The 57,671-nt window shown below is 62.9% G+C and carries 46 protein-coding genes (1 of these 46 running past the window's edge); 28 read left to right on the forward strand and 18 right to left on the reverse strand.

Features of this window, described 5'->3' with window-relative positions:
- The first annotated feature begins 27 nt into the window (after window positions 1-27).
- On the forward strand, window positions 28-1,035 hold the full coding sequence (locus A9D13_RS19300) for a class 1 fructose-bisphosphatase (protein WP_066777727.1): 1,008 nt from the start codon (window positions 28-30) through the stop codon (window positions 1,033-1,035).
- 38 nt (window positions 1,036-1,073) lie between these two features.
- Here the strand turns inward: A9D13_RS19300 and A9D13_RS19305 are convergent, their stop codons facing one another.
- Window positions 1,074-1,691 (reverse strand): TetR/AcrR family transcriptional regulator, encoded by a 618-nt coding sequence (locus A9D13_RS19305; protein ID WP_066777730.1) that lies wholly within the window; start codon window positions 1,689-1,691, stop codon window positions 1,074-1,076.
- A gap of 135 nt (window positions 1,692-1,826) precedes the next feature.
- On the opposite strand from A9D13_RS19305, the gene A9D13_RS19310 reads away from it, so the two are divergent.
- Window positions 1,827-3,008 carry an acetyl-CoA C-acyltransferase gene (locus tag A9D13_RS19310; RefSeq protein WP_066777733.1) on the forward strand — a complete coding sequence of 394 codons (1,182 nt, stop codon included), beginning with the start codon at window positions 1,827-1,829 and terminating at the stop codon, window positions 3,006-3,008.
- Window positions 3,009-3,022: 14 nt separating this feature from the next.
- Here the strand turns inward: A9D13_RS19310 and A9D13_RS19315 are convergent, their stop codons facing one another.
- Together A9D13_RS19315 and A9D13_RS19320 are read right to left on the reverse strand one after the other, a co-directional pair.
- The gene (locus tag A9D13_RS19315; protein ID WP_066777736.1) at window positions 3,023-3,370 is read right to left on the reverse strand and encodes an ArsR/SmtB family transcription factor; all 348 of its coding nucleotides are present in this window, start codon (window positions 3,368-3,370) and stop codon (window positions 3,023-3,025) included.
- Entirely contained in the window at window positions 3,367-4,020 is a 654-nt protein-coding gene (locus A9D13_RS19320) for a peroxiredoxin (protein WP_066777738.1), read from the reverse strand. Before A9D13_RS19320 ends, A9D13_RS19315 begins: the two co-directional genes overlap by 4 nt.
- A gap of 75 nt (window positions 4,021-4,095) precedes the next feature.
- On the opposite strand from A9D13_RS19320, the gene A9D13_RS19325 reads away from it, so the two are divergent.
- From A9D13_RS19325 to A9D13_RS20720, 7 genes are read left to right on the forward strand one after another with little or no spacing between them, the layout of a single operon-like run.
- The gene (locus A9D13_RS19325) at window positions 4,096-5,046 is read left to right on the forward strand and encodes an MBL fold metallo-hydrolase (RefSeq protein WP_066777741.1); all 951 of its coding nucleotides are present in this window, start codon (window positions 4,096-4,098) and stop codon (window positions 5,044-5,046) included.
- An 11-nt stretch (window positions 5,047-5,057) separates the two neighbouring features.
- A complete protein-coding gene (locus A9D13_RS19330; RefSeq protein ID WP_066777744.1) occupies window positions 5,058-5,519 on the forward strand; it encodes a YeeE/YedE family protein in 462 nt (153 codons plus the stop codon).
- A complete protein-coding gene (locus tag A9D13_RS19335; protein ID WP_066777751.1) occupies window positions 5,516-5,938 on the forward strand; it encodes a DUF6691 family protein in 423 nt (140 codons plus the stop codon). The genes A9D13_RS19330 and A9D13_RS19335 overlap by 4 nt, the downstream gene beginning before the upstream one ends.
- The gene (locus tag A9D13_RS19340) at window positions 5,938-6,351 is read left to right on the forward strand and encodes a protein tyrosine phosphatase family protein (RefSeq protein WP_066777754.1); all 414 of its coding nucleotides are present in this window, start codon (window positions 5,938-5,940) and stop codon (window positions 6,349-6,351) included. Before A9D13_RS19335 ends, A9D13_RS19340 begins: the two co-directional genes overlap by 1 nt.
- Before the next feature lie 29 nt (window positions 6,352-6,380).
- On the forward strand, window positions 6,381-7,616 hold the full coding sequence (locus A9D13_RS19345; RefSeq protein ID WP_066777757.1) for an NAD(P)/FAD-dependent oxidoreductase: 1,236 nt from the start codon (window positions 6,381-6,383) through the stop codon (window positions 7,614-7,616).
- A complete protein-coding gene (locus A9D13_RS19350; RefSeq protein WP_216635520.1) occupies window positions 7,616-8,392 on the forward strand; it encodes a sulfite exporter TauE/SafE family protein in 777 nt (258 codons plus the stop codon). Before A9D13_RS19345 ends, A9D13_RS19350 begins: the two co-directional genes overlap by 1 nt.
- A complete protein-coding gene (locus A9D13_RS20720; RefSeq protein WP_156522196.1) occupies window positions 8,389-8,532 on the forward strand; it encodes a helix-turn-helix domain-containing protein in 144 nt (47 codons plus the stop codon). The genes A9D13_RS19350 and A9D13_RS20720 overlap by 4 nt, the downstream gene beginning before the upstream one ends.
- A gap of 4 nt (window positions 8,533-8,536) precedes the next feature.
- On the opposite strand, the gene A9D13_RS19355 is transcribed toward A9D13_RS20720, so the two are convergent.
- Complete coding sequence (locus A9D13_RS19355; RefSeq protein ID WP_172808236.1) at window positions 8,537-9,436, reverse strand: LysR family transcriptional regulator; 900 nt, start codon at window positions 9,434-9,436, stop codon at window positions 8,537-8,539.
- 121 nt (window positions 9,437-9,557) lie between these two features.
- On the opposite strand from A9D13_RS19355, the gene A9D13_RS19360 reads away from it, so the two are divergent.
- The 6 genes from A9D13_RS19360 (at window position 9,558) to A9D13_RS19385 (ending at window position 15,788) form a co-directional block, all read left to right on the forward strand.
- Window positions 9,558-10,670, forward strand: a complete 1,113-nt coding sequence (locus A9D13_RS19360; protein ID WP_066777759.1) for an S-(hydroxymethyl)glutathione dehydrogenase/class III alcohol dehydrogenase — start codon at window positions 9,558-9,560, stop codon at window positions 10,668-10,670.
- A 74-nt stretch (window positions 10,671-10,744) separates the two neighbouring features.
- On the forward strand, window positions 10,745-11,128 hold the full coding sequence (locus A9D13_RS19365; protein ID WP_066777761.1) for a VOC family protein: 384 nt from the start codon (window positions 10,745-10,747) through the stop codon (window positions 11,126-11,128).
- Window positions 11,129-11,130: 2 nt separating this feature from the next.
- The gene (gene fghA / locus A9D13_RS19370; RefSeq protein WP_066777763.1) at window positions 11,131-11,970 is read left to right on the forward strand and encodes an S-formylglutathione hydrolase; all 840 of its coding nucleotides are present in this window, start codon (window positions 11,131-11,133) and stop codon (window positions 11,968-11,970) included.
- A gap of 108 nt (window positions 11,971-12,078) precedes the next feature.
- Window positions 12,079-13,572, forward strand: coding sequence for a cysteine synthase (locus A9D13_RS21455; RefSeq protein ID WP_066777766.1), 1,494 nt, complete (start codon window positions 12,079-12,081; stop codon window positions 13,570-13,572).
- A gap of 23 nt (window positions 13,573-13,595) precedes the next feature.
- Complete coding sequence (locus tag A9D13_RS19380; RefSeq protein ID WP_066777769.1) at window positions 13,596-15,017, forward strand: pyridoxal phosphate-dependent decarboxylase family protein; 1,422 nt, start codon at window positions 13,596-13,598, stop codon at window positions 15,015-15,017.
- A 72-nt stretch (window positions 15,018-15,089) separates the two neighbouring features.
- Window positions 15,090-15,788 carry a Crp/Fnr family transcriptional regulator gene (locus tag A9D13_RS19385; RefSeq protein WP_066777884.1) on the forward strand — a complete coding sequence of 233 codons (699 nt, stop codon included), beginning with the start codon at window positions 15,090-15,092 and terminating at the stop codon, window positions 15,786-15,788.
- A gap of 304 nt (window positions 15,789-16,092) precedes the next feature.
- On the opposite strand, the gene A9D13_RS19390 is transcribed toward A9D13_RS19385, so the two are convergent.
- Complete coding sequence (locus tag A9D13_RS19390; protein ID WP_066777772.1) at window positions 16,093-17,136, reverse strand: adenylate/guanylate cyclase domain-containing protein; 1,044 nt, start codon at window positions 17,134-17,136, stop codon at window positions 16,093-16,095.
- Window positions 17,126-17,470: a group I truncated hemoglobin gene (locus A9D13_RS19395; protein WP_066777775.1), complete on the reverse strand. Its 345-nt coding sequence runs from the start codon at window positions 17,468-17,470 to the stop codon at window positions 17,126-17,128. Before A9D13_RS19395 ends, A9D13_RS19390 begins: the two co-directional genes overlap by 11 nt.
- 280 nt (window positions 17,471-17,750) lie before the next feature.
- On the opposite strand from A9D13_RS19395, the gene A9D13_RS21005 reads away from it, so the two are divergent.
- The 5 genes from A9D13_RS21005 (at window position 17,751) to A9D13_RS19425 (ending at window position 22,565) form a co-directional block, all read left to right on the forward strand.
- On the forward strand, window positions 17,751-19,613 hold the full coding sequence (locus A9D13_RS21005; RefSeq protein ID WP_156522197.1) for a hypothetical protein: 1,863 nt from the start codon (window positions 17,751-17,753) through the stop codon (window positions 19,611-19,613).
- Between the two features lie 362 nt (window positions 19,614-19,975).
- Window positions 19,976-21,145 carry a hypothetical protein gene (locus A9D13_RS19410; protein WP_066777782.1) on the forward strand — a complete coding sequence of 390 codons (1,170 nt, stop codon included), beginning with the start codon at window positions 19,976-19,978 and terminating at the stop codon, window positions 21,143-21,145.
- A gap of 4 nt (window positions 21,146-21,149) precedes the next feature.
- Window positions 21,150-21,716: a GTP-binding protein gene (locus A9D13_RS19415; RefSeq protein WP_066777786.1), complete on the forward strand. Its 567-nt coding sequence runs from the start codon at window positions 21,150-21,152 to the stop codon at window positions 21,714-21,716.
- Window positions 21,713-22,123 carry a roadblock/LC7 domain-containing protein gene (locus tag A9D13_RS19420; RefSeq protein ID WP_066777789.1) on the forward strand — a complete coding sequence of 137 codons (411 nt, stop codon included), beginning with the start codon at window positions 21,713-21,715 and terminating at the stop codon, window positions 22,121-22,123. The genes A9D13_RS19415 and A9D13_RS19420 overlap by 4 nt, the downstream gene beginning before the upstream one ends.
- Before the next feature lie 61 nt (window positions 22,124-22,184).
- Complete coding sequence (locus A9D13_RS19425) at window positions 22,185-22,565, forward strand: hypothetical protein (RefSeq protein ID WP_066777792.1); 381 nt, start codon at window positions 22,185-22,187, stop codon at window positions 22,563-22,565.
- 94 nt (window positions 22,566-22,659) lie between these two features.
- On the opposite strand, the gene putA is transcribed toward A9D13_RS19425, so the two are convergent.
- Window positions 22,660-26,298, reverse strand: coding sequence for a bifunctional proline dehydrogenase/L-glutamate gamma-semialdehyde dehydrogenase PutA (gene putA, locus A9D13_RS19430; protein ID WP_156522198.1), 3,639 nt, complete (start codon window positions 26,296-26,298; stop codon window positions 22,660-22,662).
- A gap of 186 nt (window positions 26,299-26,484) precedes the next feature.
- On the opposite strand from putA, the gene proC reads away from it, so the two are divergent.
- Window positions 26,485-27,339, forward strand: a complete 855-nt coding sequence (gene proC, locus A9D13_RS19435; protein ID WP_066777794.1) for a pyrroline-5-carboxylate reductase — start codon at window positions 26,485-26,487, stop codon at window positions 27,337-27,339.
- Between the two features lie 4 nt (window positions 27,340-27,343).
- Here the strand turns inward: proC and A9D13_RS19440 are convergent, their stop codons facing one another.
- From A9D13_RS19440 to A9D13_RS19455, 4 genes are all read right to left on the reverse strand, one after another.
- On the reverse strand, window positions 27,344-28,273 hold the full coding sequence (locus tag A9D13_RS19440; protein ID WP_066777795.1) for a transglutaminase family protein: 930 nt from the start codon (window positions 28,271-28,273) through the stop codon (window positions 27,344-27,346).
- 7 nt (window positions 28,274-28,280) lie between these two features.
- The gene (locus A9D13_RS19445; protein WP_066777797.1) at window positions 28,281-30,791 is read right to left on the reverse strand and encodes a circularly permuted type 2 ATP-grasp protein; all 2,511 of its coding nucleotides are present in this window, start codon (window positions 30,789-30,791) and stop codon (window positions 28,281-28,283) included.
- Complete coding sequence (locus A9D13_RS19450; protein ID WP_066777799.1) at window positions 30,791-34,183, reverse strand: transglutaminase family protein; 3,393 nt, start codon at window positions 34,181-34,183, stop codon at window positions 30,791-30,793. The genes A9D13_RS19445 and A9D13_RS19450 overlap by 1 nt, the downstream gene beginning before the upstream one ends.
- A gap of 96 nt (window positions 34,184-34,279) precedes the next feature.
- Window positions 34,280-35,041, reverse strand: coding sequence for a Crp/Fnr family transcriptional regulator (locus tag A9D13_RS19455; protein ID WP_066777805.1), 762 nt, complete (start codon window positions 35,039-35,041; stop codon window positions 34,280-34,282).
- Window positions 35,042-35,488: 447 nt separating this feature from the next.
- Between A9D13_RS19455 and A9D13_RS19460 the strand changes: the two genes are divergently transcribed.
- Entirely contained in the window at window positions 35,489-35,875 is a 387-nt protein-coding gene (locus A9D13_RS19460) for a response regulator (protein WP_066777808.1), read from the forward strand.
- A 26-nt stretch (window positions 35,876-35,901) separates the two neighbouring features.
- Here A9D13_RS19460 and A9D13_RS19465 read toward each other — a convergent pair whose 3' ends face one another.
- The 3 genes from A9D13_RS19465 to gyrB form a co-directional block, all read right to left on the reverse strand.
- Entirely contained in the window at window positions 35,902-39,312 is a 3,411-nt protein-coding gene (locus A9D13_RS19465) for a chemotaxis protein CheB (protein ID WP_066777811.1), read from the reverse strand.
- 196 nt (window positions 39,313-39,508) lie between these two features.
- Entirely contained in the window at window positions 39,509-40,054 is a 546-nt protein-coding gene (locus A9D13_RS19470; RefSeq protein WP_066777816.1) for a PAS domain-containing protein, read from the reverse strand.
- 306 nt (window positions 40,055-40,360) lie between these two features.
- Window positions 40,361-42,874: a DNA topoisomerase (ATP-hydrolyzing) subunit B gene (gene gyrB, locus A9D13_RS19475; protein ID WP_066777889.1), complete on the reverse strand. Its 2,514-nt coding sequence runs from the start codon at window positions 42,872-42,874 to the stop codon at window positions 40,361-40,363.
- 122 nt (window positions 42,875-42,996) lie between these two features.
- Between gyrB and A9D13_RS19480 the strand changes: the two genes are divergently transcribed.
- The gene (locus A9D13_RS19480) at window positions 42,997-43,701 is read left to right on the forward strand and encodes a ZIP family metal transporter (protein WP_066777818.1); all 705 of its coding nucleotides are present in this window, start codon (window positions 42,997-42,999) and stop codon (window positions 43,699-43,701) included.
- 86 nt (window positions 43,702-43,787) lie between these two features.
- Here the strand turns inward: A9D13_RS19480 and A9D13_RS19485 are convergent, their stop codons facing one another.
- Entirely contained in the window at window positions 43,788-44,093 is a 306-nt protein-coding gene (locus A9D13_RS19485) for a UrcA family protein (protein WP_066777821.1), read from the reverse strand.
- A 293-nt stretch (window positions 44,094-44,386) separates the two neighbouring features.
- On the opposite strand from A9D13_RS19485, the gene guaA reads away from it, so the two are divergent.
- The 5 genes from guaA (at window position 44,387) to A9D13_RS19510 (ending at window position 50,476) form a co-directional block, all read left to right on the forward strand.
- Window positions 44,387-45,970 carry a glutamine-hydrolyzing GMP synthase gene (gene guaA, locus A9D13_RS19490; RefSeq protein ID WP_066777892.1) on the forward strand — a complete coding sequence of 528 codons (1,584 nt, stop codon included), beginning with the start codon at window positions 44,387-44,389 and terminating at the stop codon, window positions 45,968-45,970.
- A 183-nt stretch (window positions 45,971-46,153) separates the two neighbouring features.
- Window positions 46,154-46,372, forward strand: a complete 219-nt coding sequence (locus A9D13_RS19495; protein ID WP_066777823.1) for a hypothetical protein — start codon at window positions 46,154-46,156, stop codon at window positions 46,370-46,372.
- An 85-nt stretch (window positions 46,373-46,457) separates the two neighbouring features.
- Entirely contained in the window at window positions 46,458-46,727 is a 270-nt protein-coding gene (locus A9D13_RS19500) for a hypothetical protein (protein ID WP_066777825.1), read from the forward strand.
- 141 nt (window positions 46,728-46,868) lie between these two features.
- Window positions 46,869-49,655, forward strand: a complete 2,787-nt coding sequence (gene secA / locus A9D13_RS19505; protein ID WP_066777827.1) for a preprotein translocase subunit SecA — start codon at window positions 46,869-46,871, stop codon at window positions 49,653-49,655.
- A gap of 149 nt (window positions 49,656-49,804) precedes the next feature.
- Complete coding sequence (locus A9D13_RS19510; protein ID WP_066777829.1) at window positions 49,805-50,476, forward strand: response regulator transcription factor; 672 nt, start codon at window positions 49,805-49,807, stop codon at window positions 50,474-50,476.
- A 25-nt stretch (window positions 50,477-50,501) separates the two neighbouring features.
- Here A9D13_RS19510 and A9D13_RS19515 read toward each other — a convergent pair whose 3' ends face one another.
- The 3 genes from A9D13_RS19515 to A9D13_RS19525 all read right to left on the reverse strand — a co-directional run.
- Window positions 50,502-53,285: a DUF3857 domain-containing protein gene (locus tag A9D13_RS19515; protein WP_066777832.1), complete on the reverse strand. Its 2,784-nt coding sequence runs from the start codon at window positions 53,283-53,285 to the stop codon at window positions 50,502-50,504.
- Between the two features lie 227 nt (window positions 53,286-53,512).
- Window positions 53,513-56,215, reverse strand: coding sequence for a TonB-dependent receptor domain-containing protein (locus A9D13_RS19520; protein WP_066777835.1), 2,703 nt, complete (start codon window positions 56,213-56,215; stop codon window positions 53,513-53,515).
- A 145-nt stretch (window positions 56,216-56,360) separates the two neighbouring features.
- A protein-coding gene (locus A9D13_RS19525) for a hypothetical protein (RefSeq protein WP_156522199.1) crosses the window boundary here: on the reverse strand, window positions 56,361-57,671 show its 3' portion. The gene runs 237 nt beyond the window's last position; the window shows 1,311 of its 1,548 coding nt (coding positions 238-1,548); its start codon lies off the right edge, out of view; its stop codon occupies window positions 56,361-56,363.

Below are 57,671 nucleotides of genomic sequence, written 5' to 3' on the forward strand. Positions count from 1 at the left end.
ATGACAGCCTGTCAGAGAGCATTGCCTATGTCCAAACCCACTCTCAGCCGTTTTCTCATCGATCAGCAGCGCATGCCGGATTCGACCTGTCCGGCCGAACTGCGCCTCTTGATCGAAACCATTGCCCGCGCCTGCAAGGTGATCAATCACGCCATTTCAAAGGGCGCTTTGGGGGATGTGCTGGGCAGCCTCGACAGCGAAAACGTGCAGGGCGAGGTGCAGAAGAAGCTGGACGTGATCGCCAATGACCTGCTGCTCGACGCGAATGAGTGGGGCGGCCATCTTGCCGGCATGGCGTCTGAAGAGATGGAGGCGATCCACCCGATCCCGAACCGCTATCCCAAGGGCGAATATCTGTTGCTGTTCGATCCCATCGACGGGTCGAGCAATGTCGATGTCGATCTTTCCGTCGGCACTATTTTCTCGATCCTGCGCGCGCCGGAGCACACGTCTGGCCGCGATGTGGAGGAAGGTGATTTCCTCCAGCCCGGTCACTGCCAGGTGGCGGCGGGCTATGCGATCTATGGCCCGCAGACGCTGATGGTGCTGACCGTGGGCACGGGCGTCTATGAATTCACGCTGGATGCCGAAATCGGTTCGTGGCGTATGACCGACGGGCCATTGAAGATCCCGACCGGCCGCCGCGAATTTGCGATCAACATGGCGCGCCGTCGCCAGTGGTCGCCTGCGATCAGCCAATATGTGGAAGAGCGCATCCTTGGCGCAGAGGGGCCTTTGGGCGTCGATTACAACATGCGCTGGACCGCATCCATGGTGGCCGACGTGCATCGCATCCTTAAGCGTGGCGGCGTGTTCCTTTACCCCGAAGATCACCGCAACGGTAAGGCGAAGCTGCGCCTGCTATATGAAGCGAACCCGATGAGCATGCTGATCGAACAGGCTGGCGGCGCGGCGACCGATGGGGCCAACCGCATCCTCGATGCAGAGCCTGTCGGCCTGCACCAGCGTATCGGCGTGGTGCTGGGCGATCCGCAAGAGGTGGCGATCGTTTCGGGCCAGCTGGCCGACGCCTGATTTTACGGGGCGGGAGGGCCTTGGCGCTCCCGCCTCGATCAGCGCGGCAAAAATCCCGTGGCCAGGTTTTCGACCATGGCGTCGACTGTCTTGTAAGGGTCGTGCCCCGCATCCGGATCGTACCAGCGCGCGGGCCAGTTAAGGGCGCCTGCCAGCGTGAATGCCATCAGGTTCGCGTCGCACGGGGCGATCGATCCGTCGCTCATTCCTTCTTTCAGAAAATCGCACATTGCCGCATGGACCCGGCGTTTGAGCGTGAGCAGGCTTTCGAGATTTTCCGCTCCCAGCGCTTCATCCGGGGTGCGGATGACGCAGCGCCCGAATTCGCTGAGATTCACCTTGGCATAGCCGACAAGAAAACGGTGCAATCGCTGCGCCGCATTGCCGCTGGTCGCGCGCGCATCCGATGCAGCTTGAAGCAATTGCTTTAGCCCGATGCGCAGGCACTCGCTCAGCACGTTCTCCTTATTGCCGAGATAATGGTATATGGTCGGCTTCGAAACGCCGAGCGAAGCGGCGACGTCGTCGAGTGAGGTGGCGTGGTAGCCGCGGGTGTTGAACATGCGCACCGCAGCCTCCAGCAAAGCCTGCTTCTTGGCTTGCCGGTCCGCCTCGCGCTGCTTGGCGCTGCGGAATGGGGATGGTGATGCACTCACGCGCCAAAATCCTCTCTAGGCATCATCGGGGTGAAGCCCCGTTGCGGTGATACCCGTTGGAATGCTATATACTCACCAGTAAAACAACAAGCCCCCTGTTCAAATGCAGGCAGTTCATTTCCAGAGGATACTCCCATGGCCGACCCCATCGTCATCGCTTCCTATGCCCGCACGCCGATGGGCGGCCTGCAGGGGGTTTTCGCGAACACCAAATCGACCGATCTTGGTGCCGCCGCGGTCAGGGCTGCGGTGGAGCGTGCCGGAATTTCAGGCGACAAGGTCGATCAGATCGTGATGGGCTGCGTCCTTCCTGCAGGGCTGGGGCAGGCCCCGGCGCGGCAGGCGGCGATCCTTGGCGGGCTGGGCGAACATGTACCCGCCACCACCGTCAACAAGATGTGCGGATCGGGCATGCAAGCCGCGATCATGGCGCATGACGCGCTGGTCGGCGGCAGCGCCGATGTCATCGTCGCCGGCGGGATGGAGAGCATGACGAGTGCGCCGTATTTGCTGAAAAAGCATCGCAGCGGGGCGCGGCTGGGCCATGACGTGGTCAAGGATTCGATGTTCCTCGACGGGCTGGAGGATGCCTATGAGGAAGGTACGCTGATGGGCGTCTTTGCTGAGCGCGCAGCCCAGAAATACCAGTTCACCCGTGAGGTTCAGGATGAATATGCGATCCGATCGCTGACCCTGGCACGGCAGGCCACCGAAAGCGGCGCGTTCGATCGCGAGATTACGCCGGTGGAGGTAAAGGGCCGGAAGGGCAGCGCCACCATCGCCGAGGACGAGCAGCCCGCCAAGGCCAATCCCGACAAGATCCCGACCCTTCGCCCGGCCTTTGCCAAGGACGGCACCGTGACCGCGGCCAATAGCTCTTCGATCAGCGATGGCGCGGCGGCGCTGGTAATGTGCCGCGCCAGCACCGCCGAAGCATTGGGTATGAAGCCTGTCGCTCGCATCGTGGGTCATTCCGCCTTTGCCCACGCACCGGGCGAATTCACCAGCGCACCTGTCCACGCGACGCGCAGGCTGATGGAGCGGATTGGCTGGACCATCGACGATGTCGATCTGTTCGAGGTCAACGAGGCATTCGCCGTCGTCGCCCTGATAGCAGAGCGCGAGCTAGGTATCCCGCGTGAAAAGCTGAACGTGAACGGCGGCGCCTGCGCTTTGGGTCACCCGATCGGTGCATCGGGCGCGCGGATCATGGCGACTTTGCTCGGTGCGCTGGAGAACCGCGAGCTCAAGCGCGGCGTAGCGAGTATTTGCATCGGTGGCGGCGAGGCTACCGCCATCGCGCTGGAGAGAATCTGATCACCCGCTGGTGATCAACTCAGGCGCGCGAAGGTCGCAACGCCAGGCGTAGGCGTGCGGACAGCTGCGGCAGGGGCGGGCGCTTCGGCCTGCGTTCCCGCCAGCGCGGTCAGCATCTCGGCCAGTTCGCCCAGCGCCTCGCGCGCCAGCGAATAATAGACCATTTTCGCTTCCTTGCGCGTTTCCACCAGCTCGGCCTTGCGCAGCACGGCCAGCTGCTGGGAAAGCGCCGGCTGGCCAACGCCGCTTGCCGCCTCGATGTCTCCGACATTGCGCTCACCATCCTTGAGTGCGTGCAGCAGCCGCAGGCGGACGGGATGGGCTATGGCCTTCAACGCCTCGATATTGTCGTTCTCGCTCACTTGCTGGCTCCCGGGGCTTCCTCAAGGAACCAGTCGCTTGCGCTTTTGGCCGCATACACGCTGTCGAGATCGACGCTGGGCTGTTTCAAAAGCTTTTCGCCCGGCTGCCAGTTCGCAGGGGCGAGCAATGGGCCGCTGTCCACCGCCTGCAGCGCATCGAGAATGCGCAGCATCTCTCCCACCGAACGGCCGATGCTGGCCGGATAGCAGGTCATGGCGCGGATGATGCCATCGGGATCTATGAAGAAGGTCGTGCGCACGGTCGCGCTGTCATTGTCGCCGGGCGCGACCATGCCATAGGCGCGGCCGATCACCAGCGTCGGATCCTCGACGATCGGAAACCGAACCTCCACGCCGAAACGCTCGCGGATCATGCGTAGCCAGGCGAAATGCGAAAACAGGCTGTCGACCGATAGTGCCATCATCGCGCAATCGCGTGCTTCGAACTCATGCGCGACCTTGGCCAGTTCGACGAATTCGGTGGTGCAGACGGGCGTGAAATCGGCCGGGTGCGAAAACAGCATTAGCCAGCGTCCGCGGTAATCGGACAGGTCGACGTCGCCGGTCGTGCTGCGCGCCGTGAAATTGGGTACCGCATCGCCGATGCGCAAGCCCGCGCAGGGCGGGGGAGGTTGATCGTTCGTGGTCATGCAGCCCTCATAGCACTTGACAAATTAAAAGCAATACATATACACAATTTATGAAAGTGAAATTCGGAGGTTTCAATGGCTGACACCGACGCCACCATCGCCAATGATGCCGCCCTGGCCGCTGCCTCGGTGCAGGTTGAGCGCGCCAGCGCGAACAAGGAGCTGCGCCCCTCGATTGCAGGCTTTTTCGACGAAGCGACCTATACGGTCAGCTATGTCGTGCACGATCCCGCGACGAAGGAGGCCGCGATCATCGATTCGGTCCTCGACTATGAGGCCGCTTCGGGGCGGACTTCAAACGGTTCTGCCGATCGTATAATCGAATATGTGAAAGTGAACGATCTGACCGTCACCTGGCTGATCGAGACGCACGCACATGCCGATCATATTTCGGCGGCTCCCTATCTGCAGGAAAAGCTGGGCGGTAAGCTGGCCATCGGCAAGGATATCGTCCGCGTGCAGGAAGTGTTCGGCAAACTCTTTAATGCGGGCACCGATTTCGAGCGTGACGGTTCGCAATTCGACCACCTTTTCACCGATGGCGAAACCTTCAGGATCGGCACGATCGAGGGCATTGCCCTGCATGTGCCGGGTCATACGCCCGCCGACATGGCTTTCCTGATCGGCGATGCCGCATTCGTCGGCGATACGATCTTCATGCCAGATTTCGGCACCGCGCGTGCCGATTTCCCCGGCGGCGATGCGCGCCAGCTCTTTCGCTCGATCCGTCGCCTGCTGTCGCTGCCGGCCGCGACGCGCCTGTTCCTGTGCCATGATTACAAGGCGCCGGGCCGCGACGACTATGCGTGGGAGACCACCGTCGGCCAGCAGCGCAACGAAAACGTCCATGTGAACGACAAGATCACCGAAGACGAATTCGTCGAAATGCGCACCAGCCGCGACAGCACTCTGGCCATGCCGAAGCTGATCATGCCCAGCGTTCAGGTCAACATCCGCGGTGGCCGACTGCCCGAACCTGAAGCCAATGGCGTCAGCTACATCAAGATCCCCGTGAACGCACTTTGAGTATCGGATTCATGACTCCCATCGCACTTTCCCTGCCTGGCTTCCCCGACGCCGCCCCCGGCGCCGGTCTGGCTGGCGGTATCCTGATCGGCCTTGCCGCGGCGCTTATGCTGCTCGGTCTGGGCCGTATCGCGGGCATTTCGGGCATCACCGCCCGCGTCGTCGGCCTTGGCGGCGGGATCGACCGGGCGGCGGCCGTCGCCTTTCTGGTTGGCCTGCCTGTCGGCGCGGCAATCATTGCCATGGCGCAGGGCGGCCTGCCGGCCAATTTCGCCGGGCCCATTCCGCTGATCATCGCTGGTCTTCTGGTCGGCATCGGTACGCGGCTGGGTTCGGGCTGCACCAGCGGGCACGGCGTGTGCGGCGTTTCGCGCCTGTCGACGCGTTCGCTGGTCGCGACCGGCACGTTCATGGTCGCCGGTATCGCCACGGTCGCCATCATGAATGCCCTTGGGCTGGAGGTGCTGTCATGACCATGCGCAAGGTAGCGACCTCGCTGGTCGCAGGCACATTGTTCGGTTCCGGTCTCGCGCTGGGGGGAATGACCAATCCGGCCCGCGTGCGCGGCTTTCTCGACCTGTTTGGTGACTGGGACCCGACCCTTGCTTTCGTGATGGGCGGGGCGGTGCTGGTGATGGCCATTGCGTGGCGTTTCCAGCCAAGGATGATCGCGCCCTTGTTCGAGGACAAGTTCTACATCCCCACCCGCAAGGACCTGACGACGCCTCTGGTGTTCGGATCGGCGCTGTTCGGCATCGGCTGGGGCGTTGCGGGACTGTGTCCGGGTCCGGGTATCGCGGCGCTGGTGATTGAGCCGGTGTCGGCGCTGATTTTCGTCGCTTCGATGATCGCGGGGATGGGGCTGGTCCACCTGCTTAAAGGAGAAGGCTGATGGAAATCCGCCGCGTCGATGCACATTTCGCGGTCGCCCCGCAATTGCAGGCGGGCGACATGACGCGGCTTGCCGATGAGGGTTTCACCACCATCATCTGCAACCGCCCGGATGGCGAGGAACCGGGGCAGCCGCCCGTCGCCGACATCGCGGAGGCGGCAACCGCGGCAGGCCTCGCCTTTTATTTCATCCCGGTCAGCGGGGGTGAGTTTCCCGATAATGCGGTGAGCGCATTTCGCGAAGTCCGCCAAAAGGCGAGCGGGCCCGTGCTGGCGTTCTGCCGCACCGGCACGCGTTCGATCACGCTCGAAACGCTGGCAAATCCCGATGATCGCAGCGTCGAAGACAGGCTGAGCCGCGCCGCTGGTGCCGGATATGATCTGCAGGGGCTGGCCGAAAGCCTGGCCGGGTAAAAGCCCGAGAACGAGAACGGAGAGACACTATGGCCAAAGCGCATGACATCGTCATCATCGGCGGCGGTTCCGCCGGCATCGCCACGGCATCATCGATGCTGAAGCGCAGGCCGTCGCTCGACATCGCCATCGTCGAACCTTCGGGCGTGCATTATTATCAGCCGGGCTGGACCATGGTCGGCGGCGGCGTGTTCGATGCGCCCGTGACCTGCCGCTCGATGGAAAGCGTCATGCCTTCCACCGTGACATGGGTGAAGGACGCGTGTGAGAGTTTCCAACCGGAGCAGAAGCAGGTCACGCTGCGCGATGGATCGACGCTTTCATACAAGATCCTGATCGTCGCCCCCGGCATCCGCCTTGCGTGGGAAAAGATCGACGGCCTGGCCGATGCGCTGGGCACCAATGGCGTTACCTCGAACTATCGCTACGATCTCGCGCCCTATACCTGGCAGACGGTACAGGCGTTAAAGGAAGGCGTGGCGCTGTTCACCCAGCCGCCGATGCCGATCAAATGCGCAGGCGCGCCGCAAAAGGCGATGTACCTGTCGTGCGACGAATGGCTGGGTTCGGGTGCGCTGAAGAACATCGATGTCCAGTTCCACAATGCGGGCGGCGTATTGTTCGGCGTCGATGCCTATATCCCGGCGCTGATGGAATATATCGAACGTTACGGCATCGACCTCAATCTCGGCTCAACGCTGGTAGCCGTGGATGGTCCGGCACAAAAAGCAACCTTCAAGACGGCCGAGGGCGAGGTCACGCGCGATTTCGACATGCTGCACGCGGTGCCGCCGCAGGTCGCCCCCGATTTCGTGGCGAACAGCCCGCTGGCGGGTGAAACCGGCTTTGTCGATGTCGACCAGTTCACCATGCAGCATGTGCGTTTTCCCGATATTTTCAGCCTTGGCGATGCGGGCGGCATGCCCAATGCAAAGACCGCCGCTGCCGCGCGCAAGCAGGCGCCGATCGTTGCGGTCAACGCGCTTGCGGTGCTGGATGGGAAGGAGCCGGTGTCGGACTACGACGGCTATGGCTCATGCCCGCTGACGGTTGAGCGCGGCAAGATCGTGCTGGCCGAATTCGGCTATGGCGGCAAGCTGCTGCCCAGCTTCCCGAAATGGGTGATCGACGGAACGCGGCCGCGTAAGCTTTCGTGGCTTTTGAAGAGCGAGGCGCTGCCGTGGATCTATTGGAACGGCATGCTCAAGGGGCATGAGTGGCTGGTGAAGCCGCAGATGAACCACGGGGTCAAGGACGCGGCCTGATGCTCGATCCGCTTCACATGGCGCTGGGCGCGGCTTCTGGCGGGCTGGTCGGCTTTTCGCTGGGGCTCGTTGGCGGCGGGGGGTCGATCCTTGCCGTGCCGCTGATGGTTTATCTGGTGGGCGTGAAAAGCCCGCATGTCGCGATCGGCACAAGCGCGCTGGCCGTGGCCGCAAATGCTGCAACCGGATTGCTGCAGCATGCGCGCGATCACAACGTGCGCTGGCGCTGCGGTTTGATGTATGCGGCAGCCGGCATCATCGGCGCGTTCGGCGGTTCGACACTGGGCAAGAATTTTGACGGGCAGAAGCTGCTTTTCCTGTTCGCCTTGCTCATGCTGGTGGTCGGCGCGCTGATGCTGCGCGGGCGCGGCAACATGGGCACGCCCGGCGCACGCTGCAATCGCCGAAACGCGCCAAAGGTGCTGGGCTATGGGCTTGGCACTGGCGTGTTTAGCGGGTTCTTCGGTATCGGCGGCGGCTTCCTGATCGTGCCGGGTCTGATCGCATCGACCGACATGGTGATGATCAACGCGGTGGGGACCAGCCTTGTCGCGGTCACGGCGTTCGGTCTGACCACGGCAGCGAACTATGCGTTTTCCGGTCTTGTCGACTGGGTGCTGGCCGCGACCTTCATCGCAGGCGGCGTCGTCGGCGGGTTCGGTGGCACCCTGCTGGCGAAAAAGCTTTCGGGGGGCGGACAATTGAAGGCAGTGTTCGCGGTGCTGATCTTCGTCGTCGCGATCTACATGCTCTGGAAAAGCTGGAACGCGATGTGAGCGTGATCCCCGACAAGGATGCGCGCTGCCGCCGGATCGAGGCACTGATCGCATCGGGTAGAGGGGTGTGCGAAAGCTGCCGCGAGATCGGCATTTCGGAAAAGACGTTCTATCGCTGGCGCAAGGCGAGAGCCGCCTGAACCGTCAGTGCGAGGTTTTGACAGGGCTTGCCGCGTCCAGCGCAGGTTGCAGCCGTTCGCGCAGCAGGTCGAGGAAACGCGACACCTTCGACGAAAGGTGGCGGCGTGTCGGATAGACCGCCCAGATCGGTTCGTCATCGGGCGTTTCATCGGCGAGGATGATTTTCAATCGCCCTGCCGCCAAGTGGTCGCCGACATAGAATGCGGGAAGCTGGCAGATCCCCATACCTGCAACGCATGCCTCCAGCAGGGCATTGCCCGAATTGCAGTGCCAGCGGCTTTCGGGGCGGAATACTTCCTCGCGCCGAAAGCGCCATTGTCGCGACGATCCGACAAGGCAATGATGGCTGGCCAGATCCGAAACCTGCTGCGGCGTGCCATGGGCGGACAGGTAATGGCGCGATGCCACGGTGACGAGCTGACGCTGCGCCACCCGTGTCGCGATCAGGCGCGAATCCTCCAGATGGCCGGTACGCAGGGCAAGGTCATAGCCGCCGCTGACGATATCGACGACATCATTGTCGAGATCGAGCCGTACCGACAGCGCCGGAAAATCCCGCGCAAAATCGAGCAGCAGCGGCGCGACGAATTTCTCTCCCAGCGCGTATGAGCAGGTGAGGCGCAAGGTGCCGCGCGGCTGGTCCTGTCTGCTGACCGCTGCGATCGCCTCCTCGCGCTCTTCCACAAGCCGCTGGCAGTGATCGAAGAACGCATGGCCCGCATCGGTAATGTGCAGCGACCTGGTCGTGCGCGCGAACAACTGCGTGTCGAGCCGCGCTTCAAGGCGGGCGACGGCGCGGCTCATATGGGTGACCGATGCGCCAAAGGCCGTTGCCCCGGCAGTAAAGCTGCCCGCGCGGGCGACAGCCACGAATTCCTCAATCCCGTCCCATCCGTTGATCATTGGCGATGCCCGCTGATTATTGCGTCATGGTGATAATGCTTTGCTCAATTGCCGGTTTATCACCATCCGGCCATGACGCTAGTGTCCGTTTCAATTCGATCACCGAAATAAAGGATTCGTCATGAAGACCCGCGCAGCCGTCGCTTTCGAAGCGAAAAAGCCTCTCGAAATCGTGGAAGTCGATCTGGAAGGGCCCAAGGAGGGCGAGGTCCTGGTCGAGATCATGGCGACGGGCATCTGCCATACCGACGCCTACACGCTGGACGGTTTCGACAGCGAAGGCATCTTCCCCAGCATCCTTGGCCATGAAGGTGCTGGCATCGTGCGCGAGGTCGGGCCGGGCGTCACCAGCGTGAAGCCCGATGATCATGTCATCCCGCTCTACACCCCCGAATGCCGCCAGTGTAAGATGTGCCTGTCGGGCAAGACCAACCTGTGCAGCGCCATCCGCGAAACGCAGGGCAAGGGATTGATGCCCGATGGAACCAGCCGCTTCAGCTATAAGGGCGAGACGATCTTCCATTACATGGGATGCTCGACCTTTTCGAACTTTACCGTGCTGCCCGAAATCGCCGTTGCGAAGATCCGCAAGGACGCGCCGTTCAAGACCAGCTGCTATATCGGCTGCGGCGTGACGACGGGCGTTGGCGCGGTGACCAATACCGCGAAGGTGCAGGTTGGCGACAATGTCGTGATCTTTGGCCTTGGCGGCATCGGCCTCAACGTCATTCAGGGCGCGCGTCTGGCCGGCGCGAACAAGATCATCGGCGTAGATATCAACCCTGACCGCGAGGAATGGGGCCGCAAGTTCGGCATGACCGACTTCCTCAACACGAAGGGGATGAGCCGCGAGGACACGATCGCCAATATCGTGCGGATGACCGATGGCGGCGCGGATTACACCTTTGACGCGACCGGCAATACCGAAGTCATGCGCACCGCGCTGGAGGCGTGCCACAAGGGCTGGGGCACGAGCATCATCATCGGCGTGGCCGAAGCGGGCAAGACGATCGAGACGCGTCCGTTCCAGCTGGTGACGGGCCGCAACTGGCGCGGCACCGCATTTGGCGGGGCCAAGGGGCGCACCGACGTTCCGAAGATCGTCGACATGTACATGACCGGCAAGATCGAGATCGATCCCATGATCACCCACGTCATGGGGTTGGAGGAGATCAACACCGCCTTCGACCTGATGCATGAAGGCAAGTCGATCCGCTCCGTCGTGGTGTTCTAAAGTACCGCTGGCATTGCAGCCGGAAGAACGCCTAGGCTCCTCCGGCTGCAAAAACCATTACAGGAGAGCGATTTATGTTCAGCCACGTCCATCTCGGCGCCAATGATGTCGAGAAATCCCGCCGCTTTTACGATGCCATCATGGGCGTGCTGGGCGCCGGGCCGGGGACCTATGACGCCGAACGCAATCGCTATTTCTGGAGCCACAACGGCACATTGCTGATCGTTGGCGAACCGCTTGACGGCGAGGCTGCGACGGCAGGCAATGGCATGACCATCGGCTTTACCGTCGAGGACGAGGCCATGGGCCACAAATGGTACGAGACCGCCTGCGCCAATGGCGGCACCGGTATCGAGGAACCGCCCAGCGTTCGCACCAAGATGGTGGGCGATCTGTTCCTGGCCTATGTCCGCGATCCTGACGGCAATAAGCTGTGTGCCCTTAAAGTCATGGGATGAATATGACGCTTGAAACAGTTTCGACGAACAAGACCCACGGCGGCGTGCAGGGCGTGTACAAGCACCGCTCCGTCGCCACCGGGACGGAGATGACATTTTCGGTCTTCGTGCCCGACCATGCCGAAGGTGCCTATCTGCCGGTCCTGACCTATTTGTCGGGACTGACCTGCACCCACGCGAATGTCACCGAAAAGGGTGAATACCGCGCCGCCTGCGCAAAGCACGGCATCATCTTCGTCGCGCCAGACACATCGCCGCGCGGCGATGAGGTTCCCGATGACGATGCCTATGATTTCGGCAAGGGCGCGGGTTTTTACGTCAACGCGACCGAAGAGCCCTGGGCGCAGCATTTCCAGATGCGCCGCTATGTCGAGGAGGAGCTACCCGCTCTGATCCAGCAGAACTTCCCCGCCGACATGGCGCGGCAGGGGATCATGGGCCATTCCATGGGCGGCCATGGCGCGCTGACCATATCGCTGCGCAATCCGGGGCGATACAGATCGACAAGCGCATTCGCGCCGATCGTCGCGCCGCTTGAATGCCCATGGGGTGAAAAGGCGCTGACAGGCTATATCGGCGCGGACAAGGCGGCATGGCGTGAATATGACGCCTGTGCGCTGATCGAAGATGGCGCGCGCCTGCCGGACCTGCTGGTCGATCAGGGCACGGCGGATGGATTCCTCGAGGAGCAGCTGAAAACGCATCTCTTGCAGAAGGCCGTCGATGCCGCAGGCATACCCGCCCGGATCCGGATGCAAGAGGGGTATGATCACTCATACTACTTCATCTCGACCTTCATGGCCGAACATGTCGATTGGCATGCGGAGCGGATGAAGGGCTGAACGCAGGCATGATCTGAACAGTAATCGCGATACTGTGCTGTGCATCACAGCGCGGTATCGCGGGGGCGGGCAAAAGCATTGGCAGACACTCCACACAAGGAAACTGCCATGACCCGCTATAATTCCATTCTCGACACCATCGGCAACACGCCTGCCGTGCGTATCAACAATCTCGGCCCCAAGGTGCGTGCGCGCGGGGTTGAACTCTACGTCAAGATCGAGAGCGCCAATCCCATGGCCTCGGTCAAGGATCGCCTTGCTCTTGGCGTGATCGAGGCGGCCGAACGCGACGGTTCGCTGCAGCCCGGACAGACCGTGATCGAGGCGACCAGCGGCAATACCGGTATCGGCCTTGCCATGGTCTGCGCGCAGAAAGGCTATCCGCTTGTCATCGTGATGGCCGAGAGCTTCTCGGTCGAACGTCGCCGCCTGATGCGCTTTCTGGGCGCGAAGGTCGTGCTGACGCCCGCTGGCGTTAAGGGTTCGGGCATGATCGCCAAGGCGCAGGAACTGGCCGACAAGCATGGCTGGTTCCTCGCCCGCCAGTTCGAGAACGAGGCGAACCCCGACATGCATTCGCGCACCACCGCGCGTGAGATCATCGCCGATTTCGATGGCCGGGGCCCCGATTACTTCGTCACCGGTTTCGGCACCGGCGGCACGCTGAAGGGCATTGCCCGCGTGCTGCGCGCCGAATGCCCCGATACGCAGATCATCGCGGCAGAGCCTGAAAATTCGCCGCTGATGGGGTCGGGCATACTGCAGCAATATGATGTCGATGGCCGGCCTGCCGCTAGCCACCCTTCTGCCCGCCCGCACCCGATGCAGGGCTGGTCGCCCGACTTCACGCCGAAGATGGCGCATGATGTCTTGCAGGCCGGCATGATCGACCGCGTCATCGGCGTGGAAGGCGCAGACGCACTGACCTGTTCGCGTGATCTGGCGCGCAAGGAAGGCATCTTTTGCGGCATAACAAGCGGCGCGACCTTCGCCGCCGCGCTGAAGGTTGCCGAGAACGCGCCTGCCGGTTCGCGTATCCTTGCCATGCTGCCCGATACGGGCGAACGCTATATGTCGACCGTGCTGTTCGACGGGATCGAGGCCGGGATGGACGAGGACGAACTCGCCATCTCGACCAGCACGCCGATGGCGCAGTTCGGCGCTTCGGCTCCGGCTGCCCCGATCAAGGCGCCCATCGTGGCCGCCGATCATCCCGGCGCGCGTGAACTCGCCCGCATCCTGCTCGGCACCGAAGAGCCGGTGACCATGTTCGGTTTCGAATGGTGCGAATTCTGCTGGTCGGCGCGCGCGATGCTCGATGATTGCGGCGTACCCTATCGCACCGTCAATCTCGACGCCGCCGATGCGGACAAGGCCGCCATGGCCGAATTGCGCCAGGCCCTGTTCGCGCGCTGCAAGGTGCCCTTCGTGCCGCAGATTTTCGTAGGCGAACGGCTGATCGGCGGCTGCAGCGAACTTTTCGCCGCCTATGCCGACGGGTCGCTGCAGGCCGCTTTGGCGACGCGCGGCCATGTGCTGGGCCACAACGACAATTTCGACCCCGCCGCATACCTGCCCAAGTGGATGCAGGCACGGGCCTGAGGCAAAGGACAAGGAGAAGAACGATGAGCGATCTCGCCGCCCTTCTGGCCAATGCTGCCAGCCGCGCCGCACGCTATCGGCAGCAGGTGGCGAAACGCTCGCCGCTGCCGACGGCCAGCCTGTCGGAACTTCGCGCCGCACTCTGTCGTCCTCTGGGCGAAGAGGGACGGCTAGCCAGCGAAGTCATCGCCGAACTCGCCGATGCGGCGGAACCGGGGTTCGCTGGCACCACCAGCCCGGCCTTCCACGGCTGGGTCATCGGTGGGTCGCATCCCGCCGGGGTCGCGGCAGAGATGCTGACGGCGGCATGGGGGCAGAATGCGGTGCTCTACCAATCCGCGCCCGCTGCCGCCGTGGTGGAGGAAGCGGCGGCCGGATGGCTGCTCGACCTCCTCGACATGCCGCGCGAAAGCTCGGTCGGCTTTGCGACCGGCGCGACGATGGCGAGCTTCATCGGCCTGACCGCCGCGCGCATCGCCATGCTGGAACGCGCGGGCTGGGATCTGGAGCAGGACGGGTTGTTCGGCGCACCCGAAGTCACCGTGTTTCTGGGGGCCGAAGCGCATTCGACGATCTTCCACGCACTGCGCCTGCTGGGTTTCGGTCGCCGCCGTCTGGTGACGGTGGAGGCTGACGGGGAAGGGCGCATGATGCCGGGCGCCTTGGCCCGTGCCATGGCGCGCCGTTCCGGCCCAGCCATCGTCATCGCGCAGGCGGGGCACATCAATTCGGGCGCGTTCGACGACATCACCGCCATTGCCGCCACCGCGCAGGCCCGCGGCGCATGGCTGCATGTCGATGGCGCTTTCGGCATGTGGGCACGCGCCAGCCGCACCCGCCGGCATCTCGCAAAGGGCATGCATCTGGCGGACAGCTGCTCACTCGACGGTCATAAATGGCTGCAGGTGCCCTATGACTGCGGCTATGCGATCCTGCGCAATGCCGACATGCACCGCCGCGCCATGTCGATCAGCGCCAGCTATCTGAACCGCGAGGCCGAGGGCGGGCGCAATCCCAGCGACTATGTGCCCGAACTTTCGCGCCGCGCGCGCGGTTTCGCCAGCTGGGCGGTGATGCGGGCCTTGGGCCGCAAGGGTATCGCCGACATTATCGAGGACAGCTGCGACAATGCCCGTATCTTCGCCGTGCTCTGCGCGATGGAGCCGTCGATCCGGGTGATGAACGATGTGCAATTGAACCAGGTCTGCATCGCCCCGCGCAATCGCGCAAACGAGGATGCGATCGTGGCGCGGGTGTCGCAGGCGCTGGCCGATGACGGACGCTATTTCGTGAAGCCCGCCGAATGGCAGGGGCGGCCCGTGCTTCGCTTTTCCTTTTGCGGGCAGCCAGCCACCCATGTGCAGGTGGAGGCGATGGCCGCACTCGTCGCCTGCGCCTTTGCGAAAGCCGATCCCATGGCGGACGGGAGCCGCATGGCAGCCTGAAATCACCCTGCCACCTGGCGAAGGGCGTGGAAGCGATTGACTTCCGCGCCCTTTGTGTTTGGTTATCCGTGGATGGAGGGACTCTGGGATCTGATCGCCCGGCTTGACGATACCGCGCTTTTGCGCGCGTTCGAGCCGGATGCCTTGTCCGACCTGCTCAATCGCGGCCAGCGCCGCCATTTGAAGCGGGGGGAGGAGGTTATCCGGCAGGGGGATGACGGCGATTTTCTTGTCGTGCTGCTGACAGGCCATCTCAAGATTGGCCTTGCAAGTGCGAATGGGCGCGACATCATCCTGGGCTATGCGGAACCGGGCGACGTGCTGGGAGAGATCGCCATGCTCGACGATTGCCCGCGCACCGCAACCGTATCTGCCAGCGAACCAGCGGAAGTGGTCATCGTCTCGCGCGCCGATTTCCGGCATGCGGCGATGGACCGGCCTGAATCGATGTGGGCGATGATGCGGTTGATGGCGAACCGCATCCGCCTGCTTGACCAGACGGTTGAGGGGGATCGCAGCTTTTCGATGGGGCCGCGCCTTGCGCGTGTGATCGTTCGGCTGATGCCGGTGGAGGCGGCTGGCGACGGGGCGCTGAGGCTGGATCTCAGCCAGTCGGACCTCGGCGCTTTTGCTGGGCTCAGCCGGGAAAACGTCAATCGCCAGATCGGCGAATGGGAAGCGGCCGGGGTGCTGGCGCGGGCGGGGAGGAAGCTGGTGATCCTCGACCCTGAGTATATCCGCGAACTGGCCGAATTCGGGGATCCGGAATAGGCCGGTCAATAGAATTCGACCGGTAAGCGCCGGGCTTTTTGCGCTTACCGGTCGGGGTATTTCATCATGCCATCTGCTCGAAGGCGGCCTCGGTCACAGAGGCGTTCATCACATTGATGCCGCCCGAAAGAACACATGCGGCGGCGAAGATCGCCATCACGGAATTACGGATCATTTCCTGCATTTTCTTACTCCTTCATCACTGGCGGGGCACCGTGCCGCGCCGTGTGAAGGCTGTTTAGGGGAGGGGCCGCGCCCCGACTGTGCCGCAGGTCACAGGGCCAAAAAAATTGCCACAAAAACTTCAGCGCTTTTCGAAATCGAGCGAATAGATGCGCTGCTTGCCGAAGCCCTTTACCTCCAGCTCGTCGATCTCGCTGGTGGCAAAACTGTCGTCGAGGGCATCGCGAAAGCCTTGCGAGATGGTGATCCCCATCGGATCGCACAGCTGCTCCATCCGTGCGGCAAGGTTCACCGCGGGGCCGAAGATGTCATAGACATATTTCTGGATGCCCACCATCGATCCGATCAGCGATCCGCGCGCAAGGCCGATGCGGAACTGCCAGACATTGGAATGCGCAGCGTTCCGCTTTTCAAGGAAACGCTTCATGCGCACAGCGACGCGGGCAAGGTGGACGGCATGGTTGTCGCCCTGATCGGGCACGCCCGCCACCGCGATATAGGCATCGCCGATCGTCTTGATCCGCTCGCATTGGTAAAGCTCGGTAATGCGGTCGAAGGCGCTGAAGATGTCGTTCAACTCGCTGACCAAGGCGCCGGGTTCGCGCGCGACCGTCATTTCGGTGAAGTTCACGAAGTCGAGCATCAGCACGCTGGCATCGTCATAGCGTTCGGGGGTGGTGGTGCCGTAGTCGCGCAGTTCCTCGTAAACGGTGCGGGGCATGAGGTTGAGGAGCAGCTTTTCCACCCGCTCCTTTTCGCGGCTCAGTTCCTTGGCGTTTTTCTCGGCCATGCGGGCATAGCTGTCGAGCATGTATTCCGCCTCGCGCTGCTTGGCGACATCGCGGCCCTCGGCCAAAAGGAAGCGCTGCCCGCCGCTTTCGATGAAACGCAATTCAACCTGCTGCTGGCTTTTGCGCGTATCGCCGCCAAGGTCGATGTCGGCCTTGTACGCACGGCCCGACGACAGGCGGCGTTCGGCCTTGTCCCAGTCGACCTGGGTCAGATGTTCGGCAAGCGCGTCGCTCTCCACTTCGGGCTTACGGAAAAGTTCGAAGAAAGCGGCGTTTTCATAGAGGATCAGGCGGCTGTCGGCATCGGCCAGCGCAACCGGCGCGGACAGCGCGGCGCAGGCGATCTGCGCAGGCGTCAGGCTGTCACTCGACAATGAACGACCTCAAGTTCTCCACCTCGCGCACCACGGCGTCGCGGTCGGCGTCCTCGAACCCTGCATCGTCCAGCGTTTCGTCAAGAATGTCGCATAGCCGGTCGTAGTCCTCCTCGGTAATCTCGCGCCGGCGATGGGCGCGGGCCAGTTCCTCCTTGGACAGATGGGCCGGGCCGCCGAGCAGCGAGGAGATCATCTTCGTCTGGTGGTCGATGAGCTGGCGCATGTTCACGCCCACGAAATGGCGCTGCAGCAGATTGTCGTCGAGCACCTCGTCGTAAAAGGCCGACACGACTTTGCGTACTTCGGCAAAGCCGCCGTACTTCTCGAACATGGATTGCGCCAAGCGCGTCCCTCCCCCCAGATGCGACCCCGGGCAGTGGTTATAGCAGCCGGGAAGGGGAGGCCAATCGCTTTCGCGTTTGGGTTAATTACGGATAACCACAATGGGTTAGCGCCGCCTGTCGCATCCCGGCCTCCATCCACCCCGCACAGGGGGAAATCGGTCCGGGCCATTAAGCCGAAATTTACTATTTGAGCCAAAGCGTTGTCACTCGATCACGGCCGCGGGGATCCGGCTGTGCGGGGACACTCGTGGGGCGCGAGGCGGGACGATGACGAAATATGCGATGACGGGTTGGGCGGCTGGCAGCAAATGGGCTGGTCACCTGATGGCGGGAACGGCGCTGCTGGCGCTGGCCGGCTGCGGAGGCGGTGAAGCGGAAGGTACCGCTGCCGTCGCAACGGTAAGCGAGAGCACGACGGGCGCCACGCCAACGGCCACACCATCGCCCACTCCCACGCCTACGCCGACCCCGACACCCACGCCGACGCCGACACCGACAACGACGACCAGTGCCGGATCGGCGCCTGCTGGCACGATGATGCTGGGCGCGGCGACCCACTTCGCGCAAGGCTGGCCGGTATCGGAATTGTCGAAGAACCAGGCGCTCAATTTCAATCTGCTGCGCGACAGCCTCTATTGGTCGGAAACCGAAACGGTGAAGGGGCAGATCGACCTCACCACAGCCAATGCGAAGAAACTTGATCAGGTCTGCGCCAGCGGCACCAAGATCATCATGACGCAGCATTTCAAGAACCCGCTCTATGATGGCGGCAATTACGTCTATTCGGCGGCGGGGCGGCAGGCATTCGCCAAATATATCCGCGCGCTGGCCGATCACTACGGTTCGTGCATCGCCGCGTTCGAAATCGGGAACGAGATCAATGGCGGCGGCGGGACGGGGCTGTCCTATCCATCGGGCTATGACCTCGAAGACAGCTATGTCGCGATGCTGAAAGACATCAAGTCCGCCATGGGCGGCACCCATTCCGACATTTCGATCCTGGGCGGATCGACCAACATGATCGGCACCGGCTTCCTTGAGGGGCTGTTTGGGGCAGGCATGCTGAACTATGTCGATGGCGTCGCAGTGCATCCGTATCAGGGATATGCGGCGGGCATGGATTTCGAACTGAAGAAGCTGCGCGCGGCCATGTCTGCCCATGGCGGCGGGTCGAAGGAAATCTGGATCCCCGAATGGGCGCATGATCATGCCGACCAGAACCTGTCTGCCGGGCAGGCGATCATGTCGGCGACGATGATGGCAGAGCAGGGCGTCAAGGGCGCGACGTGGTATGCGCTGCTGGAAGAAAGCTGGTTTCCCAATCTCGGCCTCTACAACGGCTCATCGCTGAAGAAGCAGGGCAAGGCGCTGAAGGCGGTGGCGACGCATTTGCTGCCGCATGGCAATCCGGTGCGGCTGGATCTGGGCGATCCGGGGCTCTTCGCCTATCGCTTCGGCACGGGCGCGACCGTCGTTTGGGGCACGCCGCGTACGATTTCCGTTTCGGGCGCGTCGGCGGCCTATGACATGCTGGGCAACCCGCTTACGAACAAATCCAGCCTGCAGGTCAGCGACGATCCCGTCATGTTCGTCGGCGGCTCGATCAGCAATGTGGGCAGCAGTTCGACGCTGGCCGATACGCTGCTGCAATTCGGCACCGGCGAGTGGCGCTATTTCGCGCGCAATGCGGCTGGCGACATGAATGAACTGCACTGGGTCAATAACTGGTACGACGGCGTCTATCGCAGCGACTGGGATGCGGTGGTCTATCTTGGCCCCTATCGCGCGATCCCGGCGCGCGACGGCAATGATCCGATGCGCGTGCTGTGGCAGTGGAAATCGGACGAGGCGGTGTCGGTCACCGTCACCGCCTGCTTCACCAAGGAAGCCAATGGCGATGGCATCGATGTCGCGATCAACCGCAATGGCTCTGCCGTGGCGACCGGGTTCCTGTCGAGCGGGGAGAAGCAGTTCAGTGCCAATATCGATCTGGCCGCAGGCGACAGGGTCATGATCTCGGCAGGTCCCAATCAGACGTGGGGCGGCGACAAGTTTCAGATGCGCGCGAGGATCTACCGGAAAGGATCGGCCGGAGCGGTCCCCTGTCCCGAGATCTGGTCCGCTCTCTGACCCGATGTGCCCGGCGGGACCTGGCCGGCCGGGCACATCCCTTGCTCATGCGCATTCTGGTCAAGCCTGCGGGCGATTCCTTAAGGACCTTTCCTGAGCGCGATTGATGCATCTGGAAACCTTGCAATGTACGCTTTTTGAATATTGCACATTATATTTATAATAGCGTTTGTTGCCTCCAATACAGTTACTTGCACATACTTTCGTGATGCAGGGCAATGTTCCCGAGAAACTATAATTAATCCAGTTTTATCCATGCCGTTTCATCATTGCTTAGCCGCGCCCCCCCTAGAGTGGAGAGGTGAAGAAGCCGGACCGAACCTTGGCCCGGCGGTAATCGCCTACGGTGGGAGCTTGGTGCAATGCTCGCGTTCGTAAAGGCACGGTATACGGTTGGTCTCATCGGCCTCGACATCGTCGACCGCGCCAAAGTGAACATCATTCTGGAGAAGGCCTTCGCCGATGGCGAAGCCTCATGGCTGGCGCTCTACAACGACAGCTGCGACCTCATCATCACATCGGGCAACCTGCCCGTCGAGGCGATGGATGAGCAGATCGTTGCCCGGATCGTCGATGCCGACTGCCCGGATGATGGCCCGTTCCTGCTGCGCCGCCCGTTGAGCCATGAGGCTATCGTCAGCCTCCTGCGCAATGCTGAGGCCCAGCTCGACAGCTCCGCTCCCGCGCCCGAATATGGCCGCCTCAAGGTCACTGGCGTGACCGAGGTGCAGCCCGGTGAAGAGCGCGCGGTGGAGATGGCCGAGGCCGCTCCTGCCGCTGCCCCGGCGCCGCAGATGCATCCGCAGTTCGCCGCGCTCGGCCCTTCGTATCAGCAGCAGATCGCCGCGCAGCAGGCGCCGCGCCCCTATCCGCCCACGCAGGCGCAACGCGGTGTCGCCGCCAGCGCCAATGCTGGCAGCGAAACGGTGGGCGAGAGCTGGGCCGATATCTCGATCGCGCTTTATTCCATCCTGCAGACCCGCGTGCCGACAATGGCGCGCATCAACCTGCCGCACGCCGAATCGATCCTGATCGATTTCCCGGGCCGCCGCTTTCAGTGCGCAGGCTTTCCGGATTCGATCCCGCTGCAGCCGCACCAGGTCGTGCTGCGCGCCACGCTGGCGCAGCCGGGACAGGGTCTGCCGCAGGGGCAGCCGCTCGAACGGCTGCTCTGGTTCATCGGCACGCGCGCTTTGGGCGCCGGGCTGGCGCCGTGGCTGTGCGCCGAAGACCGCTGCCGCCTCGTGCAGTGGCCGAACTTTACCGTGCTCGACCATTCGATCGATCACATGCGGATGACCGCTGCCATGGGGAACGGCCTGCTGACCGCAGAGGAGCTTTCGCTACTTTCGGGCGTGCCGTTCCAAAAGGCCGCGGGCATCCTCAACGCATTCAGCCTGATGGGTCTCCTCCACATCGAGCGCCAACCCGCTCCGGCCCCGCGCGTGCCCGCGCCGGTGGCCGGAACCGGGGTGGGAACGCGCTCCTCGGGAAGCCTGTTCGGCAAGCTCATCCGGAAAATGGGACTCTAAGGCCATGGCAGAACACGTCATTCTCTTTGCCGGGCCGATGTGTGCAGGCAAGACCACCGCGATCCGCAGCCTGTCGGAGATCGAGACGATCTCGACCGAGGCGGCGAATACCGATCGCGAAACCGCCGACAAGGACACGACCACCGTCGCGCTCGATTATGGTGAGATCACCATCGGAGACGAGGACAAGGTGCGCCTTTACGGCCTGCCGGGCCAGCGCCGGTTCGATTTCATGTGGCGCATCCTGATGGAACGCGCGGTCGGACTGGTGCTGCTGGTCAATAATGACGCGGCAGACCCGTTGGGCCAGCTGGCCGAATTCCTGGAGGAATTCGCGGAACTTCACGAACGTGGCGGCATCGTGGTGGGCATCACCCGCGCCGATATCGCCGAGGGGCCTTCGCTTGGCGATTATGCGCAGACCATCGCGAAATCGACATCCGGCGCAATCATCCCCGTTTTCACCGTCGATGCGCGCGACGGCAATCACATGCAAACGTGCCTCCTCTCGCTCATCGCCAATATCGAGAGCCGGGCGGCACTGGCCTATCAGCAGGAGCAGGCAGCGTGAGCGACAAGCTTCACAAGAACCCGGTCGTCGTCGAGCACGCCCGTGCGGCGCTTGAGACGTTCCGTTCGCATTCGAAGTCGCTGGGATATGCGACGATCCTCACCACCGACGGTTTCGAGGTGGCCAGCATCGCAGGCGATGCGCAGCAGACGCGACGGGTCGCCTCCATGGCCTCCTCTATGCAGGCGCTGGGCGATGCGGTCGCCCGCGATCTCAAGATGGGGACCTGCGACTACATCATCATCGCTGCGCCCTCGGGCTATGTGATCCAGCTGCGTGTTCCGGGGTATGACCTTGTTATCGCAGCACATTTCGACTCGGCGGAAACGCTGGGCAAGGCCCTGTCGGTGGCGCGTCTCGCCGCCAATGACATGGCACAGGTTTCGGTGGCTGCTGCCGCCGCATGACGATGGGGAGTGGGCGGGCTCTCTTTTGTTTTTGGACCACCGCTTAAGGAAGGAAATGACAATGGCTACTGTTATTGATTCGACGAGCATCAAGGCAACCCTGAGCGAGCTGCTCAGCATCGATGGTGCGAAGGCTGCCGCGATCGTCGATTCGGAAAGCGGCATGGTGCTGGGCAAGGACGGTTCGGGCCTCGATCTCGACGTCGCCGGCGCCGGCAACACCGAAGTGGTGCGCGCCAAGCTCAAGACCATGAAGGCTCTGGGCCTGACCAAGGATGCGATCGACGACATCCTGATCACGCTGACCAGCCAGTATCACATCATCCGTCCGATCTCGGGCCGTCCGACCGTGTTCATCTACCTGGTCCTCGACAAGGAAAAATCGAACCTGGCGCTGGCCCGCCTCAAGTGCGCCGACTGCGATCGCGCCCTGGACGTGTAATCGCCTCGGGCCTTCAGCCATTACGGCGGGCCCGAATGAAAAGGGGCCGGATGCAGTTTGCATCCGGCCCCTGTTTCATTGGTTGGATGGCCGCTTATTCCAGCGTCATCAGGCTGGCGTTGCCGCCGGCCGCCGTCGTATCGGTAGAGATCGAAACCTCCTCCAGCAGCCAGTGCAGCACATAGGCGGGCTTGGGCTCGGCGCATTCCGCCTCGGTCGCCGATTGCGTCAGCACCAGCGGCCCGTCGATTTCGGCGAATTCGGCCAGCGCCGAACGCAATGCTTCCTCATCGCCTTCGACCAGCGCGCCTGCCAGCGGCGTGTGGCTTGGGGCCTCGATCCGCTCGCGCAATTCGGGCGGCAGGTTCGCGGCGAAATCCATGTTCTCCAGCACAGCGGTATTGCCGGTGGCAAGGACCGCCGAAAGCTGCTGGTAAAAGCCTGCCTCTGTCTTCGGGCGGATCAGGATATGGCCGCGATTGCGCAGCTCATACACGTTTCGCTCGCCCACGGGGCCGGGCAGCACTTCGCGATAGCCAAGCCCGCCCTGTTCGGCATGCGCCAGCGCCACGCTTGCCGCGCTCAGCTCGCCGCGCATGCGCAGCCAGTTGGCGAACATGTAGACAGCAGGGTCCGACATCGCCATCGGCAGGGCAGGGGGCGCGCTGACGAGGCGACCCAGATAAAGCGGACCGCCCGCCTTGGGTCCGGTGCCCGACAGGCGGTGCCCGCCAAAGGGCTGGCTGCCGACGATCGCGCCGATCTGGTTGCGGTTGATGTAGATGTTCCCCGCCTCGATCACCTGCGCCACCTGCGCGACCGTGCCGTCAAGGCGGGTGTGCAGGCCGAATGTGAGGCCATAGCCCGACAGGTTGATCTCATTCACCAGCGGGACCAGATCGTGGCGCGCGAATTTCGTCACGTGCAGCACGGGACCGAATACTTCGCGGGTCAGTTCGGTGGTCGAATCCAGCTCGATGATGGTTGGCGCGGTAAAGCTGCCGTGCTCGACGCCTGCGGGCAGTTTCTTGCGCGACACCTCGTGGCCTGCCGCTTCCATTTCGGCGATGTGGCTTTCGATGATCTCCAGCGCGTCATCGGTGATGACGGGACCGATGTCGTTCGAAAGCTTCGTCGTCTGGCCGATGGAGAGCTGCGCCAGCGCGCCCTTCAGCAGGCCCAGCGTGCGATCATAGACATCTTCCTGAATGCACAGCAGGCGCAGCGCCGAACAACGCTGACCGGCGCTGTCGAAAGCGCTGGCGATGACGTCGCGCACCACCTGTTCGGCAAGCGCGGAGGAATCGACGATCATCGCGTTGATGCCGCCCGTTTCCGCGATCAGCGGAATGGGCTTGCCCGCCGGTGAAAGACGCTTTGACAGCTGCTTCTGAATCAGCTGCGCGACCTGCGTCGAGCCGGTGAACATCACGCCCATGACTTCTTCCGAAGCGACAAGCGCTGCGCCCACCTTGCCGTCGCCCGGCACCAGCTTCAGCGCATGGTCGGGGATGCCGGCCTCGTGCAAAATGCGCACGGCTTCGGCGGCGATCAGCGGAGTTTCCTCAGCCGGTTTCGCCAGCACGGGATTACCGGCGACCAGCGCGGCTGCGACCTGGCCGGTGAAGATGGCGAGCGGGAAGTTCCACGGGCTGATCGCGCAGATCGGGCCCAGCGGCTGCTGCTCATGCCCGAAATGTTCGACCGCGCGATTGGCGTAATAGCGCAGGAAGTCGATGGCCTCGCGCACCTCTGCGATGGCGTTCGGCACGCTCTTGCCAGCCTCGCGGATGGTCAGGCCGATCAGTTCGCCCATGCGCGCCTGCATGGTGTCGGCGGCGCGGTGCAGGGCCGATGCGCGCTGGCTGACCGGGGTTTCCGACCAGTGCGAATTGGCCGCATCCTTCAACAATGACTTGACGTCATCGGGTGAGAGATCATGGCTGACGCCCACGACATCGCGGCGGTCGGCGGGATTGGTGACATCGCGCGCGGTGCCGATGCTTGCTTCGCCGGCCACCCAGTCATGCTCCGCGCTCGCCTTCAACGCTTCGGTCAGCGCGGCCAGCTGGAACTCGTCCGACAGGTCGATGCCTGCCGAATTCAGCCGCATCGGGAAGATCGCCAGCGGCAGCGAGATCTGCGGATGCATGGAGCCGGGACGCTCCATTTCGCTTACTTCCTTCACCGGATCGGCGACCAGATCGTCGATCTGCACATCGGGATTGTTGATGCGGTTGAGAAAGGACGAGTTCGCCCCGTTTTCCAGCAGGCGGCGCACCAGATAGGCAAGCAGCGTGTCATGCGTGCCGACCGGCGCATAAATGCGGCACGGGCGGTTCAGCTTCTTCTTCGGCACGACCTCGTCATAGAGTTCCTCGCCCATGCCGTGCAGGCACTGGAATTCATAATCGCCGGGCTGGAATTCGCGGCCAGCGATCTCGTCAGCAAGGTGATAGATCGTCGAAAGCGTCTGCGCATTATGCGTCGCGAATTGCGGGAAGATCTGCTCGCGCGCTTCAAGCAGCTTTCGCGCGCAGGCGTTATACGAAAGGTCGGTGTGGACCTTGCGCGTATAGACCGGGAAATCGGGCAGGCCTTCAAGCTGTGCGCGCTTGATCTCTGCGTCCCAATAGGCGCCCTTCACCAGCCGCACCGGAATGCGGCGCTCCGCCCGCTTGGCAAGGTCGATAACCCAGTCGATGACGGCGGGACAGCGGCGGCTATAGGCCTGGATCACGCAGCCAAGGCCGTCCCAGCCCTGAAGCTCGTGCGCGAGCGTCAGTTCCTCGATGATGTCGAGCGAGAGTTCGAGGCGGTCCATTTCCTCGGCGTCGATGTTGAAGCCGATGCCGTATGATTTCGCCAGCACTGCCAGCGCGCGGACGCGCGGCAGCAGTTCCTTCATGACGCGTTCTGCCTGAGCACGTTGATAGCGCGGGTGCAGGGCCGACAGCTTGACCGAAATGCCCGGCGCGGCATGGATGGGCTTGCCTCCCGCCTTGCGCCCGATGGCATGGATCGCCTTTTCATAGGCGGCATAATATTCGGCCGCATCGTTCAGATCGACGGCAGCCTCGCCCAGCATGTCATAGCTGTAGGTGAAGCCGCGCCCTTCGGGGCCGCGCGCATGGCGCATGGCCTCGTCGATCGTCTCGCCCGCGACGAAATGTTCGCCCATGAATTCCATGGCAAGCCGCACGCCCGAGCGGATCACCGGCTCACCCGCACGGGCGATCAGGCGCTTCAGCGCGGCGGCCAGATTGTTTTCGTCGGTACGTTCGGTCAGTTCACCCGTGACGACAAGGCCCCAGGTCGCGGCATTGACGAAAAGCGAGTGATCGGGCGCCAGATGCGAACGCCAGTTCCCGCGCGAGATCTTGTCCTTGACCAGATCGTCGCGCGTGCCGGCATCGGGAATGCGCAGCAATGCCTCGGCAAGGCACATCAGCGCGATGCCCTCTTCGCTCGACAGCGAATATTCGTGCATCAGCCCATCGACGCCCCAGCCGGTCTGCTTCTTGCGGACCTTCATGACGAGGGCGCGGGCGGTGCGCTCGATCTCTTCCTTAAGATGCGGCGGCATTTCCGCCTGCGGCAACAATTCGGCCACGCACTCGGGCTCCGCCCGGCGATAGGCTTCGGTCACGGCAATTCTCAGATCGCTGGCTTCGCGGATGGGGGGTGCGAAGCGGGCGAACGGGTCACGCAATTCGGAAGTCGTTTCGAGCATTGTTTCCTTTCGTCGGGGCCAGTGTCCGCCTGAGCGGTGTTTCCCCTCTCCATGGGAGGGCGCTAATTTCGGGCGCCGGTCTTGCAAGGCCAGCAAGGGTGGCCAAATCATGTCTTTATGTTAGCTGCAACTGCTTGCGGCTCACTTCGATCCGAAAAGACAGACACTCGACCGAAAAGAGGACCTATGAATACGGAAATTACCGGCTCAGACCGGATTGCGCAATCGAACGGACGCGTGCTGCTTGTCGGCTGCGGCAACATGGGCTTTGCCATGCTGCGCGGCTGGATCGAAAAGGGAATTCCGGCGAATCGCATCGATGTCGTCGAACCTAACGATGACCTCAGGAAGCGGGCTGCCAGCACCGGCGCATCGGTCCACGCCTCGGCAGAGGACATGACCGGGGGCGAGGCCCCGGCGATGGCGATCATGGCGGTAAAGCCGCAGGTGATGGCCAAGGTGCTGGAAAGCTATCGCGGTTTTGCGACGCGCGGCACGACATTCGTTTCCGTCGCCGCCGGCACATTGATCGAGACCATCGAAAAGGCGCTGGGCGGCAAGCCTTCGGTCATTCGCTGCATGCCCAACACCCCGGCCTTTATCGGCGAAGGGATGATGGTCTGCGTCGCCAATGAAAAGGTCGAGGATGCCGACAAGGCCCAGTGTGAAACCCTGCTGTCGGCTGGCGGCAAGGTCGCTTTCGTCGAAGAAGAATCCATGATGGATGCGGTCACCGGCGTTTCGGGTTCGGGCCCGGCCTATGTCTTCCATTTCATCGAGAGCCTGTCGGCAGCGGGTGCTGCAGCCGGTCTTCCGCCGGAATTGAGCGAGGAGCTGGCGATCCAGACCGTCTATGGCGCGGCCAAGCTGGCGCGCGAGGCGGACGAGGATCCGACGCAGCTGCGCAAGAACGTGACCAGCCCCAATGGCACGACGGCCGCGGGCCTGTCGGTCATGATGACCGACGACCGGCTGAGGACGATGATCGAAGAGGTGGTGAACGCTGCCGCCGACCGTTCACGCGAATTGGCGAAGGACTGATCGTTTACGAAGGAGCGGGGGCCTGGGCCCCTGCTTCTTCCGTCTCGTCCTCATCCACGCGCCGCACGTCGACGGCGTATTTCAGCTTTTGGATGGTATTGCCGATGAACACGCCGTCGATCGGCGAGACATCGGCGAAATCGCGTCCCATGCCGATGGTGACATGGTCGGTATCGGCCAGCCGGTCATTGGTCGGATCGAACGCGACCCATCCTGTTCCCTCTCCGCACCAGACCGCCACCCATGCATGCATGGCGTCGGCACCGACCAGCTTTTCCTCTCCCGGCGGGGGCAGCGTATTGAGATAGCCCGACACATAGGCCGCCGGGATCGCATGGCTGCGCAGCGCGGCGATCATCACATGGCTCTGATCCTGACAGACGCCGCGACCGGCGCGAAATGCATCGGCGGGCGATGTCCGGCTGTTCGAGCTTCCCGAGACATATTTGATCTTTTCGTGCACGGCATGGTTCAGCGCGTACGCTGCATCCAGTATGTTGCAGTCCGGCTGCAGCATGGGCGCGGCCCAGTCGGCGATATCGGGATCGAGCTGCGCAATGCGCGAGGCGAAAAGATAAGGCGCCGGCGAGCGCACCGTCAGATCGCGGGATAGCACCGCCTGCTCACGCAGCTGGCTGATGGTGAGCGGCGATTGCGGCGGAGGCGGCTGCGTGATCGCGACGTGAAACCTGCTCGTCACCGTCAGTTCGTGCAGTGGCTGCGTGAATTGCAGCCGTGTCGTATTGACGAGATAGGGTCCGTCCGCCTCCGTCATCAGGGCGGGCGTGGGGTCGACGGTAAGGCTGTCGTCAAGGATGACCTGCCCAGGCCAGCGATAGGGGCGCAGGCGCAGGTTGAAGCGGGCCTGCGCTATCTCTGCGGCATAGGATACGGTCGAGGTGTGCTTGACCCGATAGGTTACGGTTTCGCTCATCCTGCCATCACCCCAGCAATGCCGATCCGTCACGCGTGACGGGCAGGTCGGGTTGCAGGAAATAGCGGCGTGCGATCGCGGCATTCAATGCCCCCAGATCGTCGCGCAGGCTGGAAATCGTGGGACCGTCAAGCTCATCCGCATCAAGCCCCGCGATCCGTGCATCGAGCAGGCGCGCGATGCGGTGCGGCTCTTCCGACATGCCGTCTTCGCGCAGCACGGGGAGCTGCGAGAGATGATTGAGGATACGCTGGACCTGATAGGCCAGCCCCCGCGGTTCGCTTGGGTCAAGGAGCGCCATGTCAAGCACCGGGGCGATAAAGGGAATGGTCAGATAGCGGCTGCGGTACAGCGCCGTGCCGTCGATCATTTCGAGAAGTGCGGAAAGATCCTCCGCGCTGGCGCTGCCCGGCACGATGGCCTGCGCGCTTTGCAGCATGAGCGATCCGCGTTCCAGCGCGATGCCCATGTCGAAAAAGCGCCATGCCGCGCTGCGCCCGAGGTTATCGGACAGGAGATGCGTCATGGCCGCCGAAACGCCCACGATCATGTCGCATGCCTCCGACATGGATTCGGTGTCGCGCACGTCGATGGGTGGCGGTAAGCGGTGGATCGCGCGCCAGCTGTCACGCGTCAGCCGGTCGCGCAGCAGCAGGGCGATCTCTTGCAGCCGACCGATCAGCGCGGGGATGGAGCCGTTGAGATCCTTAGCCGTCAGCGCCGAGGCCGCGACCTGCCGCGAACGCTGCTTCTTGCCTGCTGGCGCTGCACCCCAGTTCACCAAAAGCTGCGACAGGCGGCGGCGGGTGGTTTCGGCATCGCTCTGGCTCGCCGGATCGCCGGGCATATCGGCATTGGCAAGCAGCGTGCGCACCACGCGCGCCGTCTGCTGCGCGCGTTCGCCATAGCGGCCCAGCCAGAAGAGATTGTCGGCCGCCTGGCTGGGCAGCAGCCCGGCTGCGCGGCGCACGACCGGGGCTGACAGGGCGGGTGGGTCGACGGTGCGGGCGCTGTCCTGGCCTTCGACGATGCAGACATCGGCGGAAATATCCTCCGCCCCCATCAATGCGCTTCTCAGGTTGGGCTGGCTCGACACGCGGCCAAAACCGCCGGGCATCGCGACCCAGCGGCCATCGGGCCCGCGGGCCAGAAATGCGCGCAAGACAAATGGGCGCGGCTCGAACCGGCCATTGATCACGGCAGGGGTCGTGGACGTCTCGACCATTTCCTGCGCGACATAATCCATCGGCCGGCGGCGCATCCCCTCGACCAGCGCGGCGCGCTCTTCGGGGTTCAGGTCCGAGCCGAGGCGATTATCCGCGCCGGACAAGCCTGCAACATCGTTACGAAAGCTGGAAGCGAAGACCAGCCTGTCGAAATTCGCCAGCGCATGCTCACGCTCCGCCTGCTGGCCGCACCACCATGTCGCGACATTGGGGAGGATCAGCGGCCCGCCGGTCAGCACCTGCGCCAGACGCGGCAGGAAGGCTGCCATGGCCCGCGATTCCACGACCCCCGCGCCGGGCCAGTTGGCGATGGACAGGTCACCGTGACGGCACGCATCGATCAGACCGGCAACGCCGATCTGCGAATGCTGGTCAAAGGCAAGCGGGTCGATATCCGCAGTGTTGATCCAGCGCCAGAGCCCGTCGATCCGCTTCAGGCCCGCGATGGTGCGCACATAAAGCCGCCCATCGCGCACGGTAAGATCGCGCCCTTCGACCAGCGAGAAGCCGAGATGGCGGGCCAGATGGGCCTGCTCGGGATAGCTCTGGTTGAAACGACCGGGCGTCAGCAGCCCGATGCGCGGTTCGCTGCGCGTGCAGTCGGCCGCAATGCCAAAGCGCAAGGCTTCGAAGAATTCGGCCAGGCGGCGCGTGCCGATGGATGCCAGCAGGCTGCCGGTGCTGCGCGCAAGGGCAAGGCGGTTTTCCAGCGCATAGCCGACACCGATGGGAAGGCGCGCCCGATCGGACAGCACGCGCCAGTCGCCGGCGGGATCGCGGACGAGATCCACGGCATAGACGCGAAGGTGATAACCGCCGGGCGGCTGCAGCCCCACCATGCGCCGCGCGAAATTGACGCTGCCCGATGCAAGAGCCGCGGGGAGGTGGCCATTGGCAATGGTCTGCTGGTCCCCATAAATGTCGGCCAGCAGGCTTTCGTAGATTTCCGCCCGCTGGATCAGCCCGGCCTCTATCCCTTGCCATTCGTCGGCACCGATGAGGATCGGCATGGGGGCAAGCGGCCAAGGGCGTTCGCGGTCGTCCCCCGTTACGCGGAAGGCCAGGCCCAGATCCTCGACATTGCGGTCGAGATAGGACTGTACCTGCGAAAGGTTGCCCTGTCCGGCAGAGGCCAGCCCGGATGCCACGGCATGCCACTGCGCGGCCATGTCGGGTCTGGCGGCGGTGAAGATGTCACCGCCAGCGGGCGCGCGATACCAGCCCAGCGGATCGCTGCCGGGATCGGGGCCGAAAAGCGTTTCGCCCTGCAGGTTCGATCCCGCTTCGTTCATCAGCGGGGCGCCGGTCGCCTCAGGTCCAAAGTCATCGGGAATTCACCACCATCCTCTGCGGGCGGGATCTCGGCATGGCCCGGCGTATGCCCAAAGGGCTGGAACCGGGCGCGGCGCCGTGCCTCCGCCTCAAAATCATTGACCGGCACATCGTCGTAGTTTCGACCACCGGGATGCGCCACATGATACACACAACCACCCAGCGAGCGATTGTTCCATGAATCGAACACATCGAAGGTGAGCGGAGCGTCTGCCGGGAGCAGTGGATGCAGGCATGAAGGCGGCGCCCATGCCTTGTATCGGATGCCGCCGACGACTTCTCCCGGCACGCCGGTCGGGTGAAGCGGTATGCGTCGTCCGTTGCAGGCGACGACATGGCGGCCGGGGACCAGCCCGCGCGCCTTGACCTGCAGCCGCTCGGTCGAGCTGTCGACATAACGCACCGTGCCGCCGATCGCGCCGGTTTCGCCCAGCACGTTCCACGGCTCCAGCGCATGGGCGATCTCTAGGGCGACACCGCCTGCTTCCACTTCGCCGTGGATAGGGAAGCGGAACTGGCGCTGCGCCTCGAACCAGTTGGGATCGAAATCGAAGCCGGCATCGCGCAGGTCCGCCAGCACGTCCATGAAATCCGCCCAGCAGAAATGCGGCAGCAGGAAGCGGTCATGCAGGGTGGTGCCCCAGCGAACGAGCGACCCCGATAGCGGCTTTTTCCAGAACATCGCGGTCAGCGCGCGGATCAGCAGGAGCTGCGCCACGCTCATCTTCGCGTCTGGCGGCATCTCGAACCCGCGGAATTCGACAAGGCCGAGGCGGCCCGTCGGACCATCGGGCGAATAGAGCTTGTCGATGCAGATTTCGCTGCGGTGGGTGTTGCCCGTCACATCGACCAGCAGATTGCGGAACAGGAGGTCGCTGATCCACGGGAACTGCGGCGGCGTTTCCGGCCCCGGCACCTGCGCCAGCGCGATGTCGAGTTCATAGAGGCTGTCGTGCCGCGCTTCATCGAAACGCGGGGCCTGGCTGGTCGGGCCGATAAACAGGCCGGAGAACAAATAGCTGAGCGATGGGTGACGCTGCCAATAGAGCACGAAGCTCTTCAAAAGATCGGGGCGGCGCACGAAGGGGCTGTCGGGCAGAGTCTGGCCGCCCAGCACGATATGATTGCCGCCGCCGGTGCCGACAGAGCGGCCATCGACCATGAACTTGTCGGCGGTCAGGCCAACCTCGCGGGCGTCTTCGTAAAGCCCCTCGGTGATCGCGCAGATTTCCTCGAAGCTGGCGGCAGGGTGGATGTTCACCTCGACCACGCCCGGATCGGGGGTGACCTTCATCACATTGACGCGCGGGTCGGGGGGAGGGGAATAGCCCTCGATCCGAACCGGCTTGTTGAGACGCGTCGCCACCTCCTCGATCGCGGCGACGAGTTCGAGGAAATCCTCCATCGCCTCGACCGGGGGGATGAAGACGGACAGGTACTGCCCGCGCGGCTCCACCGTCAGTGCGGTGCGGACAGCTCCGGCGACAATTTCCTGCTCCACGCGGTCCTGCGCGGCACCTTCGGCAGCGGCAACGCGTTCGACGCGCTGATCGGTGGGCGCGAAACCCTCTGGCGGCGGGGCGGATTCGCGGGTGTCGCTGGCGGCTTCGCGGCCCTGATGGCGGAAATCGGCCAAAGGCTCTGCCGCATCGGTCGAAACCGTCGGGTGGATATAGGGGAAGTCGGATTTGGACACATGGGGCAGCGACCCCAGCGGCAGGCGATAGCCCAATGCGCTGTCACCGGGCACCGCGAACAGGGCGCCGCGCCGCGTCGTCCATTGCTCGGTCTTCCAGCGCGGGCCCTTGGCAGGCTGGGCCTGCTGGCGCTGGATGGGGAGGGCGAAACCCACCGGCTTCGTCAGACCGCGCGTGAAGGTCTTGACGATGCGCTGGCGTTCTTCGGGATCGTCGATCTTGGGGTCCAATGCGGTGACATTGACCGGCAGTTCGCCCTCGCGCTCGATCCATTTCTGGGGATCTTCATAGACCGCCTGCACTGTGTCGCCGGTCAGGCCCAAGGCGCTGGCCGTGCCTTCGATCAGCTGCTCGGCGTCGCCGGCATCGACGGTCTGCTCCAGCTTCGCCTCGGCCTCGGGATCGTCGCTGCCGCCCGCGATCAGATCGGGATTGTTCCAGATCGGCTTCCCGTCATGCCGCCAATAGAGCGAGAAGCCCCAGCGCGGCAGGCTTTCGCCCGGATACCATTTGCCCTGTCCGTGATGCAGCAGCGCGCCCGGTGCGAAACGAGTGCGCAATTTGCGGATCAGCTTGTCGGCATAGGCGGCCTTGGTCGGGCCGACAGCCTCTCCGTTCCATTCAGGGGCTTCGGGATCGTCGGCAGCGACAAAGGTCGGCTCACCGCCCATGGTCAGGCGCACGTCGCCTTCATCCAGCGCCTCGTCCACCTTGGCGCCCAGATCGAGCAGCGCCTGCCAGCGGGTGTCGGTGAACGGCTTGGTGATGCGCACCGCTTCATGCACGCGGTCGACGCTCATCTCGAAGGTGAAATCGACCTCTGCCGGTTCGGCAACGCCGCTGATCGGCGCGGCGGAGCGGTAGTGCGGCGTGGCGGCCAGCGGAATATGCCCTTCGCCCGCGAACAGGCCGCTGGTGGGGTCAAGCCCGATCCAGCCCGCGCCCGGCACGAAAATCTCACACCATGCGTGGAGGTCTGTGAAATCTGCTTCCGGCCCCTTGGGACCTTCGACCGGGATCACATCCGCCTTCATCTGGATCAGATAGCCCGACACGAAACGTGCGGCATAGCCAAGGCGGCGCAGCAGATTGACCAGCAGCCAGCCGGTGTCGCGGCAGCTTCCGGTACCCAATGAGAGCGTTTCTTCGGGCGTCTGCGTGCCCGGTTCCATACGCACGACGTAATTGATGCGCTGTTCCAGCGCCATGTTGATCCCGACGAGGAAGTCGATGGTCCGGCCTTGCTGCTTGCCCTTCCACTCCTCGACCAGCGCCTCGAACAGCTCGCCCGCCGGTTCGGCGGTGAAATAGGCGGCAAGCTCGGCCTTTGCCTCTTCGGTATAGCTGAAGGGGACTTCCTCGGCCTCTTCCTCCACAAAGAAGTCGAAGGGGTTGATGACGGCGAGATCGGCGATCAGGTCGACGTCGATCGAGAAATTCGTCACTCGTTCGGGAAAGACGACGCGCGCCAGCCAGTTTCCGTGAGGATCCTGCTGCCAGTTGATGAAATGGCCCGCCGGTTCGATCTTCAGCGCATAATTGGGCACCTCTGTCCGCGTATGCGGGGCAGGGCGCAGGCGTATCACCTGCGGGCCCAGCCTTACCGGGCGGTCATAGGAATAGGCGGTGCGGTGGTGGAGAGCGGCTCTGATCATGAACCGCTTATCGGGCCGCGCGGGCGCGCATTGCAACTGCGAATTATCGAGCCGGTGCGCAATATTCGTAAAATCCGCCGTTCGGCGCACAATAGTCTAATTTTGCTTGTCCAGCTCCCGCCCGATCTGCAGCGTGCCGTCACCATAGAGATAGCTTTTCTCAAAACCGCCAAGGTCGGTCAGCCGCTCCATGTCGAGGATGGTGATCCGCCCGCGAGAGATATCGGCGATGCCGCTTTCGCGCAGCTGGCGCACCACCCGGTTCAAATGGATCGCGGTCGTGCCGCAGGCATCGGCCATTTCCACCTGCGTCAATGGAAAGGGAAAGCCTGTGGGATCGGCAAGGCCGACGAAATTCAGCCGGTGCCACATTTCCGCGATCAGATGGGCAAGCCGGCCATCGGCGTTGAGCTCTTCCAGCTTCAGGATCCATTCGCGGTGCACGGCGGCATCAAGCAGGGTCGAGAACCAGAGCAGCCGTGCCAGATGCGGCTCGCCCGTTAACAGGCTGGCGATCCGGCGATGCTCGACATAGCCCAGTTTCGCCCGGCCGATTGTCACGACGGAATGATCCAGCCGCTTCAGCGCAAAGCCGTGAAGGTCGACGAAGTCGCCGGGCACATGCAGGGCCACGATATGACGCTTGTTGTCACGTTCGATGACGCGCGCCATGAATCCCTCGATAAGCAAGGTGCTCTGTTCGACGATGTCACCGCGCATCAGGATCGTGTGCTGGCTCGGAACATCCTCCACATTGGTGATCAGGTTTTCGAGCACTTCGCATTCGCGCTGGGTCATGGCGTGACGGACACGACCCAACAGGAAGCGCCAGCTATAAGGGTACTGCTCTCGGGTCATGGAAAATTCGCTCCTGCCCGCGGCAAGCGGCGGGGTGCGCGCGATGGGTGGAAGCTTGCTCTGACGCTTGGGCGAAGCAGGTCGATCCTGCAGCGGGGCATGGCGATCCTTCGTTTTGCGATGATCGCCCGCGCGGCAATAATCTGGCGCGAGAAATCAATAAAAGTTTATTGGCTATGCGAACGGTTATGAAATTGCCCTGCACGTAGCCGCACCAAGTTACAACCTTTGTGCCGCGCCGCTGTTCCCCTGCAAATTCAGGAAATTCCATTGCCGGGCGGGTGCCGGGAACATCCTCCATGGGAAAAAGTTTCTATGCGACAGGGACATGCGATGTCAGGAAACCGCGTGTAGCCGATCTTATTCTTGCGCGATCGCAGCCGGCGGCCGCCGCGATTTCTCCCCGATCAGAGTGCGGGGATCAGCCAGCTAAAGGGGCATTGGGGAATGAACGAGGCTGCGCATAGGCCTGTCCAGGTTCTGGTCGTGGATGACGAGGCGCTTGTCGCCTTCGACATCGCCGACCAGTGCGAGGCAGCCGGCTATGAGGTGATCGGGCCGGCTCTGACCTTGAATCAGGGCCTCGAACTCGTGGCGCAGCACACGCCTTCGCTCGCCCTGCTCGACATCAATATCCGCAATGAACTGGTCTGGCCTCTTGCACGCGTCCTGCGTGAAAGGTCGGTGCCGACCGTGTTCATCAGCGCGAATTGTCGCCATGCCGAGATCGACAACGAATTCACCGCCGCGGCGTGCCTCGATAAGCCCATCAACTGGGATCAGGTGATGCAGACCGTCGCGCCGTTGCTAGGCCTGCCTTACGCGGCGGATTGATTATCGGCCGAAGACCGGTCGGGCAATCAGCCGGGCTGGTCGAGGCCCGGGATGATGAGCTTACGCCGGAAGAAGCCGTCGCCTTGCTCGCCTTCGACGCTGGCGTCGAGCTGTCGGGACGACGCCTCGATCAGTCGTGTGCCGAAACCTGCCGGATTGGGCTTGTCGCTGCCAACGGTGCCCGTCTCGTTCCATGCCAGTTCGACCTTGTTGTCCTCGTTTGTCCAGACAACCTCCAGTGTGCCTTCACTGTGTGACAGCGCGCCATATTTCGCGGCATTGGTCGCCCATTCATGCAGGATGAGGGCAAGGGGCGTAAGCTTGGGGATGGGCACGATCACCCTTGGCCCGTTGACGCGGATCTGCTGATTTCCCGCTGACGGGGCGATGACGGTATCGATCAGCTCCTCCAGCACGACCGGGTCGTCACCCACCGATTGCTGCGTTAGCCCGTGGGCGCGGTTCATTGCGCCCACGCGGCCGCGCAGATCCTCGGCAAAGCCGTCGACGGTTTCGGCATCGCGCCTGCTGATCGAGATCATGCCGCCCACCACCGCGAACAGGTTCTTGATACGGTGGTTCATCTCCCTCAGCAGCAATTCGCGCTGTTCGATCGAACTGCGTTCCGAAGTGATGTCGAAGGCAACGCCTGCCATCGTACGTTTGTTGTTCTTGTCGACCATGCGGCCCATCGACCGGATCCAGCGATAGCTGCCATCGTTGGTCTTGACCCGATAGCTCTCGTCGAATTCCTCACCGCTCGAGATCGTGCGGCGAAGTGCTTCTTCTACATCGGCGCGGTCATCTTCGTGGATGCGCGAAATGACATTGCTGATCTGATCGGCCGAGGCGCGGTCGATCGACAAAAGAGCGCGCTGCGTATCGTCGAGCGCGGTTTCGCCGGTCGAGGGATCATATTCCCAGATGCCGATTCGCGCGACCTCGACGGCGAGCTTCAGCCGTTCGCGCTGGCTTATCAGCTCGCTTTCCATCGTCAGCGCCTGCGTCACGTCGGTGAAGATAAGCGTGGCGCCATCGAGGGAGCCATCCGCCTTGCGATAGGGCACGGCGCGCAGGGCGAAAACCCGGTCACCGGACGCGTCGGTGACACGCGCATCCTGCGTTTCGCCGGTCGACGCAACCGTGCGGGCCAATTCGATATGCTGCTTGCTCTGCAGGTAATCGCTCACTTCGATCAAGGCGCGTCCCTTGTCTCCCGGCTGGAAGGGAAAGAGCGTCTTGGCAGCGTCGGTAAAGCTGCGAATGCACAGGTCCTTGTCCAGCACGACGACGGCAAGCTGGGTGGAATCGAAGAAATTCTTGAGGTCCGAATTCGCCACGGTGAGCTGGTCGACCTTGGTCTTCAGCTCGTCATTGACGGTGGTCAGCTCCTCATTCGTCGACTGAAGCTCCTCGTTCATCGACATCATTTCTTCGTTGGAGCTCTTCAGCTCCTCGTTCGCCGTTTCCAGCTCCTCCACCGTGGTGCGCAGGCGATGGCGGGTGCGGCGAAGTTCTTCTTCGAGCAGGTGAACCTGGTCGTCGGGCGCGGTGAGCTCGAGAAATTCTTCCTCGTCATTGGCTCGGAAATTGCCCGTTTCGCGGATGACCACCAACATGGTGCCGTCGCTGACGGGTTCGCAGATGACATTGACCGGCTGCGTGCCGAAATCGGTCTTCACCTCGACATCTCGGGCGATGCGCTTGCGATCGTCGGTCGCGGTCTGGCGGATCAGTCCACCCAATGCCTCGCGCAGGCCCGGTTTCGCAAGCGAGGGCACATAGAGCCTGCGCTCCCGCTCGTTCGGAAACTCGAGATAGCGGCCGACGCGGCCCCAACTGTTGATCAGCCCAGCCGACTTGTCGACCAGCAGCGTCGCGGGCGCATAGGTCTGCGCCCGGCGCAGCGCCTCGCCCTCGACCCAGCTTTGCGAGCGTTCGTCGCCATCGTCCTGCGTCCTGCGGCGTGCGCGCTTTCGCGTGGGGGCGGGCAGGTCGAGCGAATAGTTGCGCGGCCCGTTTTTACGCCGGAACAGGCGCACACGCTGGTCGGCAGGTTCGAACAGATCGTCGAACTGCGTCACGCTTTCGGACGGGCCGAGGAAGAGATAGCCGCTGGACTTCAGCGAATAATGGAACAGCGGGATGACCGTCTGCTGCAACCGATCATCGAAATAGATCAGCAGATTGCGGCAGGATACGAGATCGATCTTCGAAAACGGCGGATCCTTGATCACCGAATGCGAGGAGAAGCGGATCATGTCACGCACCGGCTCGCAAATGGTGAAGGTTTCACCATGGCCGACGGTATAGTTGGAGCGCAGCGGTTCGGGAATATCGGGCAGGTGCGACACCGGATAGGATGCCGCCCGTGCCAGCTGCAACATCTGGTCGTCGATGTCGCTGGCGAAAATGTTGATGATCGGACGCGTCGCATATTTCACGCGCGCGGCGTGGAACAGCATCGCGATCGTATAGGCTTCCTCACCACTGGAGCAGCCCGGCACCCAGACGCGCAATTCGTCGGAATCGCGCGCGGTCGATACCATCGGTTCGATAACTTCGTCGTTCAGAACGCGGAACGCATCGGGGTCACGGAAAAAGCGCGTGACATTGATGAGCAGGTCGCGAAACAGCGCCTGGCACTCGTCCTTGTCGGTGCGGATGCGGTTCAGATAGACTTCGCCGTCACCGATGCCCAGCACCTGCATCCGGCGCTGGATGCGGCGCGACAGGGTCGAACGCTTGTAGCCGGAGAAATCGTGCCCAACCGTCTCTCTTAGGGTCGCGCACAATTCGTTGACGTGATCGGCGACGAAAACCGCTTCGCCGCTCGCTTCGCCGGTTTGTTTGCGGCGGTCGAAGAAATTGCGCAGGCAGGCGATGATCGCCTCCGGCTCCTCGACAAAATCGACAAGGCCAGTGCCGACTGCCGATAGCGGCATGCCGTCATAGCGCGCGCTCTGCGGTTCCTGCGCAATGGCAAGCCCGCCGTTTTCCTTTACCGCCCGCAGGCCGCGGCTGCCGTCCGCGCCCGTGCCCGACAAAATGATGCAGGCCGCCATCGCGCCCTGATCTTCGCCAAGCGATTCGAAGAAATCGTCGATCGGGCGGCGCATTCCGCGCGGCGTGGCAAATTCGGTGAGCTGGAGGACGCCATTGTCGATCTCCAGCCCGGAACCGGGCGGGATCACATAGACGTGATCGATCTCGATCTTTTCGCCGCCCTCGATCTGCTTGACCGGCATGTTGGTATAGCGCTCGATCAGCTGCGCCATCATCGATTCATGCGTGGGGTCGAGATGCTGGACGATGACGAACGCCATGCCCGGCCGACCCTGATAGCCCTGAAGCGTCTCGCGCAGAGCCTCCAGCCCGCCAGCGGACGCCCCGATCCCGATTATCGGAAAAACATCTGTCGCGCTGTCATGCGCCATTAGGATGCGACCCCTCCTGCTGCGGGCAGGGGGGTAGACGAGAAGGGATAGTAAAGCAATGCCATAAACGCCAGATCAAGTTTAAGATGCGAGCTCTGGTGGGAGGCACCAATTCTCACCGACTGCACGACGAATCGTTATAGGGATGCGACCGGCCAAGACCAGTGACATTTGACACAGGCGGATGGGCTGGGCCTCATTCTTCCAGCTTGGCGCGGGCGATGATGGCGGCGGAACTGGCGAGGGCCGAAAACGTGCCGGTCAGCACATGTCCGGTTTCGCCGGTGGCGACGCGCATCCCGGACAGGTCTTTCGTCAGGGCCTCGTCATATCGTTCCGCAGCTTCCTTGTCGCGCGAGGAGATGTCGAACTGCGATCCGAGGATATAGATGCATTTGCCGGCCCGCTCGATCTTGGACATGTAAAGCAGGTTGAGGAAGGGGCGGCCCGATGCCGTGACATTCGGTATGACGAAACGTCCGTCCTTTACCGCATCAGTGTCGAGGAATTTGCGAATCTGCGCACGCACAGGGCCGCCGCCGCCTTCGGGCTGAAGGAACCGGCAATTGTGGCCGACCACCGCTTCTTTTGAAAACTCGGTCAGCTTCGTGAAGGAGGGATTGGCGTGGACAAGCGGAAAATCCGGCAGCAGCGCATCCGCCACGGTGAAGGCGACGGTGCTCTTGTCCATGAACGCGGCAAGGCTGGGCGGAAGCGGGTGAAGTTCCTGCTTGATCGACACGACGACTGACCCTTCTGTCCCTGTTTGGCTTACGGTTTGAACAGGCATCTGCGCCATGCCCGGGCGTGAGACAGATCAGGCTGGCAGCTTACGGCATAGCTGCGAAAGCGTTGCTTGATGTGATTGCCTGCGCACCGGTTTAGGCGCAGGCCCGCGATCCAGCAAGTGCCCGTTGCGCGCAAACGGGGTATTTATCTGTTCTGTCAGCCTATTAGCGGCATATATTTGATCTGGCGACGAACTCCCGGCACGCCATCACCGCAGGCGTTTCCAGCCCGAAGCAATGGCGCGTCCGGCATCATTGGATCAGATGTCGAGATTGGCGACGTTCAGCGCGTTTTCCTGAATGAACTCGCGGCGCGGTTCGACGACGTCGCCCATCAGGCGGGTGAAGATCTCGTCCGTGACGTCGGCATCCTCCACCTTTACCTGCAGCAGCGCACGGTTTTCGGGATCGAGAGTGGTCTCCCACAGCTGTTCCGCGTTCATTTCGCCCAGACCCTTGTAACGCTGGACCGACAGGCCCTTGCGCCCCGCGGCGATTACCTGGTCGAGTAGCTGCGTCGGGCGGTTCAACGTCTTGGCGTCGACCACCGTGCTCTCGCCGTCCTCGTCGTCTTCCGCGGCTGCGGCGGCCTGGCTGATGCGAACAAGCCGTGCGCCCTGTTCGAACGGCGGGGCGAGTTCGGCGGCGAGCTTGTGCAGCTTGCGCGCCTCTGCGCTTTCAAGGAACTTGGTCTCGATCTCGTGATAGTCGGTGACCCCGCGCCAGACGCGCGAAATGCCATAGCCATCCGAAGTGACCTCGCCCTTCCACCGCGCATCGTCGTCAACGCGTTCCAGCCATTCGGCCGCGCGGGTGAGGGCGGCTGCGCGGGCTTCGGCGCCCATGTCGGGTGCCAGCGCCCCGGCAAGCGCCAGCGCCTCGATCACCGACTGGTCATAACGATTGGGAGCAAAGGCCAGCGTGTTCTTGAAACGCCGCGCTTTTTCGACCAGCTCGGCGAGATCGCCACCGCTGCGCGCCCCTTCCGAGGTTTCGAGGACCTTGTCGCCCAGACCCGCCTCGATCAGATAGCGGTCGAGCGCGTCATTGTCCTTGAGGTAAACCTCAGACCGGCCCTTAGCGACCTTATAAAGCGGCGGCTGCGCGATATAGAGATGCCCGGCCTTCACGATGTCGGGCATCTGGCGGTGGAAAAAGGTGAGGAGCAGCGTGCGAATATGCGCGCCGTCGACGTCTGCGTCGGTCATGATGACGATCTTGTGATAGCGCAGCTTCTCAAGATCGAACTCGTCGCGAAGCCCCGTGCCCATCGCCTGAATCAGCGTGCCGACTTCGCGCGAACCGATGATGCGGTCGAAACGGGCGCGTTCCACGTTGAGGATCTTGCCTCGCAGCGGCAGGATCGCCTGGTACTGGCTGTCGCGGCCATTCTTGGCCGAGCCGCCGGCGGAATCACCCTCGACCAGGAAAAGCTCGCACTTGGTCGCGTCCTTTTCGCGGCAGTCGGACAGCTTGCCGGGCAGGCTGGCGACGCTCATCGCGCCCTTGCGGCTCATCTCGCGGGCGCGGCGGGCCGCTTCGCGCGCGGCGGCGGCGTCTACGACCTTCTGGACGATGGTCTTGGCGTTGGCGGGGTTTTCCTCCAGCCATTCGCTCATCTTGTCGCTCATCAGGCTTTCCAGCGGCTGACGAACTTCGGACGAAACCAGCTTGTCCTTCGTCTGCGAGCCGAACTTCGGATCCGGCAGCTTGACCGACACGATGGCGGTGAGGCCCTCGCGCATGTCCTCGCCCGACAGGCTGACCTTTTCTTTCTTCATCAGGCCCGAGCGGTCGGCATAGCCGTTCAGCGTGCGCGTCAGCGCCGCGCGGAAGGCGGCGAGGTGGGTGCCGCCGTCACGCTGCGGGATATTGTTCGTGAAGCAGAGCACGTTTTCGTAATAGGAATCGTTCCATTCGAGAGCGACCTCGATCCCGATCCCGTCCTTGTCCGCGCTGATCGCGATCGGCTCGGGGATCAGCGCTTCCTTGTTGCGGTCGAGATATTTGACGAAGGCACCGATGCCGCCTTCATAGAAAAGGTCGTGTTCCTTCGGCTCTTCGCCGCGCAAATCCTTGAGGATGATGCGCACGCCCGAATTCAGGAACGCCAGCTCGCGATAGCGGTGCTCAAGCTTGTCGAAATCATATTCGTTGACGTTCTTGAACGTCTCGTCGCTGGCGAGGAAGCGGACGCGGGTGCCCTTGCGCGGCACGCCTTCTTCGTTGAGCGGGGCATCGCCCTTGACCACCAGCGGGGCGACGGCCTTGCCATGCTCGAACCGGATGTAATGCTCCAGCCCGTCGCGCCATACGGTCAGCTCCAGCCATTCCGACAGCGCGTTCACGACCGAAACGCCCACCCCGTGGAGGCCGCCCGACACCTTATAGGCATTGTCGTCGCTGGTGTTTTCGAACTTACCGCCCGCGTGCAGCTGGGTCATGATGACCTCGGCCGCCGACACGCCTTCTTCCTTGTGGATGTCGACCGGGATGCCGCGGCCATTGTCGTCGACCGAAACGGAATTATCGGGGTGCAGCTCGATCAGCACGCGGTCGCAATGGCCTGCCAGCGCCTCGTCGATGGCGTTGTCCGACACTTCGAACACCATGTGGTGCAGGCCCGAACCGTCATCGGTGTCGCCGATATACATGCCCGGACGCTTACGGACGGCGTCCAGCCCCTTCAGCACCTTGATGGATTCGGCGCCGTAGCCATTGCCGTTGACGATTTTCTCGGGACCCTTTTCGGGTGTTGCACCATTCTCGTTCATGACCACGATATAGGAATTCTTGCCCTTTCCCCCAAGCGGAACCGCCGCGGCCTGAGCGATTTTCCACAACTGTTGCCAAAACCGGCCCGGCGCGGCCCCGAATCCGACCGAAAGAACTGCCCATGCTCATGACTCTTGCCGTTGTGGCCGTCGTTTCCGGCGCGTTGATGCTGGGCGCGGCATGGGGCGTCTACGGCAACATGTCGGCCAAGACGCAGGGTTTCCTGGTCGCGCTGGCGGGCGGCGCGCTGGTGCTTTCGCTGGTGAGCGAGCTCATCGAGCCCTCGATCGAGCAGTCGAGCGTCTGGCTTGCCTCGGGCGGGGTCGCGGCGGGGGCGGTGATCTTTGCCCTTGCCGATTACCTGATCGATGAGAAATGGGGGCCAAACTCGGGCGGCGGCCTGCTGGCCGCGATCAGCCTCGACGGCGTTCCTGAGAACCTCGCCCTTGGCGTGGCCCTGATCGGAACCGGCCCGATGGGTGTGGCGGCGCTGGCAGGCTCGATCTTCCTGTCTAATTTACCCGAAGCGGCAGGCAGCGCGAAACAGATGGCGGAAAACGGCGATCGGTCGAAGGGGACCATTATCGCCATCTGGGCTGCGACGGCGGCAATCCTGTCGATCGCGGCAATCGCGGGCAATGTGCTGCTGGCGGGCGCTTCGCCGCATCTTCTCGCCTTCATCCGCTGTTTCGCGGCGGGCGCAGTGGTCGCCAGTCTTGCGACCGAGGTGTTCCCTACCGCCTATCGCAAGGAGCATCACTTGTCGGGAATCGCCACCGCGCTGGGGCTGGTGCTGGCCTTTGCGCTGGGCCAGCTGGGCGGGTGAGGTCTGGTGACTGGACGCAGGACAGCAAAAAGGCCGCCCCGTCATGCGGAGCGGCCCTTTTTCGCTGACCTGTAAGGTCGCTCGACTTAGCCGAGTTCGGCGGTCGAGGCCGAAGCGATCGAGCGCTGTGCGTCGATCTGTGCGTCAGCTTCTTCCATCGCGTCGCGGATGCAGGAACGCACCTGCAGACGGCTGGCGAAGGACGGAACCTCGTCGTTGCAAGCCGCGCTCACTTCGGTGAGGACACGAGCGCGCAGTTCCGACACGTCGGAAGACTGGGCGAGGTCGAGATCGGAAAAGTCCACACGGACTTCGGTATCTTCTGCCTGAGCAGCCGGGGCAATGCCGAAAGTGGCAAGAGCGGCCAGGGCAGGAACGATGAACTTACGCATATTTCCCTCCTATGAGTTGCCGCCTGAAAAGCATCCAGAAGTGTTTTCGTTCTCTCTTTTGTCGAGCTTTTTGTGCACTGCACCATACGATTGCGCAAATGCGAAAAGAAGCGGCTCTGTTGCGTTTTGTGCAATTATGCTCGTCCGTATGGGCAATCCGCCGCTTTCGGCGGTGCTGGATGGGGCGATGCCCGTCTTTTTTTTCCTGCACTGGACAGAATCGACGGCCTCAAATAACGCGCCGGACCATGGCCCAGAACCCCGAACAGACGTCCGAATCCGGTGAAACCGGCATGCCCCGCCTTGGTAGTGATAGCCAGGGCGATACGATTCTCATCGTCGATTTCGGCAGTCAGGTCACGCAGCTGATCGCCCGCCGCGTTCGTGAGGCAGGGGTTTATTCGGAAATCGCGCCCTTCACCATGGCGGAAGAGGCGTTCAAGCGGATGAAGCCTGCCGGCATCATCCTGTCGGGCAGCCCGGCGGGCGTTCCCGAAGATGGCAGCCCGCGCGCGCCGCAGATGCTGTTCGAGGCGGGCGTTCCGATCCTGGGCATCTGTTATGGCCAGCAGGTGATGAGCCACCAGCTGGGCGGCGAAGTGCGGCCGGGGCACGAAACGGGTGAGGGCGGCGAGTTTGGCCGCGCCTTCCTGACCGTGACCAAGCGTTGCGCCCTCTTCGACGGCCTTTGGGAAGAGGGCGAGCGTCATCAGGTCTGGATGAGCCACGGCGACAAGGTCACCAAGTTCGCCCCCGGATTCGAGATCGTTGCCATTTCCGACGGCGCGCCCTTCGCGGTCATCGCGGATGAGGAACGCCGCTTCTATGGCACTCAGTTCCACCCCGAAGTCGTGCACACGCCCGACGGCGGCAAGCTCATCGCCAATTTCGTGCGCCATGTCTGCGGCTGCGCGGGGGACTGGACGATGGCCCAGTTCCGCGAGACCAAGATCGCCGAAATCCGCGAGCAGGTCGGCGATGCGAAAGTCATTTGCGGTCTGTCCGGCGGTGTCGACAGCGCGGTTGCCGCCGTGCTGATCCACGAAGCGATCGGCGACCAGCTGACCTGCGTCTTCGTCGATCACGGCCTTATGCGCATGGGGGAGGCCGATCAGGTCGTCAGCCTGTTCCGCGGCCATTATAACATTCCGCTGGTCCACGTTGACGCCACGACCCTGTTCATGAAGGGCCTTGAGGGCGTCACCGACCCTGAAGCCAAGCGCAAGTTCATCGGCAAGACCTTCATCGACGTGTTCGAGGACGAGGCCAACAAAATCGGCGGCGCCGACTTCCTTGCGCAGGGCACGCTCTATCCCGACGTGATCGAGAGCGTTTCGTTCACCGGCGGCCCCAGCGTCACGATCAAGAGCCACCACAATGTCGGCGGCCTTCCCGAACGCATGAACATGGACCTGGTCGAGCCCTTGCGCGAATTGTTCAAGGACGAAGTGCGCGAGCTGGGCCGCGAATTGGGCCTGCCCGACATCTTTGTCGGTCGCCATCCGTTCCCGGGGCCGGGACTTGCCATCCGCATTCCCGGCGCGGTTGATCGTGACAAGGCCGATATCTTGCGCAAGGCGGATGCCATCTATCTGGAAGAGATCCGCAATGCGGGCCTTTACGATGCGATCTGGCAAGCCTTCGCCGTGCTGCTTCCGGTGAAGACCGTGGGCGTGATGGGTGATTACCGCACCTATGACTATGTCTGCGCCCTGCGCGCGGTCACCAGCACCGACGGCATGACCGCCGATGTCTATCCTTTCGACGGCAAGTTCCTTGCCCAATGCGCCACGCGCATCGTGAACGAGGTGAAGGGCATCAACCGCGTGGTCTATGACTATACGTCAAAGCCGCCGGGCACCATCGAATGGGAGTGATCGGCAGGTGTCGCCCGGGCTCGCGTTTTTGCGTTTGCGCAAATACCGGAACCCGATAGACTGCTAGCCGTTCCCCCTAGGGGCCCATTGGCCGAGCGCATTGTGTCACCGGGACCTAAGTCGGGGAATGACTGGCCTGTGATCGAAACTGGGGTCGCGCTCGGGGAGAGAACGGTGAATGCCATGACCAAGGAAACCAAGCCTTTCGGCGACACGAACCTGCCGCTTGAGGCGTTCTGGGTCGAGATGTGGATGATGCCCATCACGATGATGGCGCAATTCATGGGGATGAGCCGAACGGTCGTCGATGACGAGCCCGAGATCGACCGCGAGTGCAAGGATTGCCAGCTGCCGGTCCCGAACAAGATCCAGGAAAGCATGGATCACGATATTTTCGCCTGATCGCATTACTGGCCCACGCAAATTTATACCGGAGCCGCGTCCGGCGCTGGACGAGTGCGGGTAAAGCACCTATCTTGTCTCACGCATGAAACGGCTCCTCGCCCTTTTCGCCATTCTGTTCGGCATGGCCGCGCTTGTCGCGCCGGCCCATGCACGCATGGCTGCCAAGGCGGAGTCGAGCGCGGTCGCGGGCAATACTGCGACTTCAGAGGCCAAGACCGACCGCTACGGGCAGGAGGTCCGGCCTGATGCGCGGCGCAAGAAGCGTGAGCGTGAACTGGGCAAGCCCGATACCGAGAGCTATCGGACGGTCATCGTGCCCACCGTCATGCTGGTCGACAGGCCGCTTACCTAAGATCTGATCTCTGGCGCTGCCCGGGCTTTCCGCGCGGCTCCTTTGCGATTGCGCCGGGAACGCCCCGGCATTCCGTGCGTCCGCCCTGTGAAGAGGGCGCGCTTTCCCCGATAAAACCGCTTAATCACGAAGGGAACGCCCATGTTCGGCGGCCTTGCCAAGTCCATTTTCGGGTCGTCCAACGACCGCTACGTCAATTCGATCGAAAAGATCGTCCGCCAGATCAATGCGCTGGAGGACGATTACGCCGCCCTGTCCGACGAGGAACTGCAGGGCGCCACCGCCACTTTCCGCGAACGTCTGGCCGAGGGCGAGACGCTCGACGACATCCTGCCGCAGGCATTCGCCGTGGTGCGCGAAGGTTCCAAGCGCGTGTTCGGGATGCGGCATTTCGACGTGCAGATGATTGGCGGCGTGGTGCTTCACCGCGGTGAAATCGCCGAAATGCGCACGGGTGAGGGCAAGACGCTGGTCGCAACGCTTGCCGTTTATCTGAACGCGCTGGAGGGGAAGGGCGTCCATGTCGTTACCGTCAACGACTATCTCGCCCGCCGCGACGCCGAAACGATGGGCAAGCTGTATAACTGGCTGGGCCTGACCGTTGGCGTGATCGTGCCCAACATGCACGAAGCGCAGCGCCGCGAAGCCTATGGCTGCGACATCACCTATGCGACCAATAACGAGCTGGGCTTCGATTACCTGCGCGACAACATGAAGCAGTCGCGTGAGCAGCAGGTGCATCGCCCCTTCAATTTCGCCATCGTCGATGAAGTCGATTCCATCCTGATCGACGAGGCCCGCACCCCGCTCATCATCTCCGGCCCGACCGAGGACAAGTCCGAGCTTTATGTCGCCATCGACGCCATCGTGCAGAAGGTCGAGGAAGACGATTACGAGCTGGACGAGAAGGCCCGCAACATCGGCTTTACCGAGGACGGGATCGAGCGTGTCGAGCAGATGCTGATCGAGGCAGGTCTGCTCGAAACCGACAATCTCTACGATTTCGAGAATACGCAGGTCGTCCACCATCTCGACCAGGCATTGCGCGCGAACAAGATGTTCAAGCGCGACACCGATTACATCGTGAAGGACGGCAAGGTCGTCATCATCGACGAGTTTACCGGCCGCATGATGGATGGCCGCCGCTGGTCCAACGGCCTGCACCAGGCGGTGGAGGCCAAGGAGGGCGTGAAGATCGAGCCCGAGAACCAGACCATGGCCTCGATCACCTTCCAGAACTATTTCCGCATGTACCCGAAGCTTGCCGGCATGACCGGCACGGCCGCGACCGAGGCGGCGGAATTCTTCGACATCTACAAGCTGAATGTCGTCGAGATCCCGACCAACCTGCCGATCCAGCGCATCGACGAGGACGACCAGTTCTACAAGACGATGCAGGAGAAATTCGCCGCGATCGCCAAGGGGATCAAGGAGAAGAACGAGATCGGCCAGCCGGTCCTTGTTGGCACCGTCTCGATCGAGAAGTCCGAGCTTCTGTCCGCCTTCCTCGACAAGGAAGGGGTGAAGCATGCCGTGCTGAACGCGCGCATGCACGAAAAGGAAGCGCATATCGTGGCGCAGGCGGGCCGCATCGGTGCCGTCACCATCGCCACCAACATGGCGGGCCGCGGCACCGATATCCAGCTGGGCGGCAATCTTGAATTCCGCACCGAGGACGAGCTGTCGGGCATGCCCGAAGGGCCCGAACGCGACGCCGCCATCGCCCGCATCAAGGAAGAGATCGCAGCCGAGCGCCAGCAGGTGCTGGATGCGGGCGGCCTGTTCGTGCTGGGCACCGAGCGCCACGAATCGCGCCGCATCGACAACCAGCTGCGCGGCCGTTCGGGTCGTCAGGGCGATCCGGGCCTTTCGCGCTTCTACCTCTGCCTCGAAGACGATCTGCTGCGCATTTTCGGGCCGGACACGCTGTTTTCGAAAATGATGAACGCCAACCTTGCCGATGGCGAGGCGATCGGTTCGAAATGGCTGTCGAAGGCCATCGAGACGGCACAGAAGAAGGTCGAGGCGCGCAATTACGACCAGCGTAAGCAGGTCGTCGAATACGACAATGTCATGAACGACCAGCGCACCGTCATCTATGAACAGCGCGCCGAGATCATGGACAGCGAAGCGGTCGACGATGTCGTGCTCGACATGCGCGCCGACACGATCAACGCCATTGTCGGCACCGCGTGCCCTCCCGGTTCCTATCCCGAACAGTGGGATGTCGAGGGGCTGAAAGAGAAGTTCCGCGACATCACCGGTGAAGATGCGCCAATCGAGCAATGGCTTGAGGAAGACGGCATCGAGCCCGAAGACATCGACCAGCGCCTTGCCGCGATTGCCGATGCCAAGATGGATGCGAAGCTTGAGAGCTTTGACCACAACATCTGGCGGCAGGTCGAAAAATCGATCCTGCTCGACCGCATGGACTTCCACTGGAAGGAGCATCTCGCGACATTGGACGCATTGCGTCAGGTCGTGTTCCTGCGCGCCTATGCGCAAAAGACGCCGCTTAACGAATACAAGCAGGAAGCCTTCGCCCTGTTCGAGCGGATGCTGGACGAGATCCGCGAGGATGTGACGCGCCTCCTCATGAACACCTCGCTGCGCATGCCCGATCCGGAACCTGCGCCGCTGCCTGATCTGCCCGATTTCCTTACAAACCCGTCTGCCACGGTACCGGGTGAGGGATTGATGACGGGCCATATCGATCCGCTGACCGGCCGGGACAATTCCGATGACGGCGACGGGTCGGCAGGGCGGGAGGCACTGTTCGGCTCGCTGGCCGGATCCACCTTTGCGCAGGTTGGGCCGGGCGGTGCGGACACGGCTAATCCGTATGAAGGAATGGACATCAGCCGCAATGCGCCGTGCCCGTGCGGTTCGGGCAACAAGTACAAGCATTGCCACGGCGCGGCGGTCTGATCCGACCCGCCGAACAGCACTGAAAAACGACCGGGGCCGTCCTTGCCATGCAGGGGCGGCCCCGTTTGTTACAGATGCCGCACAAGCGTCATGAACAAGTCACATAGCTGCGCCATCGACCTGCCTGAAACAGGGTTACGGGGCGTATCGTGGAGACCGTTTACATCTATCTGACCGACCCCCGGTTCGAGGGGTTCGAAGAGTTTCGCCACGGCGAGACCCGGTTCGTGTTCGAACATCTCGACGCGGGCGGTCCGCGCCGCCTGCTCGATGGCCCGATCTGGGCCTTTGTCGACTGGGTGATGGACGATCTGTCGGGCCTTGAAATGTGCCGCCGCCTGCGCGCGGATGAACGCACGCGCGATGCCCATGTGACCATGGTGCTGGAACGCGACGACAAGGAAGATCGCCGCCGGGCACTGGCTGCCGGGGCCGATGACTACATGGTTGGTCAGCCCGAACGCAACGCCGTGCTCGACCGTGTGCTGGCGGTGCAGGCGCGGCGGGGGCATTGCAATCTTACGCAGACATTGCAGGCGGGCCAGCTCGCCATCGATCTTGCCGCGCTGCAGGCGCGCTGGGGGGCGGTGGCGGTGCAGTTGCGGCCCAATGAATTCCGCCTGCTGCGCTTTTTCGCCGAAAACCCCAACCGGGTGCTGACCCGCCTTGAACTGATCGAGGGTCTGGGCAAGCTGGAGCCGCCCATCGACGAGCGCACCGTCGATGTCTGGATCGGCCGCCTGCGCCGCGCATTAAAGGCGGCTGGAGCGGGCAATCCGCTGCGCACGGTGCGCTCGCTGGGCTATGTCCTCGACGCGTAACGCGCGTCTCGGATTCAGGGCATGCTCAGGGCTTGAACCCGAAACGCGCATATTCCTCCGCCATCGCGGGCCAGGTCCTGGCGATGTAATCGATGTCACTTTCGCCCGCATCGTCGCCCAGCGCCCGCTGGGCAAAGCCGCGCACATATCGCGACGCGACCATGTCGGGCGAAATCGCCAGAGCGGCATCGGCATCGGCAAGCGCCTTTGCAGGCTCTCCCACCGTCAGCCACGCCAGTGAACGGCTGTCGAGCACGGCTGGCGAGCCGACCTGTTCAACCGCGCGATTGCACACATCCATCATGTCGTCCCGGCCCACGCCATGGCGCGCGCGATACCAGCATGACGAATTGAGCAGGTAGCTCTTGCCCGGACTTTCCGCGATCAGCGCCTCGATCTCGGCCAGCCCGTCCTCGGCCATGTCGCCATAGGCCATTACCTCGGCCTTGCTCTGCACAAAGCCTTCGTGGGAATCGCCCCAGTCGTCGTTCGCTTCCAGCAGGGCCAGCGCGGCATCGATCTGGCCGGTTTCGCCCATCTCCTGCGCAAGACCCATGGCGAGATAGGGCTTCGGATCGAGTTCGAAAGCTTTTTGGCGCGCGGCCAGCGATTCCTCGTGCCTGCCAAGATTGTGGAGGATCAGGGCCCGCCGATTATGGTTTTCTGACGTCGGGTCGATCGCGATCGCCTTGTCGATCTCTTCCAACGCGCCGGGGAGATTGCCCGTGCGCTGGCGGAACAGGGCAAGGCCTTCATGCGGATAGGAATCGTCCGGATCACGCTCTGCCATCGCCCGATACGCAGCTTCATACGGGGCCAGTCGCCCCTTCAACCCATCGCGGCCATATTCCCATGCGCGCGCGGCTTTGGCAGGGGCCAGCAGGTAAGGCGTGGAATTGACGATGCGCGCCGCCGCCGTGCGGGCAGGGCCGATATCGCCTGCGGCAAGCTCACCGCCAAGGCTCTCAATCCGTTCCTTGACGGTGAAGACATTGCCATCGAGCGCGGCATCGCGCACCACCCGCTGGCCGCCGACCGTCTGGTCCATGCTGGCAAGCCCGCGCATGCGATAGGGATCGGCTTCGTCCGAAAGCAGGATCTTGACGTTGGTGGTGAAAAGCGTGGGATAGCCCTGTTCGACCGGGATGTCGCGCCATGCGGTGCGCGCGCGGTCGAAATCGAACTGGAAATCGGCGCTGCCCAGCATGTCCAGCGCCTGCTTCTTGCCCGCGCCTTCGCGTTCCCACGGCGTGGTCATCAAGCCGCTGACATCGACCGTCGCAATGCCCGTTTCCGCATCGAAACTGATGTCGCCATCGGTGACGACAAGGCCCTGTTGCATCGATGCGGCAAACCTCTCGACCAGATCGTCATGTTGCTCGTCGCTGACCTGACCGATCATGGATCCCAGATTGCTGCCAAGCTGACCGCTCAATTCCGCGCGCAAATGGACGAGGGCGGGAATGTCGATGCCGCCACGCTCATCCAGTTCGATGTCGACTGCGGCAACGGCAGAGGCGGGAAGGCGCGGTTCGATATGCATCAGGCCGGTGCCCGGATCGCGGATCGGCAGGCCATATCGGAATTGCGGCGTGTCGGCGATATTGGCTAGGCGCGCGCCCGTCTGAGTCCCGTCGATCCAGTAATCCTTGCCCCCGATGACCGCATGCACGATCACGTGGTCGAAGGAGCCGGGAACGGGCAGGAGTTCCGGCAGGGCATCGCTCAATCTCGTGTTGATGAGCAGCGGCTCCGCCTCGATCCCCAGACCATCGAGCAGGGAGAGCAGGAGGAGCGTCTTCGCCTTGCAGTCGCCAAAGCGCATTTCCCATGTCTTTGCAGGCGATTGCGGGGTGTAGTTGCCGCCCGACATGCCATTCATCAGATAGGAGACCTGCTCCTGCACCAGCCGGGTTGCCATGGCGGCGCGGACCACCGGATCGTCGCTGGCCGCCGCGATCCGCGCGACTTCCCCGGCGAGCGGGCTGCCCGCCGCGATCGTGCCGTCTGTCGCATAGAGCGGCGCGAAGACCGACGAGACTTCCTGCCATGAAGCGAATGTGCCGGCCTGCACGAACAAAGGGCGGGTAAAGCGGCTGGGCGCGGCGGCAGGCAAATCCTCGCGCTTTGGCAGCGGGAGGTCGAAGGTCAGGTAATGATAGCCGCCGCGATCCTCCTCGGTCGGCGCAGGGACTTCCGGGTTGGCCTTCCATGTGACCGTCTCGTCCATGGGCCAGGAAATTACGTTGCGGGCAAAGTCTGCCTCCAGCGGTTTCGAGAACAGATCCGCGCTCATCTGCGCGCCGCCCTGCAGCGTATCGTCATGCACGGTCTGGCTGAACACGATATGCAGCACGTCGCCGATTTGCAGGCCCGGCACGGCGAGCGTGGCAGTCAGAATTCCGTCAAGCGTGCGGTTCTCAAGCTGCTGTTCGCGGCGCAGCACCGTGTATTCCTCACCCGTTTCCAGCACGTCGACGACCTTGTCGCCGCGCACGATCTCGACCTTGTGGATGGTCAGGTCGCCGCGTTCGGGCATCCATGTCGCGGTGCTGGTGCCGGCCTGCGTCAACGCTTCGGCGCTGCTGAGCTTGATCGCGCGGTCGATATAGGTGGTAACCGTCCCGTCCTCGATCCGCTGCTGGCGGTCGAGGCGGTTGAGGATGCCCGTGGCGTCGGGATCAATCTCGCTTGTCGGCGTGACATCGACCCAGTCCGGCGCCGGGCCATAAAGCACTTCCTCTCCCGCAAGGGCGGGCGTTGCCGCCAGCATGACCGGAACCAAAGCGAGATAACGCGCGAATTTCATCTGGAAGCGACCCCCTGAATTTTCCCCAGCAGGGACGTTCAAGTCCCTGAAAAGACAAACTGCATGTTTGCGCGCAAAACGCAAAGGGGGCGCCGCCGATCTGGACCAATTAGTTACAACTGCACCATATTCATACGACCATGCCGCCAAGTGAAACGGCCCGCCTCGCCAATGGACGAGACGGGCCGATCAATGCGCAGCCAAGGCTGCGGGCGTAGAAGCCGGGATCAGAACTCCATTGAAGCGCCCAAAGAAAAGGACGGGCCCTTGCGATAGCTGTTCACTTCGATGCGATTGCCGCCGGTTTCCTGATATTCCCAGTTGTCGCGGCCAAAGATATTGCGCGCTTCAAAGCTGAGCTGGATGTTCTGGCCAAGGAAATCCATTTCCGACCGCGCGACGAAATCGACGGTCAGGCCCGGATCCTCGACGATCTCGGGGCGCTGGAAATCGCGGCGGGTCACGCGCTTGCTGGCATAGGCGAGGATCAGGGTGAACTGCTCCAGCCGGTCCTCGTCCTCAAGACCCAGTTGCAGGTTCGCGACATGCTCGCTCTGCCCCGTCAGCGGATCGCCGTCGGCCACGAAGTTCGAGACCGCGGTGCTGCCGCCCGGGATCAGCGTGGTGTCGCCATCAGAAACCGCAATTTCCGATTTCGACCAAGTGTAGTTTGCCGCGACGCGGAAATTCTTGGCATCGAACCAGCCACCCAGATCGTAAAGCGGGAAGGCCTTCTGCGCCTCGAACTCCGCGCCATAAAGCTGCGCTTCGGGCACGTTGGCGAATGTGGTGTAGCGACCGCCCCCCGGTAGTGAGAGCACGATGGCCTCGATCGGGTTGTCGAGCTTTTTGTAAAAGCCGGCGAGGCTGATCTTGTCGCCGCCGCCAAGGTAATATTCGGCGCGCGCTTCGGCGTTGAACAGCTCGCTGTCGGTCAGATACGGGTTGCCGCGATACTGGCGGTTGTTTTCCGGGTCATAGAAGTTCTGCTCGACCAGTTCGCGGAACTGCGGGCGGGCGATGGTCTTCGATGCCGACAAGCGCAGCTGCAGATCGTCGCTCGCCTCCCACGTGATGGTGGCGGCGGGCAGGATATAGTCGTTCGAGTTGTAGGTCTCGGTCGCGCCGGAGACAGGATCGACGAAGATGCTCTGGTCGAGCGCCACCGACTGGTCCGCGGTTTCATAACGCGCGCCGACATCGACGGTCAGCGTGTCGATCGGCAGCCAGCGCAGCTGGCCATAACCGGCGTGGATGGTCATCGCCGCGTCAAACGCCGGGAAGGCGCTGGTTTCATTGAGGCCGACGTCGAACCCAGCCAGCGTCGCGCCATTGATCAGGTCGCCTGGACGGCGCAGCGCTACCGCGTCGAGCACGCTTTCATCGAGGCCGGAGCCGACCATGTCGCTATCGGTGGTGACGGCCAGCGTGAACTCGCGGCGGGTCGAATAGCGGCTGGTGTCGGAATAGGCATAGCCGACCGTGGCAGTCAGGTTCGGCATCAGCTCATAGCTGGCGTCGATGCCGCCGTACCACAGCTCTTCCTGCAAATCGTCGAACGCGGCCGAGACCGGATTCACATTGTTGATCTGGTTGGTGATATTCGCGACGTAATACTGGCCCGTGGGCGTATCGAGATTGGTGCGCACATAGTTGTAGGTGAGGTTGTACGGCGCTTCACGATCGGTGCGGGCATAGCCGCCGCGCAGGTCGAGGCTGAGGGGGCCGAATTCGAACTCACCCACCAGCTGGCTGTCGATCAGCTGGCGTTCGTACCATGCGGTGTTCTGGGTGATGACGTCGAACTCGTCCTCGTACTGGAACGTGTTGGCAAGGCTCGACTGCTTGAGCGTGTCGCGGATGTAGAGGTTTGTCCAGCGCACGGTGTGTTCACCGAAATCGAGGCCAAGGCCCAGCAGCGCGTTGAAGAGCATGCGCTGGTCGGTGATGAAATTCTCGGTATCGTCGGTGAGTTCAGAGAGGTCGGTATTGGCCTGCTGCGAGGTGACCAGGCGGTTGCGCCAGTCGTTCTTCAGCCCGACCGTCGCGATCACGCCGAACACAGCATCGTCGCCCACGTCGAACGATGTGCCGCCGGTGAGGAAGCCGGAGAAGTTGGGCGGCAAATTGCCGACCTTCTGCACGGTCGCCATGTTCAGCGGGAAGAGTTGCGCGGCCACGCCTTCCTGCACCGCGATGGAGGTGTCCTCCATCCGCGCGCCGCTGTCGATGAAGCTGACGAGGTTACTGGGCAGGTCGCGGTTGCCATTGTCAAAGCCGGTCCAGTCGATGTCGCTGCCGTAATAGGACAGGCCATTGCGCCCGGTGGTCCGGGTATCGCCGCTCATGCTGGCGGAGATCTTGAGGAAGCTTTCTTCCGGCACGGCGCGGGTGGTCAGGTTGATGACGCCGCCGCCGAATTCACCCGGGAAGTTGGGCGAATAGGTTTTCTGCACCAGCGACGATGCGATGACATTGGTCGGGAAGATGTCGAGCGGGACGACGCGGCTCAGCGGTTCGGGGCTGGGCAGCGGCAGGCCGTTCATCATCGCCAGCGAATAGCGATCGCCAAGGCCGCGGACATAGACGCGGCCATCGCCCACGACCGACAGGCCGGTGACGCGGCCCAAAGCGCCTGCGATGTCGCCATCGCCGGTCCGCGCGATGTCATCGGCGGAAAGGACCGAGACGACCTGCGTCGAGGAACGGGTGACGTCGCGTACCTTGCGCCCGGTAACGACGATGGTGCCGCCGGGAACGGAAATATCGGGCTGGTCGCCAAGCGCGTCCTCGGCCTGCTGTTCTTCGGCGGCCTGGGTGCTCGGATCATCCCCGGCGGGCACGCCCGTGGTCTGGGCGAGCGCGGCGGCAGGGAAGGAAAGCGCGGTGGAAAGCAGGAGCACGCCTGCAAGGCGCTTGCCGGTCGACATGGCTTGGGAACCCCCTCGTTGGTTCGATAAGTTCAATGGGCCGCACCAGTCTCGGGCGACCCGTTCAGAAAAACAGGGGCAGGGTGGAGGAAAGGCCCGAAGCCGCCATGAAGGCAGGCTCCGGACCTTTCATCCGGGCCTGCAATCAGTAGACCGGCAGCGCGGTGCAATCGCCGGTGTTGTTGCCGAAGCTCAGCGTCGCGCTGTCGCAGGTCCAGCCTTCGTACCAAGTGTCGGAGCTGTCAGCGACGGCGCCGATGTAATCGGTCGCATCGAAGTAGCTCGACAGCGCGGTCGGGTCATAGGCGGTCCACGCGCTTTCGCTGCTTCCGTTGATGAAGCTGCTCATCAGCGAGATGGTGAATGCCGAGTCCGTATCTGCCGACCCGTCGAACAGGGTCTGCACTTCGGTCGCGGTTACGCCCGAACCGCCGTTGAACGGTGCCGAGGCATCGCAATCGGCGACGACCGAGGCGAAGAACGGATCCTGGTCCATCGTCACGGTTTCATCGATGCGCAGGCAGGTTTCGGTGTCGGTGTCGATCACGCCATTGACCAGCGATACCTGTGCGCCGCCGCGGAAACGCAGGGCCTGCGAATTCGCGTTGGAGCGTTCGAGGAAGGTGAAGTTCGCAACCTGCAGATTGGTGCGCGGCAGCGCGGCGGTGGCGTAATCGCCATCGGGGCTGTCAAGCTCAATCAGATTGTCGCCAGCGTTGGAACGCTGTGCGGCGATCACATATTGCAGGTTCGCCTGAGCGCCGGTGTCGACGTCGAGCGAGTCGTCCGATGCGCCAACGATGACCACGTTCTTCATGTTGACTTCGCCGCCGAAGAACTCGGTGCCGTCGTCCGAGCTGTTGAAGCTCATCCAGTGGTCGATGGTCGTGCCCGAACCGATGCCGCCCAGCGTCAGCGACTGAAGCTCGCTGCCGCCTTCGAGCGTGTAGCCGGAATAGCGGATCTGGAAATACTGCATGGTGCCCGAACTGTCGGCCGGCGTGTTGCCGCCGAACAGCGTGGTGGTGGCAGCGCCTTCCAGCTCCTGCTCGCACTGCGCCTGGTCGGCCTTGTTGAAAACGCCGTCGCGGCAATCGGAAACCGGTGCGCGGCCCAGCAGCACGACGCCGCCCCACTGCGCGTCCGAGCTATCGGTCGACAGGCCCAGCACATTGTCGCGGCTGGTGAAGATGATCGGCATGTCGGCTTCGCCGACCGCGTCGATCTGGTTGCCGCGATTGACGACGAGATACGAACGGCCCGTCACGCCATACAGGATCGCGCCCGGCTCGATGGAAAGCGTAACGTCGCTGTCTGCGCCCGTGTCGGTCGCACCGCCGTCGGTGCCGACATCGACGCGGCCGTCAATCGCGTAAACGAGGCCTGCGATATAGGGCAGGGTGTCGTCTTCGTCGAAGGAGGCGGGAAGCGTGCAGACGCGGTAGTCGCCCGCGTC

This window comes from Croceicoccus mobilis, from assembly GCF_001661965.1.
GTDB lineage: Bacteria > Pseudomonadota > Alphaproteobacteria > Sphingomonadales > Sphingomonadaceae > Croceicoccus > Croceicoccus mobilis.

What these genes read in the sequence shown, in the direction of transcription:
- A9D13_RS19300 (WP_066777727.1), top strand. Translation starts at nt 28, where the DNA reads ATGTCCAAACCCACTCTCAGCCGTTTTCTCATCGATCAGCAGCGCATG.
- A9D13_RS19310 (WP_066777733.1), top strand. Translation starts at nt 1,827, where the DNA reads ATGGCCGACCCCATCGTCATCGCTTCCTATGCCCGCACGCCGATGGGC.
- A9D13_RS19320 (WP_066777738.1), bottom strand. Translation starts at nt 4,020, where the DNA reads ATGACCACGAACGATCAACCTCCCCCGCCCTGCGCGGGCTTGCGCATC.
- A9D13_RS19325 (WP_066777741.1), top strand. Translation starts at nt 4,096, where the DNA reads ATGGCTGACACCGACGCCACCATCGCCAATGATGCCGCCCTGGCCGCT.
- A9D13_RS19330 (WP_066777744.1), top strand. Translation starts at nt 5,058, where the DNA reads ATGACTCCCATCGCACTTTCCCTGCCTGGCTTCCCCGACGCCGCCCCC.
- A9D13_RS19335 (WP_066777751.1), top strand. Translation starts at nt 5,516, where the DNA reads ATGACCATGCGCAAGGTAGCGACCTCGCTGGTCGCAGGCACATTGTTC.
- A9D13_RS19340 (WP_066777754.1), top strand. Translation starts at nt 5,938, where the DNA reads ATGGAAATCCGCCGCGTCGATGCACATTTCGCGGTCGCCCCGCAATTG.
- A9D13_RS19345 (WP_066777757.1), top strand. Translation starts at nt 6,381, where the DNA reads ATGGCCAAAGCGCATGACATCGTCATCATCGGCGGCGGTTCCGCCGGC.
- A9D13_RS19350 (WP_216635520.1), top strand. Translation starts at nt 7,616, where the DNA reads ATGCTCGATCCGCTTCACATGGCGCTGGGCGCGGCTTCTGGCGGGCTG.
- A9D13_RS19355 (WP_172808236.1), bottom strand. Translation starts at nt 9,436, where the DNA reads ATGATCAACGGATGGGACGGGATTGAGGAATTCGTGGCTGTCGCCCGC.
- A9D13_RS19360 (WP_066777759.1), top strand. Translation starts at nt 9,558, where the DNA reads ATGAAGACCCGCGCAGCCGTCGCTTTCGAAGCGAAAAAGCCTCTCGAA.
- A9D13_RS19365 (WP_066777761.1), top strand. Translation starts at nt 10,745, where the DNA reads ATGTTCAGCCACGTCCATCTCGGCGCCAATGATGTCGAGAAATCCCGC.
- fghA (WP_066777763.1), top strand. Translation starts at nt 11,131, where the DNA reads ATGACGCTTGAAACAGTTTCGACGAACAAGACCCACGGCGGCGTGCAG.
- A9D13_RS21455 (WP_066777766.1), top strand. Translation starts at nt 12,079, where the DNA reads ATGACCCGCTATAATTCCATTCTCGACACCATCGGCAACACGCCTGCC.
- A9D13_RS19380 (WP_066777769.1), top strand. Translation starts at nt 13,596, where the DNA reads ATGAGCGATCTCGCCGCCCTTCTGGCCAATGCTGCCAGCCGCGCCGCA.
- A9D13_RS19385 (WP_066777884.1), top strand. Translation starts at nt 15,090, where the DNA reads ATGGAGGGACTCTGGGATCTGATCGCCCGGCTTGACGATACCGCGCTT.
- A9D13_RS19395 (WP_066777775.1), bottom strand. Translation starts at nt 17,470, where the DNA reads ATGTTCGAGAAGTACGGCGGCTTTGCCGAAGTACGCAAAGTCGTGTCG.
- A9D13_RS21005 (WP_156522197.1), top strand. Translation starts at nt 17,751, where the DNA reads ATGACGAAATATGCGATGACGGGTTGGGCGGCTGGCAGCAAATGGGCT.
- A9D13_RS19410 (WP_066777782.1), top strand. Translation starts at nt 19,976, where the DNA reads ATGCTCGCGTTCGTAAAGGCACGGTATACGGTTGGTCTCATCGGCCTC.
- A9D13_RS19415 (WP_066777786.1), top strand. Translation starts at nt 21,150, where the DNA reads ATGGCAGAACACGTCATTCTCTTTGCCGGGCCGATGTGTGCAGGCAAG.
- A9D13_RS19425 (WP_066777792.1), top strand. Translation starts at nt 22,185, where the DNA reads ATGGCTACTGTTATTGATTCGACGAGCATCAAGGCAACCCTGAGCGAG.
- putA (WP_156522198.1), bottom strand. Translation starts at nt 26,298, where the DNA reads ATGCTCGAAACGACTTCCGAATTGCGTGACCCGTTCGCCCGCTTCGCA.
- proC (WP_066777794.1), top strand. Translation starts at nt 26,485, where the DNA reads ATGAATACGGAAATTACCGGCTCAGACCGGATTGCGCAATCGAACGGA.
- A9D13_RS19440 (WP_066777795.1), bottom strand. Translation starts at nt 28,273, where the DNA reads ATGAGCGAAACCGTAACCTATCGGGTCAAGCACACCTCGACCGTATCC.
- A9D13_RS19445 (WP_066777797.1), bottom strand. Translation starts at nt 30,791, where the DNA reads ATGAACGAAGCGGGATCGAACCTGCAGGGCGAAACGCTTTTCGGCCCC.
- A9D13_RS19450 (WP_066777799.1), bottom strand. Translation starts at nt 34,183, where the DNA reads ATGATCAGAGCCGCTCTCCACCACCGCACCGCCTATTCCTATGACCGC.
- A9D13_RS19455 (WP_066777805.1), bottom strand. Translation starts at nt 35,041, where the DNA reads ATGACCCGAGAGCAGTACCCTTATAGCTGGCGCTTCCTGTTGGGTCGT.
- A9D13_RS19460 (WP_066777808.1), top strand. Translation starts at nt 35,489, where the DNA reads ATGAACGAGGCTGCGCATAGGCCTGTCCAGGTTCTGGTCGTGGATGAC.
- A9D13_RS19465 (WP_066777811.1), bottom strand. Translation starts at nt 39,312, where the DNA reads ATGGCGCATGACAGCGCGACAGATGTTTTTCCGATAATCGGGATCGGG.
- gyrB (WP_066777889.1), bottom strand. Translation starts at nt 42,874, where the DNA reads ATGAACGAGAATGGTGCAACACCCGAAAAGGGTCCCGAGAAAATCGTC.
- A9D13_RS19480 (WP_066777818.1), top strand. Translation starts at nt 42,997, where the DNA reads ATGCTCATGACTCTTGCCGTTGTGGCCGTCGTTTCCGGCGCGTTGATG.
- A9D13_RS19485 (WP_066777821.1), bottom strand. Translation starts at nt 44,093, where the DNA reads ATGCGTAAGTTCATCGTTCCTGCCCTGGCCGCTCTTGCCACTTTCGGC.
- guaA (WP_066777892.1), top strand. Translation starts at nt 44,387, where the DNA reads ATGCCCCGCCTTGGTAGTGATAGCCAGGGCGATACGATTCTCATCGTC.
- A9D13_RS19495 (WP_066777823.1), top strand. Translation starts at nt 46,154, where the DNA reads ATGACCAAGGAAACCAAGCCTTTCGGCGACACGAACCTGCCGCTTGAG.
- A9D13_RS19500 (WP_066777825.1), top strand. Translation starts at nt 46,458, where the DNA reads ATGAAACGGCTCCTCGCCCTTTTCGCCATTCTGTTCGGCATGGCCGCG.
- secA (WP_066777827.1), top strand. Translation starts at nt 46,869, where the DNA reads ATGTTCGGCGGCCTTGCCAAGTCCATTTTCGGGTCGTCCAACGACCGC.
- A9D13_RS19515 (WP_066777832.1), bottom strand. Translation starts at nt 53,285, where the DNA reads ATGAAATTCGCGCGTTATCTCGCTTTGGTTCCGGTCATGCTGGCGGCA.
- A9D13_RS19520 (WP_066777835.1), bottom strand. Translation starts at nt 56,215, where the DNA reads ATGTCGACCGGCAAGCGCCTTGCAGGCGTGCTCCTGCTTTCCACCGCG.